A 47,440-nucleotide genomic window follows, 5' to 3' on the forward strand; every position below is an offset into this window, starting at 1 on the left:
ACGGAGGGCTTGACCTTCATGAGTGATTCCTTATCGCTGTCGTCGTGCTCCACGACACACGTGTCCGTGGTGTGGGCCGTTACTTTCCGACGCCGATTTACTTGTAGCGGTAGACGATGCGGCCACGGGTGAGGTCGTAGGGGCTCAGCTCCACGATCACGCGGTCCTCAGGGAGGATGCGGATGTAGTGCTGACGCATCTTGCCCGAGATGTGGGCGAGAACCTTGTGTCCGTTGGTGAGCTCAACGCGGAACATCGCGTTGGGCAGCGCCTCGATGACAGATCCCTCGATCTCGATAACGCCGTCTTTTTTGGCCATAGCCTCACTATCGCTTCAGGCACATCGGTGCCGGTCGTGCGGTGGATGGATGGTGCCCGGTCGAACCATGCGGACGACCCGGGGAGCACACCGCGAAAACGGGTGCAAGACACCAAAGATCTATCCTAGGCCATCGCAGGCTGCTTCGCCACTCGGATGCCGCGTGGCCTCTGGTGCAACGCGGGCGAGCGGCGTATGATTCCCGCCGCCCTTCCGTCCGAACGGCGTCGCGCTCAGTCCTCCCGGGCGAGCAGTGCCTCGTTCATCGCGCGGGTCAGCTCCGGATCGACCGCCACTTCGGCCTCGTCGACGTGGGTGATCGGGGTGGCCAGCCGCACGCTGGAGACCAGCCAGAGCGCATCCGCCCGCAGCAGATCGGATGCCGGCACGAGGGCCTCTTCGGTGCTCAAACCGCGGTCGGTCGCGAACGCGAACACGCTGAGCTGGCTGGTGCCCGGCAGGATGCCGATGTCAGTTCGCGGCGTCGCGATGCGGTCGCCGAAACGCAGGATGACCGTCGAGGTAGGCGCCTCCATGACGTAGCCGTCGGAGGTGACGAAGATCACATCGTCGGCTCCCCGCCTTCGTGCCTCACGGAGCGCCGCCATGTTCACCGCGTACGACAGCGTCTTCGCGCCGGGCAGCAGCCACGGTGCACGCTGAGCGACGTCGCTGGTGTATCCGCGATCGAGCGTCACGACCCGGATGCCGGTCTCCCGCTCGGCGAAGTCGCCATCGGCCGGTGACGCGACGATCCAGGCGGTCGGCTTTCCGCTGCCCTCGATGCCGCGCGTCAGCACGATCTTGATCCCGCCCTGACGATCGGTGGGCAGGGATGCCGCCGCCTCGGTGATCGCGTGCCGCCACTGCTCCTCGTTCGGCTCCGGCAGGTCGAGCAGGGCCGCGGAGTGCGCGAGCCGCTTGAGGTGCGCATCCAGTGCCTGCGGATGCCCGCCGACGACGCCGATCGTCTCGAAGACGCCGTCGCCGCGCGCAGGGCCCAGATCGCGAACGTCGAGCGTGGGAACGCCCGCCTCGACCCGACGCAGCGCCGACTCGGAGGCCGGCTCACCGGCGGGAAGCACATCGAGCATGAACACGGGCATGGCTCGAGCCTACGCCGCGGCTCGCCCTGTTCCCGTTCTCACGCCGGCCGCACCGGGGTGATGCCGAAGGGCTTCAGGCCGGCTGCCCCACCGTCGTGCGCGGTGAGCACCCAGACGCCGTCCTTGTGCACGGCCACGGAGTGCTCCCAGTGCGCGGCCGATGCGCCGTCTTCGGTGGCGACCGTCCAGCCGTCGTCGCGCACGTACGTGTCGGGCGCCCCGCTCACCACCATCGGCTCGATCGCCACCACGAGCCCTGGGCGCACCTCAGGGCCCTTCTGCCGCACGCTGTAGTTGAACACCGGCGGAGCCTCGTGCATGCGGCGGCCGATGCCGTGACCGATGTAGTCGGTGAGGATGCCGTACTCCCCCTGCGAGAGGATGTACTCCTCGATCGCGTCCCCAACCTCGTTCAGGTGGGATGCCCGCGACAGCGCCGCGATGCCGTGCCACAGCGACTGCTCGGTCACCTCGCTGAGCGCACGCCGCTCCGCCACGAGATCGGCCCGATCCGGATCGTCCAGCACGACGGTGAACGCGGCGTCGCCGTTCCAGCCGCCCAGGATCGCCCCGGAGTCGACCGAGAGGATGTCGCCGGGCGCCAGCATCCGTTCCCCCGGGATGCCGTGCACCACCTCGTCGTTCACCGAGGCGCAGATCGTGTGCCGGTACCCGGGCTCGAGCTTGAAGTTGGATGCCCCGCCGCGTGCGACGATGGCGCTCTCGGCGAGGCTGTCCAGCTCGAGCGTCGAGACGCCGGGCCGCACTGCGCTGCGAACGGCGTCCAGACTGTCCGCGGTCGCCAAACCGGGCTCGAGCATGAGTCTGAGTTGTGCGGGCGTCTTGTAGATCGACCGCCGGATGCCTACCACTGCGGGACTAGGCGGCAGCGGTGTCGCCGACCACCCCGATGCCCCGGGTGGCCAGCGCCTCGCGGATGCGCGCCGCGACCTCGTCGACGCTTCCGATGCCGTCCACCTCGACGAGCAGATCACGGTCGCGGTACACGTCGATGATCGGTGCCGTCTGCTGGGCGTAGACGTCCTGCCGGTGCCGGATCGCCTCTTCGGTGTCGTCAGCACGTCCCTGCTCGTGGGCACGATGCGTCAGGCGGCGGACCAGCTCGTCGCGGTCCGCGGTGAGGCGCACGACGGCCTCAAGCTTGCCGTCGGCTGCCAGAAGCTCGTCGAGGTACCGCACCTGCTCCAGCGTGCGCGGGTAGCCGTCGAGCAGGAAGCCCTTGGCGGCGTCCGGTTCGGCGAGCCGGTGCGCGACCAGCTCGTTCGTGAGGTCGTCGGGAACGTAGTCGCCGGCATCCACGATCGCCTTCACCCGCACCCCGAGCTCGGTCTGGTGCGTGATGTGGAAGCGGAAGATGTCGCCGGTGGAGATGGCCGGAATGCCGAACGCATCGGCGATGAAGGTCGCCTGCGTACCCTTGCCCGATCCGGGCGGGCCGACGATGAGGAGCCGTGCTCCCCGTTCCCGGTTGGACTCTTGGAGCGACACGGTCAACGGAGCAACCCTTCGTAGTGCCTCTGCTGCAGTTGCGAGTCGATCTGCTTGACCGTCTCGAGTCCGACGCCCACGATGATCAGGATCGAGGTGCCGCCGAACATGAAGTTCTGGCTGGTGCCGAGCAGCGAGAACGCCACCAGCGGGATGAGTGCGACGATCGCCAGGTAGATCGACCCGGGCAGGGTGATGCGCGTCAGCACGAAGTCGAGGTACTCGGCGGTGGGGCGGCCGGCCCGAATGCCGGGGATGAAGCCGCCGTACTTCTTCATGTTGTCGGCGACTTCTTCCGGGTTGAACGTGATCGCGACGTAGAAGTACGTGAAGCCGATGATCAGGAGCGCGTACAGCAGCATGTACAGCGGATGATCGCCCTTGGTCAGGTAGTCGGTGATCCAGCTCACCCAGGGCGCGGGTGCCTTGCCGGGAGCCGGCTGATTGAACTGTGCGATCAGCGCGGGCAGGTACAACAGGCTCGAGGCGAAGATGACCGGGATCACGCCCGCCATGTTCACCTTGATCGGGATGTACGTGTTGTTGCCACCGTATGTTCGACGCCCGACCATGCGCTTCGCGTACTGCACGGGGATGCGCCGCTGCGACTGCTCGACGAACACCACCGCCGCGACGATGAACAGCCCGATGACGATCACGACCAGGAAGATCTCGAAGCCGGAAGTCTGCTCGACGGCCCAGAGCGAGGCGGGGAACTGCGCGGCGATCGACGTGAAGATCAGCAGCGACATGCCGTTGCCGATGCCCTTCTCGGTCACCAGCTCGCCCATCCACATGATGAGACCCGTGCCGGCGGTCATCGTGACGACCATGAGCAGCACCGCGTACCACGAGTCATCCGTCACCAGCTGCGAGCACTGCGAGGTGCTGTTGGAGCCGAACAGGGCACCGCTGCGCGCCACCGTGATGAGCGTCGTGGACTGCAGAACGCCCAGCGCGATGGTGAGGTAGCGGGTGTACTGGGTCAGCTTGGACTGGCCGGCCTGCCCCTCCTTGTACAGGGCCTCGAAGTGCGGGATGACCACACGCAGCAACTGCACGATGATCGACGCCGTGATGTACGGCATGATCCCCAGCGCGAAGATGGAGAGCTTCAGAAGCGCACCACCGCTGAACAGGTTCACCAGCTCATACAGGCCCGTCGTGCCCTGGTTCGCCGACAGACACGCCTGGACGTTGCTGAAGTCGACGAACGGCGCAGGGATGAACGAGCCCAGACGGAACAACGCGATGATCCCCAGGGTGAAGCCGATCTTCTTGCGAAGATCAGGCGTGCGGAGAATTCGCACGATGGCGTTGAACAAGTGGGTCCTGCTTTCCGGTAAGGAATCGGGCCGGGCGACCTTGGGGGCCACCCGACCCGACTACTTTACTTCGGTCGATCCGGATGCCTGGCATCCGGATGCTGCCACGGGCTACTTGACGGAGCCCCCGGCCGCGACGATCTTCTGCTCGGCGGAGCCGGAGACCTTGTCGACCTCGACGTTCAGCTTCACCGAGATCTCGCCGCCTCCGAGAACCTTCACCTTCTCGTTCTTGCGAACGGCACCCTTGGCGACCAGGTCGCTCACGGTGACGTCGCCGCCTGCCGGGTACAGCTCGGCGAGCTTCTCCAGGTTCACGACCTGGTACTCGACGCGGAACGGGTTCTTGAACCCGCGCAGCTTCGGCGAACGCATGTGGAACGGAAGCTGGCCACCCTGGAAGCCGGGACGCACCTGGTAGCGCGCCTTGGTTCCCTTGGTACCGCGACCGGCCGTCTTGCCCTTCGAGCCCTCACCGCGACCGACGCGGGTGCGGTCCTTCTTGGCGCCGGCCGCCGGACGCAGGTGGTGCACCTTGAGGACGGGCTCGCGCTTCTCAGGCACGTCCTTCTTGGCAGGCTTGGCCGCGGAGGTCTTCTCAGGCTTGGCGTCGGAGGTCTTCTCCGCGGGCTTCTTGGTAGAAGCCTTGGCCTTGGTCTCAGTGGCTTCGTTGTTTTCGGCCATTAGTCGATCTCCTCAACCTTCACCAGGTGAGCGACGGTGGTGACGTATCCGCGGTTCTGCGGCGTGTCCTCGCGGACCACGACGTCACCGATGCGCTTCAGACCCAGGCTGCGCAGGGTGTCGCGCTGGTTCTGCTTCTCACTGACTTTGGACTTGATCTGGGTCACCTTCAGGCGCGCCATTATGCACCAGCCTTAGCGGTCCTGGCGGCCTCGGCCGCCTCTGCCTCAGCACGCAGCAGACGCGCCGGGGCGACCTCGTCGAAGTCGAGCCCACGGCGGGCGGCAACGGCACGAGGCTCCTCGAGCTGCTGCAGCGCCGTCACGGTCGCGTGCACGATGTTGATGGTGTTCGACGAACCGAGCGACTTGCTCAGCACGTCGTGGATGCCGGCGCACTCCAGCACGGCACGCACCGGACCACCGGCGATGACACCGGTACCGGCGGCGGCCGGACGCAGGAGCACGACACCGGCTGCGGCCTCGCCCTGCACCGGGTGCGGGATCGTGTTGCCGACGCGCGGAACGCGGAAGAAGTTCTTCTTCGCCTCCTCGACGCCCTTCGAGATCGCCAGCGGCACCTCACGCGCCTTGCCGTAGCCGACGCCGACCACGCCGTTGCCGTCGCCCACCACGACCAGCGCGGTGAAGCTGAAGCGGCGACCACCCTTGACCACCTTCGAGACGCGGTTGATCGTCACCACGCGCTCGAGGAACTGGCTCTTGTCGGCGTCCCGGCTGCCGCGGTCGCGGCCCTGGTTGCGGTCACGACCGCCACGGCGGCCGTCGCGAGAATCACGGGCGTCGCGACTGGTGGTGTCGGTACCGGCCGCGGTCTCCACGGGCTTCTCGGCAGTCGTCTGCTCGGCGGCCACGTCCTGCTCCTTCTTGTTGTCGTTCTGGACGTCACTCACAGGTTCAGCCCACCTTCCCGGGCGCCCTCGGCGATCGCCGCGACTCGACCCGCGTACTTGTTGCCGCCGCGGTCGAACACGACCTCTTCGATGCCGGCCTGCTTCGCGCGCTCGGCGACCAGCTCTCCGACCTTGCGTGCCTTGGCGGTCTTGTCACCGTCGAACCCGCGCAGGTCCGCCTCGAGAGTCGAGGCGGAGGCGAGCGTGTGGCCCTTGGAGTCGTCGACGACCTGCACGAAGACGTGCCGCGCGGAGCGGGTCACGACCAGACGCGGACGCGCATCCGTGCCCACGACCTTCTTGCGAAGGCGCGCGTGCCGGCGGTCGCGTGCCGCTGACTTGCTCTTGACGCTCATGGTTACTTACCAGCCTTTCCGGCCTTGCGACGGACGACCTCGCCTGCGTAGCGGATGCCCTTGCCCTTGTACGGTTCCGGCTTCTTGATCTTGCGGATGTTCGCGGCGGTCTCGCCGACAGCCTGCTTGTCGATGCCGGCGACGGTGACCTTGTTGTTGCCCTCGACGGTCAGCGTGATGCCCGCAGGCGGCTCGACCGTGACCGGGTGGGAGAACCCGAGCGCGAACTCGATGGACGAGCCCTTCTGCGCCACGCGGTAACCCGTGCCGACGATCTCGAGGCCCTTGGAGTAGCCCTGGGTGACGCCGATGATCTGGTTGTTGATCAGCGTGCGGGTGAGGCCGTGCAGCGATCGCGAGTTGCGCTCGTCATCCGGACGGGTGACGAGAACCTGCTTCTCTTCGAGCTTCACCTGGATGGGCTCGGCCACGGTGAGCGAGAGCTCGCCCTTGGGGCCCTTGACGGTCACATCCTGGCCGTCGATCTTGACGTCGACGCCTGCCGGGATGTCGATGGGGAGTCTTCCGATTCGGGACATCTCGCTACCACACGTAGGCGAGGACTTCCCCGCCGACGCCCTTCTTCTCGGCCTCGCGGTCGGTGAGAAGACCGGAGGAGGTGGACAGGATGGCGACGCCGAGTCCGCCGAGCACACGGGGCAGCTCGGTGGACTTCGCGTACACGCGCAGCCCCGGCTTGGAGACGCGCTTGATGCCCGCGATCGAACGCTCGCGGTTCGGGCCGAACTTGAGGCTCAGCGTGAGGGTCTGCCCCACGCGTGCGTCGGCCAGGCTCCAGTCGGAGATGTAGCCCTCGTTCTTGAGGATCTCGGCGATGTGAGCCTTGAGCTTCGAGCTCGGCATCGACACGCTGTCGTGGTACGCCGAGTTGGCGTTGCGCAGTCTGGTCAGCATGTCTGCGACCGGATCTGTCATGGTCATGGGTTGTTTCCTTTGTTCATCCGGTATCCGGGCCCTTTACAAGAGAACGGACCGTAGATGGAGGGACCGGCCGGTTGCCGGCCCCGGGGTGGATCAGTCGTTCGACTTGAACGGGAAGCCGAGCGCCTTCAGCAGCGCGCGACCCTCGTCATCCGTCTTCGCAGTGGTGACGACCGTGATGTCGAAGCCACGAGGGCGGTCGATCTTGTCCTGGTTGATCTCGTGGAAGATCGACTGCTCCTGCACGCCGAACGTGTAGTTGCCGTGGCCGTCGAACTGACGGTCGGACAGACCGCGGAAGTCGCGGATGCGCGGCAGCGCAAGAGCGAGCAGGCGGTCGAGGAACTCCCAGGCACGGTCGCCGCGCAGCGTGACGTGCGCGCCGATCGGCTGCCCCTCGCGCAGCTTGAACTGCGCGATCGACTTGCGAGCCTTCGTGACCTGCGGCTTCTGGCCGGTGATCTTGGTGAGGTCGGCGACCGCACCGTCGATGATCTTGCCGTCGCGGGCGGCCTCGCCGACACCGGTGTTCACGACGATCTTGACCAGGCCGGGGATCTCGTGAACGTTGCCGTAGCCGAACTGCTCCTTGAGCTGGGGCGCGATCTCGTTCTTGTACTTCTGCTTCAGGCGCGGCTGGATCTTGCCAGCCGGCGCAGCAGCCAGTGTGTCGGTCATTACAGGTCCTTACCTGACTTCTTGGCGTAGCGGACGCGAACGGTCTTGGTGCGGCCGTCCTTCGTCACCTTCTCCTCGCGGAAGCCCACTCGGGTCGGCTTCTTCGTCTCGGGGTCGACCAGCGCCACGTTCGAAACGTGGATCGGCGCCTCGTGCGTCTCAAGACCACCGGTCTTGGAGCCGCGCTGAGTCTGACCGACCTTGACGTGCTTGGTGACGTAGTTCACGCCCTCGACCACGACGCGGTTCTGGTCCACCAGCACCTCGATGACCTTGCCCTGCTTGCCGCGGTCTCCACCGCGTGCCTGGCTCGGGCCCGAGATGACCTGTACCAGGTCGCCCTTCTTGATGTTCGCCATGGATCAGATCACCTCCGGCGCCAGCGAGATGATCTTCATGAACTTCTTGTCACGGAGCTCGCGACCGACCGGCCCGAAGATGCGGGTGCCGCGCGGCTCGCCGTTGGGGTTCAAGATCACCGCGGCGTTCTCGTCGAATTTGATGTACGAGCCGTCTGCGCGGCGCGTGTTCTTCTTGGTGCGCACGATGACCGCCTTGACGACATCGCCCTTCTTGACGTTGCCGCCGGGGATGGCATCCTTCACGGTCGCCACGATGGTGTCGCCGAGACCCGCGTACCGACGGCTCGAGCCACCGAGAACGCGGATCGTCAGCAATTCCTTGGCACCCGTGTTGTCGGCGACCTTGACGCGTGATTCCTGCTGAAGCACTTGTCTAACTCCTTGTCACAAGCAAGCCCGAGGGCCTACTTGGCCTTCTCGAGGATCTCGACCAGGCGCCAGCGCTTGGTCGCGCTGATCGGACGGGTCTCGTTGATGATGACGAGGTCGCCGATGCCGGCGGTGTTGTTCTCGTCGTGCGCCTTCACCTTGTTGGTGCGGCGGATGACCTTGCCGTACAACGGGTGCTTCACGCGGTCCTCGACCTCGACGACGATGGTCTTGTCCATCTTGTCGCTGACGACGTAGCCGCGGCGGGACTTGCGGTAGCCGCGGGCGCCCGCCTCCTTGACGTCGTGCTCGGCGTGCTCGTGACCGGCGGTCTCCGCCTTGTCCACCTGGGCCTTGTCGGCCGATGCCTTGGTGGCTGCCATTACTCCGCCTCCTCCTTCGTCTCGGCCTCTGCCTCAGGGCTTGAAGCCTTCTTGCTGCTCTTCTTCGCGGCCTTGGGGGCCTCGACCGGCGCCGGCGTCGCACGGATGCCGAGCTCGCGCTCGCGGATGACCGTGTAGATGCGGGCGATGTCGCGCTTGACGGCGCGCAGGCGGCCGTGGCTCTCGAGCTGGCCGGTCGCCGACTGGAAGCGCAGGTTGAACAGCTCTTCCTTGGCCTTCTTCAGTTCATCGACGAGCTTCTCGTCGTCGAAGGTGTCGAGCTCGGCGGGAGCGAGCTCCTTGGATCCGATCGCCATTACGCGTCGCCCTCCTCGCGCTTGATGATGCGTGCCTTGAGGGGCAGCTTGTGGATTGCACGGGTGAGTGCCTCGCGAGCCAGCGTCTCGTTGACGCCGGCGACCTCGAAGAGCACTCGGCCCGGCTTGACATTGGCGACCCACCACTCGGGCGAGCCCTTGCCGGAACCCATTCGGGTCTCTGCCGGCTTCTTCGTGATCGGGCGGTCCGGGTAGATGTTGATCCACACCTTGCCGCCACGCTTGATGTGACGCGTCATGGCGATACGAGCGGACTCGATCTGACGGTTCGTCACGTAAGCGGGGGTCAGGGCCTGGATGCCGAACTCACCGAAGGTGACCTTCGTGCCACCACTCGCCTGGCCGCTACGGCCCGGGTGGTGCTGCTTGCGGTGCTTGACTCTGCGGGGAATCAACATGGTTATGCACTGGCTCCTTCTGCCGCGGGGGCCTCGGCCTGAGCGCGGGGCGCACGGCGCGGGCGGTCGCTGCGGTCGGGGCGGCCGGACTTGGCGGCAGCCTGCTCGCGCGCGAGTTCCTTGTTGGTGATGTCGCCCTTGTAGATCCAGACCTTCACACCGATGCGGCCGAAGGTGGTCTTGGCCTCGTAGAACCCGTAGTCGATGTTCGCGCGCAGCGTGTGCAGCGGCACACGACCCTCGCGGTAGAACTCCGACCGGCTCATCTCGGCGCCGCCGAGGCGGCCGGAAACCTGGATGCGAACACCCTTGGCACCGGCGCGCTGCGCGCCCTGCAGACCCTTGCGCATCGCACGGCGGAACGCCACACGAGCAGACAGCTGCTCGGCGATGCCCTGGGCGACGAGCTGGGCATCCGTCTCGGGGTTCTTCACCTCGAGGATGTTCAGCTGAATCTGCTTGCCGGTGAGCTTCTCGAGGTCGGCGCGGATGCGCTCGGCCTCGGCTCCACGGCGACCGATCACGATGCCGGGGCGTGCGGTGTGGATGTCCACCCGCACGCGGTCGCGGGTGCGCTCGATCTCGATGCGCGAGACGCCGGCCCGGTCGAGCTGCGTCTTCAGCAGCGTGCGGATCTTGACGTCTTCTGCGATGTAGTCGGCGTAACGCTGACCGGGCTTCGTCGAGTCCGAGAACCAGTGCGACACGTGGTCCGTGGTGATTCCCAGACGGAAGCCGTAGGGGTTGACCTTCTGACCCATTACTTCGTCCCCTCGTCAGGTGTGGCCAGCACGACGGTGATGTGGCTGGTGCGCTTGTTGATGCGGAACGCGCGGCCCTGTGCGCGGGGCTGGAAACGCTTCAGCGTGGTGCCCTCGTCGACGAAGGCGCGGCTCACGTAGAGATCCCGCTCGTCCAGGTACTGGTTCGAGGCGTCGGCCTTCACCCGGGCATTCGCGATAGCGGATGCGAGGAGCTTGTAGACCGGCTCGCTCGCGCCCTGAGGGGCGAACTTCAGGATGGCCAGGGCCTCCTGCGCCTGCTTGCCGCGGATCAGGTTGACGACGCGACGAGCCTTCTGAGGCGTAACGCGGATGTGTCGCACACGTGCGATCGACTCCACCATTTCTTTCTCCTCCTTATGTCACCGCGTCAGCGGCGACGACCCTTCTTGTCGTCCTTCACGTGTCCCCGGAAGGTGCGGGTCGGGGCGAACTCCCCGAGCTTGTGGCCGACCATCGTCTCGGTGACGAAGACCGGGATGTGCTTGCGGCCGTCGTGCACGGCGATCGTGTGGCCGAGCATGGCCGGCACGATCATCGAGCGACGCGACCACGTCTTGATGACGTTCTTGCTGCCGGACTCGTTCGCGCGGACCACCTTGGTAAGCAGGTGCTCGTCGACGAAGGGGCCCTTCTTGAGACTGCGAGGCATCTTCTTCTAACTCCTACTTGCGCTTCTTGCCAGCGGTGCGGCGGCGGACGATCAGCTTGTCGCTTTCCTTGTTCGGGTGGCGCGTGCGGCCTTCCTTCTGACCCCACGGGCTGACCGGGTGGCGGCCACCGGAGGTCTTGCCCTCACCACCACCGTGCGGGTGGTCGATCGGGTTCATCGCGACACCGCGCACCGTCGGGCGAACGCCCTTCCAGCGCAGGCGGCCGGCCTTGCCCCAGTTGATGTTCGACTGCTCGGCGTTGCCGACCTCGCCGATCGTGGCGCGGCAGCGGGCATCCACGTTCCGGATCTCACCGGAGGGCATGCGCAGCTGGGCGTAGGGGCCGTCCTTGGCGACGAGGCGAACGGATGCACCGGCCGAGCGGGCGATCTTCGCACCTCCACCGGGCTTCAGCTCGATGGCGTGCACGACGGTACCGGTCGGGATGTTGCGCAGCGGCAGGTTGTTGCCCGGCTTGATGTCGGCGTTCGGGCCCGACTCCACGATGTCGCCCTGCTTGAGCTTGTCGGGAGCGATGATGTAGCGCTTGGTGCCGTCCACGAAGTGCAGCAGCGCGATGCGCGCGGTGCGGTTCGGGTCGTACTCGATGTGCGCGACCTTGGCGTTGACGCCGTCCTTGTCGTTACGACGGAAGTCGATGACGCGGTACTGGCGCTTGTGGCCACCGCCGATGTGGCGGGTGGTGATGCGGCCCTGGTTGTTGCGGCCGCCGGACTTCGACAGCGGCTTGAGCAGCGACTTCTCGGGCGTCGACCGGGTGATCTCGGCGAAGTCGGCCACGGACGAGCCGCGGCGACCGGGGGTCGTCGGCTTGTACTTGCGAATAGCCATAGTTGTTCCCTTGCTCCCTAGCCGACAGCCGTGAAGATGTCGATGGAACCGGACTTGAGGGTGACGATGGCGCGCTTGGTGTCCTTGCGCTTGCCCATGCCGAACTTGGTGCGGCGCGTCTTGCCCTGGCGGTTGAGAGTGTTGACGGATGCGACCTCGACCTTGAAGATCTTCTCGATCGCGAGCTTGATCTCGGTCTTGTTCGAGCGGGGGTCGACGAGGAAGGTGTACTTGCCCTCGTCGATGAGCGAGTAGCTCTTCTCGGACACGACCGGAGCGATGATGACGTCGCGCGGGTCCTTGTTGATGGCGGGCATTACGCGTTCACCTCTTCCTTCTTCGCGGACTTGCTGGCGACGAAGGCGTCGAAAGCAGCCTTGGTGAAGACGATGTCGTCGGAGACGAGCACGTCGTAGGCGTTCAGCTGGTCGAACGGCAGCGTGTGCACCGTCGGGATGTTGCGAACGCTCTTCACGCCGGTGAAGTCGTCGCGCTCGGTGACGATCAGCACGTGCTTCGAGCTCGCGACGCCGTTCAGCAGCGAGACGGCCGCCTTCGTCGAAGGCGCCTCGCCGGCCACGAGTGACTCCACCACGTGGATGCGCTCACCGCGGGCGCGGTCGCTGAGCGAGCCCAGCAGCGCGGCGGCGATCATCTTCTTGGGGGTGCGCTGCGCGTAGCTGCGCGGCGTCGGGCCGTGCACGATGCCACCGCCGGTCATCTGCGGGGCGCGGATGGAACCCTGGCGGGCACGGCCGGTGCCCTTCTGCTTGAACGGCTTGCGCCCTGCGCCGGAGACCTCACCACGGTTCTTGGTCTTGTGCGTGCCCTGACGTGCAGCGGCGAGCTGCGCGACGACGACCTGGTGGATCAGGGGGACGTTGACCTGAACGTCGAAGATCTCCGCGGGCAGCTCGACGAAACCGGTCTTCTTGCCGGCGGCGTCGAAAACGTCGATCGAGGTAGCCATGTGACTACGCTCCCTTCACTGCGTTGCGGACGAAGACGATGCGGCCGCGAGCGCCGGGAACCGCGCCCTTGACGAGCAGCAGGCCCTTGCCGGCGTCGACCGAGTGCACCGTGAGGTTGAGCACGGTCACGCGCTCGGCACCCATGCGACCGGCCATGCGCATTCCCTTGAACACGCGGCTCGGGGTCGAGGACGCGCCGATCGAACCGGGCTTGCGGTGGTTGCGGTGCGAACCGTGCGAGGCGGAGACGCCCTGGAAGTTGTGGCGCTTCATGACACCGGCGGTGCCCTTACCCTTCGAGGTTCCGACGACGTCGACCTTCTGGCCGGCCTCGAACGTGCCCTCGACGGTGAGCTCCTGGCCCGCGGCGTAGTCGGCGGCATCCGCAGTGCGCACCTCGGTGAGGTGGCGACGCGGGGTGACGCCCGCCTTCTCGAAGTGGCCGCTGGCCGGCTTGTTCACCTTGCGCGGGTCGATGGCGCCCGTGGCGATCTGCACGGCGTTGTAGCCGTCGACCTCGGGGGTGCGGATCTGCGTGACCACGTTCGGCGTGATCTCGATGACGGTCACCGGGATGAGCTTGTTGTTCTCGTCCCACACCTGGGTCATGCCGAGCTTCTTGCCGAGCAGACCCTTGACGGTCTTGGTCTCAGTAGTAGACATGGATGAACCCCTACAGCTTGATCTCGATGTTGACGTCAGCCGGCAGGTCGAGGCGCATGAGCGAGTCGACGGCCTTCGGCGTCGGGTCGATGATGTCGATCAGCCGCTTGTGCGTGCGCATCTCGAAGTGCTCGCGGCTGTCCTTGTACTTGTGGGGCGAACGGATGACGCACACCACGTTCTTCTCGGTGGGGAGCGGCACCGGCCCGACGACCTGAGCACCGGCACGGGTCACCGTGTCGACGATCTTGCGCGCCGAGGTGTCGATGACCTCGTGGTCATACGACTTAAGCCGGATGCGGATCTTCTGTCCCGCCATATCTGACTCTCTCTCTACTGTTCAGGCGTCGTACGGCAGTCAGAGCCGCATTGGACGCGTCGCGTTCGGTGCGTTGCGCACCGCCACGTTTCGCTGGCGCCACGTGGTGCCGCCGCTGTTTATCTGTCAAAGGCTTCGCGGATGCCGGTTGCTCGCGCTCCAGGCATCCCTCACCCTCACCGACCCCCGCGCTCGGGCGTGTCGCCCTCGCAGAGCACATGGATAGCCCATGGGCTCTTCGGGTGTCGATTAAGCTCGTTCTTCTGCCCGCGGCCTAACCTGAACTCAGAGGGCTCGATCCTTGCGAGGATCAGCCGGCTCGAAGCGGCTATGCACTGCCTGGCAGTGATTCGGGGAACCGCGCGCAGACGCACGGCACCGAAATGTTGAACCCCAAAAGTTTGCCAGATTCGACCGTTCCGTGCAACTCGGGCGTGTCGCGCCGTGCGAGCGACGAAGGATCGCCGAGACGCTAATCTCGTCACCGTGTCGTTCGCACGCCGGGAGCCCGGGCCAGGCGACGGCATTGGCGGGGATCGATCGGGGGAACCATGCCGAACATCGCGGTGATCATCGAGGACGATGCCGACATCCGCGACCTCATCGGGGTTGTGCTCGAGCAGATGGGGTTCGAAACGCGCACCGCGTCTACCGGCGATGCCGGTGTCGAGGCCGTGCGTCAGTGGTCTCCGGTGATCACCACGCTCGACATCTCGCTTCCCGGAATCGACGGGCTCGAGGCGGCCAAGCGCATCCGCCGGTTCTCCTCGACGTACATCGTGATGCTCACGGTGCGCGACGACGAGATCGACGTTCTGCTCGGACTCGAGTCAGGCGCCGACGACTACATCAGCAAGCCCTTCCGGCCACGTGAGCTCCGCGCGCGCATCGAGGCGATGCTGCGACGCCCGCGCGGTGAGCACTCTTCGGAGGAACCGGTCGCCGACATCCCCCAGCCGGCGGAGCCCGAGCACTCGGACGGGTGGCTCGAGCACCGCGGGCTGAAGCTGAGCCCGGCCACGCGGGTCGTGCTCCGCGACAAGGAAGACGTCGTGTTGACGCGCAGCGAGTTCGAGATCTTGCGCTGCCTGATGGAGGCGCAGGGCCGTGTCGTCACCAAGTCGACGCTGGCGGATGCGATGCGCTACGACGATGCCGGCTACGGCTACATCAGCGGGACGGATGCCCGCAACGTCGAGGTGCACATGGCCAACCTGCGCCGCAAGCTCGGCGATGGCCCCGGCCGGCCGCGGTGGATCGAGACGGTGCGCGGCGTCGGGTACCGCATGTCGGCATCCAGCTGAACCGACGCCGGCCGCGCCCAGCTAAACCGGCGCCACCTGAACCGAACGGGGAACGTCCGCGCTCACGAATGCCGGAATCCGGCGATGATGCGGATGAGCGCGACGACCGACTCGTTCGCCGACCGTTCCACCACGCTCGCCTGCGCCGCGCATTCCATCATCGGAGCTCTGAGGGCGAGGAGCCGCAACGCCTGGGCATCCGCCGCCAGCAGCCCCGCGCCCACCATGTGTGCGCTCGCCCGGATGCTCAGCGCGACCCGGAGGAGCGCCTCGCGGTCGCCGGTGCCGCAGGCCGCATGCATCCTGGCGCATCGCACAGGCAGGTCTGCGATGAACTCCGCGGCGAAACGCACCGCGAGGTCGTCGCGGCCCTGGAGTTCGTCGGCGAGAGTGGTGAGCACCGTCCCGTCGACGAGCTCCCGCTCCTCGTACCTGATGTCGGTGCTCACACGCGGTTCCTCATCGGCGGAGTCTCTCGGTGTTCGGGGGCGAATACTCGGGGTGTTGCATGACCGGGCGGGCGTTCGGGTCGCCCGCCCGGTCACGAGGCGTTTCGGGTTCGCCGATATCCACTGTGGCCGCGAAAGCTCAAGACACAACCGAGGCACCACAAGCGGACCCTCAAGGTCTGCTTAAGATGTGGCGGGGGCGATGTGAGACGGATCTCGAGGGCACGCGGATGACCGGGATACACATCCTGCACGCCATTCGTTCGGACGGCTTCGCCGGCGTTGAACGTTTCGTGCTGCGTCTCGCCGTCGCGCAGGCTCAGGCCGGCCACACGGTACAGGTGATCGGCGGGGATCCGGCGAGGATGCGCCCGAGCCTGCATGCCGCAGGCGTCGCGCACACCGCGACTCCGGACCGCACCAGGGATGTCGCCGATGCCGTGTACGCGCTGGCTCGTGACGCCGACGTCGTCAACTCCCACATGACCGCAGCGGACCTCGCCGCCGCTTTCGCACTCGCCCGCCTTCGCGACGCTCCGCCGTTGGTGTCCACCCGCCACTTCGCGGCCGCACGCGGCCGTCTCGGGCCCGTGCCGATCGACGCGTTCCTTGGCCGTCGCATCCAGGCCGAGATCGCGATCAGCCGTGCTGTCGCCGCGGCAACGGGTCGCCCGAGCACCGTCGTGCACTCCGGGGTGCCCGACGTGCCAGACGACGCGCAGGCCGACCGCGATCGCATCGTGCTCATCGCCCAGCGGCTGCAGCCGGAGAAGCGCACCGATCAAGGCATCCGCGCCTTCGCCGCCTCGGCACTGGCCGAGCACGGCTGGCGACTGCAGATCGCGGGTGAGGGAGCGGAACGCGGGGCGCTGGAGCAACTGGCGAGCGAGCTGGATGTCGACGCCGTCTTCCTCGGGTTCCGCGACGACCTGGCCGCCCGCTTCCGCACCGCAGGCATGCTGCTTGCGCCCTGCACGGTCGAGGGCCTCGGGCTGACCGTCATCGAGGCGATGGCCGCGGGACTTCCGGTGGTGGCGGCCGACGCGGGCGGCCACGCGGAGATTCTCGAGGGCCTCGATCCGCGCGCGCTGTACCCGCCGGACGACCCGGATGCCGCCGCCCGCAACCTGCGCTCGCTCGCGTCGGACGACGAGGGCCGCGACGCTCTCGGGGCGGCCGGGCGGCGACGTCAGCGAGCCGAGTTCACCCTTACGGCGCAGGTCGCCGGCACCGACGCCGTCTACCGCACGGCGATCGCACTGCACTGAGCCCGAACCACAGGGGCCGAACCACAGGGGCCGTACCACTGAGCCCGAACCACTGGGGCCGAACGGTGCGCGTCACCGCCGTAGCGAAGCCGGGTCGGACGCGGCCGCCAGGTACGCCGTCGCCTCGGCGGCGGGCATCCCCCAGAGTGCCACCGCGATCTGCACGAGGGCCGGCACCTCCTGGCTCACCATGAGGTCGGTGGCCGTGATGTCCTTGCCCTGCGGGTCGACGATGTCGTCGGCTCCCGGATCGCCGCCTCCCACCCTTCGCCTTGCGAGCTCGCCGACCACGGCGTTCAGGTCTTTCAACGAGCGCGGCGGCTGAACCTCGAGCTGCGAAGCGATTCGGCCCGCCTCGAGCATGGTGAACGTGCGCCGCATCGCTCGCGGCACACGGCTGACGATCTCGTCGCGATGGGCTTCGGATGCCACCAGCACGAGATCTGCACCGGCGATCTGCTGGTCGGTCAGCTGGGTGGCGCGGTGATCCCCGCCCTGCGCTCCGAGGCGGGCCGCCACGCTCTGCAGGTCCTGGCCCATGGGCTCTCCGACGGGCGCGCCGGTTCCCGCACTGGTCACCGCGACGTGCGTTGCGACCGTCGGCGGCAGATACCACTTCGCCCAGGTCGCCAGCAGCTCGGCGGCGAGCGCCGACCTGTGCACGTTCCCGGTGCACACGGTCAGCACCGTGAACGTTCCGCGCTTCTCCTTGCCGATCCGGCCGTCGTCGCCCGAACGATGACGGCCCTCCCCCAACAGGCTCATCGGCTTCGACCCCTCCGTCTCGCCACTTCCCCCACTACGTCTGCGTAAAAGTCCCGCTGCATCGCCGCCACCTCGGCGTCGTCGAGCAGCCCTGGCGTCGCCGCGGCAGCGGCCCCGAGGGCTGCTCTCAGCGCCGGCTCGGCGTCGAGCCGCTGCAGAGCGGCCGTCAGCGCATGCACGTCGCGCGGCGCGAACCGCAGCCCGTTGCGCTCGTGCTCGACCCACTCGGTGGGTCCGCCTTCGTCGGCGACCACGGTGGCGCATCCGGCTGCAAGATACTGCAGCACGTTCTGCCCGAGCGGCTCTGCGCGCGTCGAGGCCTGCACGGCGATGTCCCACCGGGCCAGCAACGCGTCGACGTCCTCGACGTGACCGAGCAGCCGCACCCGTTCGCCGAGCCCGAGCGCATCGGCCCTGTCCCGAAGGTGCAGCGCGAAGTCCTCGTGGCCGAACGGCGCGGATCCCGCCAGCTCGAGCACCGCATCCCCGTCGGAGAATGCGACGGCGAAGGCGTCGAGCAGCAGCTCCTGCCCCTTCCACGGGTCGATGCGGGCCAGCATCCCGACTGTGAGCGGCCGTTCCGACGCCACTCGCGGCGCACCCGGTTTCAGCCCCGACGCGCTCGGGATGACCGCCGTCACCGCGTCGTCGCGCGCGAACGGGCGAGCGGATGCCAGTGCGCGAGCCGTGTCGGCGACGATCCCGTCCGCGCGCGGCAGCACGATGCGCTGCATGATGCTCGCTCCGGCGGAGCCGATCGCTTCGGACTCGGCGAGATCGCGGATGTGCACCACGAACGGCACCCGGCTGGTGCGGGCGGCGAGCGCCCCGTACGCCGCCGAGCGGGTCGTGTTCGCCACGACGACGTCGGCGGACCGGAACGCGGGATGCGTGCGCACGACCGCCGCCTGCGTCAGGAGCCGCACGGCGTTGCCGGCCTGTACAGGAGTGGACGCGCTCGCGGCGCCGGAGAGCTGTCGCACCCCGCGAACGCGGATCGGGACCCGGCCCACCAACGGTGCGAACACACCGTCGCGCGGGTCTCCCGAGGCGAGCAGGATCGCGGCGTTCCATGCCCGATCGGCCAGCAGCATCCGCACCAGCGCCAGCTCGGCGCCCCCGGCCACGTCGGTGTGGGCGAGAAAGAGCGTGCGGGGCCCTCGACGCATGTCGTTCACATGGTCGTTCACGTGCTCCACTCCTGCCCCCCGAGACGCACGATCGCCGCGCGGGCGACCGATAGAGTCATGCGCAACGAGTCTACGGGGGTGTCTGGTGCGTGTTCTCAAGATCTCGCACAGCGCCGTCGTCGACGAGTGGCGGGGCCGGGAGCGCGCACTGACCGCACACGGAGTCGACGTCCAGACCCTCTGCGCGCGCAGCTGGGTCGAGGGTGGGGTCGAGGTGTCGTTGCGGGCGCGGCCGAACGAGAAGGTGACGGGGGTGCGAACCTGGGGCGCGCATCCTGCCCTGTTCCTGTACGACCCGCGACCGATCTGGCGGGCGCTGCGCTCGGCGCCGGAGATCGTCGACATCCACGAGGAGCCGTTCTCGCTCGCCACCGCCGAGGTGCTCGCCCTGCGTGCACTGAGCCGATGCCGCGCTCCGTATGTGCTCTACACGGCGCAGAACCTCGACAAGCGCTATCCCCCGCCGTTCCGGTGGCTGGAGCGCCGTGCGCTGCGCCGCGCTGCCGCGATCTCGGCGTGCAACCTCGAGGCGGCCAGGATCGCCGAGCAGAAGGGCTTCCCGGGTCGTGCCAGGGTGATCCCGCTCGGCATCGATCTCGAGCGGTTCGCGCGCACGCCCGACAGGGACGACGAGAACGCCGGCGCGCCCGGAATCGCTGCCTCCGGCATCCCGTCGCCCCACGACGACACCGTGACGGTCGGTTTTCTCGGCAGACTGGTGCCGGAGAAGGGCCTCTTCGTGCTGCTGGATGCCCTTGCTCGCGACGATCGCCTGCACGCGCGGATCGCAGGCGGCGGACCGCTGTCGGAGGCCCTCCCGCACGAGCTCGCGTCGCGGGGACTGACGGAGCGCGTGCGCCTCGTCGGCCCGGTCGACCCGGACGCCGTCGTCGCGTTCTACCGCTCCGTCGACGTGGTCGCCGTGCCCTCCATCCCGCGCGACGGCTGGACGGAGCAGTTCGGACGCGTCGCGATCGAGGCCATGGCATCCGGCGTGCCCGTCGTCTCCAGCGACGCCGGCGCACTACCCGACGTCGTGGCCGGCGCCGGCATCGTGGTACCGCACGGCGACGCCGCCGCGCTCGCCACCGCACTGGTCACCGCTGCCGGCGAGCGCCGCGAGGAGCTGCGCGAACGCGGCTTCGCCCGTGCACAGGAGTGCTCATGGGATGCCGTCGGCCGCGACTACCTCCAGCTGTACCGTTCGGTGCTCCATCCGCCTGCGCCTCCCTCGCCTGGCTTGGAGATCGCGGTCGTCGCATACGGCGCGCCCGAGCTGCTCCGCGAGGCGCTGGAGCCGGTGGCGGCCCTGCCGGTCACGGTCGTCGACAACTCGTCACTGCCCGAGATCGCGGCGTTGTGCCAGGAGCTGGGCATCCGCTACCTCGACGCCGGCCGCAACGGTGGCTTCGCCGCCGGGGTCAACATCGCACTGGCGAACCGCCTGGATCCGGGCGCCGATCTCCTGTTGCTCAACCCGGATGCCCGCATCAGCGCCGACGATGTGTCGAGGCTGCACACCATGCTGCGTCTCGACCCCTCCCTGGCGAGCATCGCCCCACTGCAGGCCGACTCCGCCGGCCGCGAGGCCCGGGTGCGGTGGCCGTTCCCGTCTCCGCTGAACGCGTGGCTCGAGGCCGTGGGTCTCGGCCGTTTCGAGCGCGGCGGCACATACGTCATCGGGTCCGTGCTGATGCTGCGCACGGAGGCCCTCCGCCAGGTCGGCTGCTTCGACGAGCGGTTCTTCCTCTACGCCGAGGAGACAGACTGGGCGTATAGGGCGCACCTGCTCGGCTGGCGGCACGGAACGGCGCCGCGCATCCGCGCCGTGCACGAGGGAGCGGCGACGAGCACGGACTCGACGGCGCGTGAGCTGCACTTCCACGCGTCATTGGAGCGGTACCTGCGGAAGCACTTCGGTGCCGCCGGATGGCAGCGGGCGCGCGTCGCGGTCTGGCTCGGTGCGATGCTGCGCTCAGCGGTGCTGCCCGGCCAGCGCGGAAAGGATGCCCGCCGCCGCGCCGCCCTCTACCGCCTTGGCCCGGTGCGGGTGGAGGCGCGTCTCGCGCCGCGGCCGTGACACCTCGCGCGAAAGCCTCAGCAGCTGAAGTGGGAAGGGATGTGACGCGATGATGAAGATCCTCCTGGTCGGGCTCGGGTATCGCGGGTACACCGAAACGTACGAACGCGCTCTGCGAACGTTGGGTCATCGCGTCACCACGTACGTGGGATTGCGGCAGTACGACTTCGCAACTCGGGTGCGGCGGTTCGCCCAGGTGAAGCTTCCGAATGCGCTCGGCGCCAATCGTGACTACTTCTGGTCTGAGCAACACCGATTTCGTCAGTGGTCGCGCCGATCGAAGACCACGTTCGATCTGGCACTCTTCGTCAACTCGGACGAACTAGCCACCGACGAAATCCTGGGCGAGCTGTCTGCCCGCGGCATCCAGAGCGGCCTCTGGCTTCTCGATGACCACGGGATGTCACATCGATCCGCGCTCGACCTTCGCTCTTTCGACTTCCTTGCGTCATTCAATCCGGCTGAGGCGGACGCGCTGACAGCCTCGCTTTCGCGCCCCTGCGACTATGTTCCACAAGGCTTCGCTGCGGTTCCCGAAGTAGCCGGCCGATGGTCTGAACGACCGTTGATCCTTGGAGCGCCGTACCCGAGTCGGCGACTCGCAGCAGATGCGCTCACGAGTGCGTCCATTCCCATTGATCTGGTCGGTCGAATGTGGCGGCAGTGGGTCGAGCCGTCCTCGAATGCTCGGCTGTTCGGTGATGTCTCTCTGGCGGAGTCGGTGCGAATGTCGTCGATGGCACGGATCTGCGTCAATGGCCACCGGAACGCCGACACCGGTGTCAGCCCTCGCGTGTTCGAAATCGCTGGGGCAGGTGGCCTCATCATCACCGACAACCCCCGGACGTATGCCTTCTTCGAACCGAATCGCGAGATGCTCTCTTGGTCTGACCAAGACGAGTTGCTCGCGCATGTTCGGCGCGCCCGGATTGAGCCCGGCTTCGCGCGGCGAGTCGCATCAGCGGGCCACAGGCGCGCCATGGCCGAGCACGCGATCGAGCGACGATTTCAGACGCTGCTCGCCGGTTGGGGCTTTGCGTAGCATGACGTCATGCCCCAGCGCCGCATCGTCCATGTGATCACTCCTGGAGATCACTTTTCGGCGCGCACGGGCTCGGCTATCCCCACAGTCGTAGACGGTTTGGCCAGGGCCGCCGAGCGCTTGGGCGCTGAACGTCACGCCGTCGTGCTCGACGAGTCGACGTACCGTCCTCGGTACGACAGCGCTGACGTCATCGAGTACGTGGGCGCGGCCGGCCCGAGCAGGGTCGAGCGCTACACGGATGCCCTCCGCGGCCGGGCGGGGCTGCCGCGCACAGGTGTCGCCCGGTATTTCGCTCCGGCCGCCGCTGCTCTGCGAGATCAGCCGCCGTCGATCGTTCTCGCGCACAACGCGCCGATCGTGCCGTGGCTGCTGCGCGACTCACCGCACGCCACGTTGCTGTACGCCCACAATGACCTGCTGCGCACATACTCCAAGTCCGAGACGGAGCGGATGCTCATGCAGGCCACGGCCATCATCTGCGTGAGCGAATCCTTGGCGGACCGCACCAGGCAGCGGCTCACTCAGTCGCTGTCCGAGCGCGTGCACGTCGTCGGCAACGGAGTCGACACGGAGCAGTTCGGCCCTGGCGAGGCACGGACGCGGTCCCATCCGCCCCGCGTCATGTTCGTGGGGCGAGTCATCCCCGACAAGGGCCCGGACGTGCTTTTGCGCGCGGCGGCCGCGCTCGGCGAGAGCGACGCCGAGATCCTCATCGTCGGCCGTCCGGGATTCGCGCCGGATGCCCCGCTCACCGACTACGAGCGCTCGTTGCGTTCGCTCGCGGCCGAGTGCCGCTGCGCCGTGCGATTCGAGCAGTTCGTCGAACGTTCCGACTTGCCCGACCTGCTGCGGTCGGCCGACGTACTCGTGGTTCCGTCGCGCTGGCCGGACCCGGCCCCGCTGACCGTGGGCGAGGCGCTCGCCACCGGCCGTCCGACGATCGCCAGCCGCATCGGCGGCATCCCTGAGCTTCTCGGCAACGCTGGGATCCTGGTCGAACCCGACTCCCCCGACGATCTCGTCAAAGCGCTTCGCTCGGTCCTGGACGACGCCGGCCTCGCCGCCGGGCTCGCTGCGTCGGCCAGAGGGCGCGCGGAGGCTCATGACTGGTCGCGCACGTGGAGCGAACTGCAAACGGTGCTCGCAGCCCTGCCGCTGCGCCCGAATTAGCTCCCGCTGCTCAGCTCGCAGGCGGTCGCTCGCCGTGCAGGCTCTCGTAGACATCGCCGATGAACTCGGAGATGTCGTCCACGCCCACGACGGGGCCGCCGGCGAGCATCCCATCCATGCCGAGGAGCACCGCGGTGGGCGTCGGCCAGTCCTGGATCGAACCGCTGACGTAGCCCTCTGGATCGTGCAACGACTGCGGCTCATCGAGCTCCATCATCGTGCCCTGCTCCGGCGCGGTGCGCAGAAGCATCCGTACGTCGACCTCGGGAAGAAGCCTTCTCCATTCGGGGGCCTTCGCGATCACCGCTTCGCACGCCCCGCACGTCGGCGATACGGCCAGCAGCACGATCGGCTTCTGTGCGGCGAGTGAGCGCAGGTTGTGTACGGTGCCGTCGGCGGTGCTGACCGGCACGGCAGGAGTGCGTGTTCGGATGTACTCGAGGTCGTCGCCGGCGCCCGAGACCACCGGCGGCTCAGTCCGCTCAGAGCTCGGAGCGGCGCCCTCCGGCCAGAGGATGACCGCCGCCGTCGCCGCGGCCGCCGCCAGGCCGATCAGCCATTGCCAGCCGAGCACTCCTCCGACGAGCGCCCCACCGAAAAGCGGCGTAGCCCACACCGTGGCCGCAGCGACGATCGCGACAACGGTCAGCCACACGTTCCGCACCACCGTGACACGCGTCACCGGCTTGCGCGCCCCAAAGCAAGCGCACGAGGCGTCATCCGTCCGCATCACGGTGCGAACGACGAGCCAGGTATAGGCGCCCATGAGCAGCACAGCGATGATCGCTGCAATCACACCGAGGACGCTCCCGAGCACGGCCACGGCAACGCCGAGCACGAGCTCACCCCAGGGGTGAAGGCGGCGCAGCCACTCCTGCCGCAGGGGACGCGGAACCCCGATCTCAGCCCAGCCGCTGATGTCGTCCGGATGCCGGAACTTGCCAATCGCGCTCGCGATCAGCACCGCGGCCAAGATCAGCGGGAACGCTACGGAGAGCACGGGCATGAGGTGATGCTACCCACCCGCGTCGCGGGCACGGTCGTCGTACTCTTGCCCGGTGGACCTCATCGTCGTGTCGCTGGAAGCATGGGACGACGTGTGGCGACGCAATCAGCACCTTGTCTCGCGGATGCTGCAAGCGGACCCGGATCTGCGCGTGCTCTTCGTGGAGCCCGCAGCTGACCCGCTGCACGACATGTTCTCGCGGCGCCGGCCGCGTGGCGGCGTAGCGCCGCAGACCGTTCCCGGGTATGACGGACGCCTCCTACGGTTCCGCGCCGTCAAGCTGCTCCCTCGACGCCTCGACAAGCGCACGGATGAGCGGCTCGCGCGCACCGTGCAGCGCGCCACCGCCGCAGCAGGCATGCGCGACCCCGTTCTGTGGCTCAACGACCCGGGCGCCGCCCCGCTTGCGGAGCGCACCGGCTGGCCGACACTGTACGACATCACCGACGACTGGCTGGCTGCCGACCGCGCTCCCGCCGAGCTGGAGCGCCTGCGACGCGACGAAGGATGGCTTCTCGCCAACGCCGCTGCCGTCGTCGCATGCTCCCCAGAGCTCGTACGCCGCAAAGCCGTCCTCCGGCCAGGACCGATCCAGCTCATCCCGAACGCGGTAGACGTCGACACGTACCGCGTTCCGAAGCCAAGGCCTGCTGACCTCCCGGACGGCGCCGCGGTCTACGTCGGCACTCTTCACACCGACCGGCTGGATGTCGCGCTCTGCGAGGCCACCGCGTCGGCGCTGCACGGGCGCGGCACTCTCGTGCTCATCGGACCCAACGCTCTGAGCGCGGGCGACACGGTGCGGCTCGAGTCGGCTGGCGTAGTCATCCTCGGGTCACGGCCGCACGACGACGTGATCGGCTACCTGCAGCACGCGGATGTGCTCATCGTTCCCCACGTCGTCACGCCGTTCACGGAGAGCCTCGACCCGATCAAGCTCTACGAGTACGCAGCTGTCGGGCGGCCGGTCGTCGCCACTCCCGTCGCCGGGTTCCGGGATGCGCACGACGCGCGGGTGACGTTGGCTGCGGGACCCGAGTTCGCGGCTGCGATCTCCGCTCTCGTCCCCTCACCCTCTCGGTTTCCCGCGGGCACGGATGTTCCCGTCGCCGGATGGGACGAGCGTGCCGACGCAATGCGCCGCGTGGTCGCGGAGGTACGCCGACACTGACCGCGCTACGGGTACGATCAAGCCCGTGCGCCCGACCGTCATCACTCCGCCAGGCAGGCTGGCCCTTCCCTCGTGGCGCGAGCTCTGGGAAGCCCGCGAGGTCGCCCTGCGCTTCGGGCAGCGCGACGTCGTGCTGCGCTATCGGCAGACATTCGTCGGCGTCGCCTGGGTGCTTCTCCAGCCGCTCGCCTCCGCCGGCATATTCTCGATCATCTTCGGAGCGGTCGCCAAGCTCTCCAGCGACGGCGTACCGTACTTCCTGTTCTCCTTCATGAGCATGCTCATCTGGACGGTGTTCTCGAACATCCTCTCCAGATCGGCATCGTCGCTCGTCGCCAATCAGGCCCTGGTGTCGAAGGTCTTCTTCCCGCGTGCCATGGTGCCGCTGTCGACGGCCCTTTCCGTGATACTCGACTTCGCGGTCGGCCTCGTGCTTGGCATCGTTCTTCTCTTCGCGTTCCGCGTGAACCCGGGCTGGCCGGTCCTCCTCATACCGGTCTGGGTCGCCATCGTCGGCCTCACCGCCATGGGAATCGGGCTGGCAGCATCGGCGTTGACGGTGAAGTACCGCGACGTGCAGTACGTGCTCCCGTGGGTGCTGCAGATCGCTCTCTACGCCACGCCGATCGCGTACGCCACGAGCTCGGTCCCGGCTACGCTGCGACCGTTGTTTCTCGCGAACCCGCTGGCATGGATGCTCGACGGCTTCCGCTGGTCCGTCCTGGGAACGGCGATGCCGCCGCTGTGGCAGCTCGCCGGGTCATTGGCGGTCGCGGTCGTCGTCTTCTTTCTCGGCCTCGTGGTGTTCCAGCGCTACGAGCGCACCTTCGCGGATCTGATCTAGGCGGCACGATGAACATGCAACCTACCGCGATCACCGCAACGAACGTCTCCAAGACATACCGCATCTCCCATCGCTCGGCGAATCGGGCGAGCGAAGCGCTAGTCGAATTCGCCAGGCATCCGTTCCGCCGATCGGCGTCCGAGCGGTTCGACGCACTGCACGCCCTCGACTTCGAAATCCCGCAGGGTGAGGCGGTCGGCATCATCGGCCGCAACGGAGCGGGAAAATCCACGCTGCTCAAACTGCTCACCCGCATCACCGCTCCCACCACCGGGCGTATCGAGCTGAACGGGCGGGTGGGGAGCCTGCTCGAAGTGGGAACGGGTTTCCATCCCGAGCTGACCGGGCGCGAGAACATCTTCCTCAACGGCACCCTGCTCGGCATGCGCCGGCGCGAAATCGTGCGACGGTTCGACGAGATCGTGGAGTTCGCTGGAGTGGAGAGATTCCTCGACACACAGGTGAAGCGTTACTCGTCTGGCATGTACGTGCGGCTCGCGTTCGCCGTTGCCGCGCACCTCGACACGGAGATTCTCGCCATCGACGAGGTGCTCGCGGTCGGGGATGCGGAGTTTCAGCGCAAGTCGCTGGCGAAAATGCGGGACGCCGCCGCCGACGGTCGCACCGTGCTCTACGTGAGCCACCAGATGCAGACTGTGCTCAACCTGTGCACCTCGGCCATGTTCCTGCAGGCGGGCGAGCTCGTCTTCCACGGCGACGTGAACAGCGCCATGGCGCGCTACCGCGAGTCGTTCGACGACCACGCGGCCGAGCAGGTCGAGGCGTCTCGTCGTCCAGGAACCGGGGAACTGCGCGCAAGGTCGGTGGCGACCGAGGCCACATTCCAGGTCGCGGACACCAAGACGGTCGAGATCGAGATCGGCGACAACGACGCCGGCGGGCAACCCTACTTCGTCTCGGCCCATGTCAACGACGCGAACGGCGTGACGCTCGCGCAGTGCGACTCCCGGGTACACGGTGTCTGGCTCGATCCCTCGCAACCGCAGACGCTGACGCTTTCAATCGACGATCTCTGGCTTCGCCCTGGCCGGTACTCGGTGGATGTCTACCTTTGCCGTGCGGGCATCCTCGACGCATGGGAGGGCGCCACCACCTTCGAAATCCTGCCCGACCTCCCCTACCCGGAGATGGCGTCGGAGGAGGCCACCGCCGGCGGTATGGTGCTGACCGACTTCACCTACACCGTGGCGTAGTCGCTGCGCCCCGTGGGCAGGTGACGCATCGTGCGCCGCAGGAGGCGCCCCTGCAGCGCTCCGGCATGGTCCGCCTCGCGTTCGAGCACCTGCCGGATGTCGTTCAGCGAACGCTGCTGCTCGACGGACTCCACGGGAGACCCAGCCGTCCAGGCCGTCTCGATGCCGAGCACATGCCGTGCGAACTCGCGGTACGCCTCCACGAACGTCGGTGTCGCCTGGGCGCTGATGTAGCCCGGCACGAACGAGAACTGCCCGGGATGACGGCGATACGCGACCATCGCCAGTGAGGACCGTCCCATCTGCACACCTGCGGCGGCGGCTCGCAGCCAGAGGTCGTAATCGGATGCCCGAACGTCCCGGTACCCACCCGCCGCGACCAACGCGGTTCGTCGCGCGAGCATCGTCGGCTGCATCAGCGTGCACATGACGGCAAGGTGCAACGGGACCATTGTCGGCGGAATCGAGACCGGCGCAGAGAGCCGCACGTGAGCGGAGCCGCTCTCGAATCTCACCACTGGCGCGAAGAGGATGTCCCACTCCGTGCTTTTCAGGGTCGCCGGCTGCACGGCGAACCGCCAGGGCAGCGAGACGTCGTCAGCATCCATACGCGCCACGAGTTCGCTGTCGGTGCGCTCGCACAGTTCGCGCATCGCACCGCCAGGGCCGAGCGCCACGTCGGAGCGGAGAATACGGATGCGCCGGTCACCGATCGCATCCACGGCCCCGATCGTGTCGTCGGTGGATGCGTCGTCCCACACTACGAGCTCGGCGTCCCGGGGCATCGAGCGAAGGCTCGATCGCACGGCATGCCCGACCAGCGCTTCGGCGTTGCGCACCGGCATCAGAACCGAAAGTCGCGGCATCAGTACTCCCGTCGCCCACAGGCTAGCCCTCGGTCAGTGACACTCCACCCCCCCACAAAAAGGGGCCCACGAATTCAGCTGTCGGGGCGCGGACCGGGCGAAACAGGAGTGCTGTCTCCAGCGATCAGCCGTCTGCTCGCACGTTCTTGCGGTCCATGCGCCGCCACCGCATGGCGGCCGGGACCCCCGCGGCGATGCCTGCCAGCACCGCACCCGCATTGGCGGCCCGGCCCAGGAAGCCGCGCACCCGCTTCGAGGGTTTGGCCGCATGGTTGCGCACGAGTGCGTGCATGCCGGCACGAGCCTGGAGTCCTACCTCTCGCAACTGCGTGTACAGGAAACGACGTGAGATCGGTGAACCGAGCCCGTAGATGCGACCGAAGAGCACAATCGAGTTGCGATTCGCGAAGTACACGTATCGCTTGTCGAAACGGCTGCCTTTCGCGTACGTGCCGGGACGATGATCCACTACGGCGGTGGGTGTGTAGACGAGTCGATATCCTGCTCGGCGCACCCGCAGCGCGATGTCGCTCTCTTCCCGCATACAGGTTCCGGGATAGCCGCCGTGGATGCCTCCGATCCTCTCGATCGCGGCCCGCCGATACGCCATGTTCGCACCCAGCAGGTGGTCCACGTCGACGTCGCGACCGGTGTCGGCGGCGAAGTTGCCCGTGAAGCGCCCGTCGGGCAGCAGACGGCCTACTGCACCCAGTCCTTGTTCGCGCTCGCCCTTGATGCCATTGAGCGCACAGCCCCCGACTCCGCCTACCGTCTCGTCGTGGAAGGCGGCGACGAGATGCTCGAGCCAGTCCTCCCGGGCATCAGCGTCATCGTCAAGGAACGCGATGATGTCCTCTCGGCACAGCGAGGATCCGATGGCTCGCGACTCAGCGGTATGACCACGACCAAGCGGATTGCGAACATAGGTCACCTCGGACATCGGCTGCACGAGCTGGGCGGTGCGATCATCCGTGGAGCTGTCCACGACCACGACACGCTCCGGCTTCAGCGTCTGACTCTCCAAATGCGCCAGACAGCTTCGGAGCCGGTCGGGCCGATTGTAGGTGGGTATCACGACGGCCGCGGACAGAGTTCGCCCCGAATCGGGTGGGTTCGACTCGTCGGTCACGGGTACCGCCTCACCGCTCATCAGTCTCGCCTTGCCAGTGCTGCAGCTCCTCGGGCAGCCGCAAGGGTTTGTACCAGGCTCTGTACGGTCCGAGCCCCGGGCCGAGGGTCGTCAGGATGGGGTGGCGTGAGCGCCACCTCCATGCGCGCAGCTGCCGCGTGTACATCTCGGTATGACCGGAGCCGGCAGCCTTCGCATCCATCGCTTCCGTGCTGCGCACCCAGCTGAAGTGCAGAATGGCATGTTCCGGAGGAATGACCTCCTGCACGACCGCGTCGGCAGGATGCGCGGGGTCGGTGTTGTTCGGGGCGATGTCGATTCGGTAGAGCGCGTCTCCCGCCATCTGCCGGCAGTGCACCAGGCTTGATCCGGCGCGCACGGCGACGGGTCCCGGGTACGAGGCGCGGCGGCGCCAGAACGACCGGGTCGCCTCGAGAAACACCCCTTTCGAGCTGCGCGTGTATAGGTAGCGCGCGGGATACTCGAGGCCACGCGCCCCTCGCTGATCGGCTGTCTCGATCGCCTCGGCGAAGCGTGCCGGATCGAGCAGCACCTCATCCGTATCGAGCTGGATCACCCAGTCCGCGTTCTCCGATGCCGCCTCCAGCGAGACGCGGCGCTGCTGGGTGTCGCACTCCAGCGGATCCTCATGGATGCGTGAGAAGCGTCCGGAGACGAATTCGCACTTTCCCTGGCTGTCGATCGCCTTCAGCCTTCGAACTGCCTCGTCGATGGGAAGAGGCGAGCCGGTCCACGACAACCCGTCGGCGTCGTAGGTCACGACGATACGATCCACGAGGTCGTAGTAGCTTCCGACGCTCTCCTCGATCCACCAAGGGTCCGCAGCCATCACGTATGCATTGATGCGCATGGTCCGTCCCCTCGTCGGTACATTGTGCCATGGCGCACGGGAGTGGACCACAGGCCGCCCAAGGTGAATCTAGGCTGCTCTCGATGAGGATCGCGCTGGCTACCAGTTCGTACGCGCCGCACGTCGGCGGCGTGGAAGAGCACGTGCGGAACGTTGCCAGAACGCTCCGCGAGCGCGGGCACGACGTCGTCGTCTGGACGATCGACCGCGAAGGCGGTCACGGAGTCCGCGACCTGGACGGAATAGCCGTCTGGGATCTGCCCGCACCGCTCCCGGCTCGCTCATTCCGCTCGATGCTGCACTTCGCTCTCCGGCTCCCGCGTGCCGCGCTCCAGTGGCGCAAAGCGTTCCGGGCGCACCGTCCCGACGTCATCCACGTGCAGTGCTTCGGCCCGAACGGCACGTACTCGAGGGCGCTCGCCGGCCTCACCCATACGCCGCTCATCGTTTCGACGCACGGCGAGACGCTCGCCGACGACAACGCGGTCTTCAGCCGGTCGCGTCTGGCCGTCGGCAGTCTGCGCCGAGGGCTTGCCGAGGCAGCAGCCGTTACCGGATGCTCGCTGGTGGCGATCGACGACCTCGTCGCCCGCTTCGGCCTGCAGCAGGGCCGCGGGGTGGTCGTCTTCAATGGCATCGATCTCGACGAAGCGGCTGGCGACACGAAGCCGGAGATACACGCACGGTACATCGCCGCCATCGGGCGGGTTCAGCGGGTCAAGGGCTTCGACCTGCTCGTGCGGGCGTTCGCGCGAGCGGATCTGCCGCGCGATGTTCTGCTCGTGATCGGAGGCGGTGGGCCCGAGCTCGACAGCTTGCGCGCTCTCGCTCAAGATCTGGGCGTCGGCGATCGTCTGGTGCTGCCCGGCTGGCTGGGGCGACCTCGCGTGCTGAACGTGCAGCGCGAAGCCCTGGTCGGGGTCGTGCCGAGCCGGTTCGAGGCGTTCGGCATCGCCGTGCTCGAGTTCTGGCGCGCCGGCACACCGGTCGTGGCGACAACGAACGGCGGCCCGCCCGAGTTCGTCCATGACGGCGAGGACGGACTGCTGGCGGACCCGGAGAACGAGGAGCAACTCGCATCCGCCCTGCGCAGGCTCGTGGGCAGCTCTGCCGAACGCGAATCGCTCGCGGCGGCGGGATCAGCGCGGGTTACCGACTTCACCTGGGATCGCGTGGCCAACGCCTACGAGGAGATCTACGAACGGGTCGCCTCATCGCGACGCCGCGACTAGGCCGCGGCGTCGTTCCACACGGTCGCGTGCTCGGCAGCACAGCGTTCCCAGGTGAATTCCGCAGACCTGAGACGGCCGCGCTCGACGAGATCGTGCGTGTCCACCTGACCGCCCAGAACAGCGGTAAGACCCTCGGCGATTCCGGGGCCGTCAGGGGGCACCAGCAGCGCGGCTCCGCCGGCCACTTCCGGAAGTGAGCTCGTGTCGGCCGCGACGACGACGGTTCCGGCCGCCATCGCTTCCAACACTGGCAGGCCGAATCCTTCATGCAGCGACGGAACCACCACGGCCTCGGCGCTGGCGATGAGGCCAGGAACGAGCGCCGCATCCACCCGCCCCAGCAATGAGACGCGCGGGAGCGCCCCGAAGAGCTCTGTCCGGCGCGGATGAGGTGGCCCCGAGAGCGCGAGCGTGACACCGGGATGGCTCCCGGCGATGCGCGCCCAGGCATCCGCGAGCGCCGGAAGGTTCTTCCGTTCGCTCGCCCCTCCGGCATGGAGGATGTACGGACCTTCCAGCCCGAGGGCGTGGCGAGCGGATGCGTCCAAGGGAAGCGCGCGCCGGAATCTGTCGTCGACGCCCTCGTAGATGACGCGCACGTTCTCCAGGCCGAACATCTCGACGGCGTCCGCGGCCGTTGCTTCGGACACGCAGATCACAGCGGCGGCTCTGCGCATCTCCTCGGCCGCCGACGCGATGGGCGTGCCCTCGTCGGGAAAGCGCCAGGCGACCACGTCGTGCAGGGTGATCACCTCACGCGCTGCCGGAGGCAACGTGAGACCCATGCGATGAACTAGCGCACCCTTCGGGTAGACCCACCGCCCGACGGCGGCACGCACGCCGCGCCCACCGCGTTCCAGCAGGCCGGCAGGGATGCGCACCGTGCCGTCCAGGTCGGACCTGAGGGAACGAGCGACGACCTGTTCGACCGCCCACTCGTGTCCGGTCTCGTCCAGCGCGGCGGATGCGCGCGCCGAGATCTCTCGCTCGTACACCTGCGCCCCCATCGGCACCGAGGTGGCCGCAGTCGCGATCGCCAGCCGGTTCACGTGCTTCGATCCTCCATGGCGACACATTAATGCCATTCCGGCCGGGCATCCGGCGGTCGGCTACGGTGAGACGGTGACCGAGCATCCCTCGACAATGGCGCAGGGTCGCGGCCGGGTGGGCTGGCGCCGGTTCCTGTCGAGCGCGTGGTTCCAGCTGATTCTGGCGTTCGTGGTGTTCGGCCTCATCCTCGCATTCGTCGCCAAGCCGTACGCCGTGCCGAGCGGCTCGATGGAGAACACGCTGCAGCCGGGAGACGACGTTCTGGTCTACCGCCTGGCCTACCTCGGCACCGTGCCGCACACGGGCGATGTGGTGGTGTTCGACGCCGACTCGACCTGGGGCGCCCAGCCGGCGGAGAACCCGCTGAAGGCAGCGCTGCGTTGGATCGGTGAGGTGACCGGATTCGGTCCGACCGGCACGCACACTCTGGTCAAGCGGGTGATCGCCGGTCCGGGGCAGACCGTCGCCTGCTGCTCAGCGAAGGGTCAGGTGGTCGTCGACGGGCATCCGCTCGACGAACCGTACGTGTCGAACAACCTTCCCTTCGAACCCGGAATGCTGGACTGCTCGTCGAAGCCTCGATCCACGCGCTGCTTCGGACCCGTCACCGTCCCGAAGAACTCCTACCTGGTCTTGGGCGACAACCGCGGCAACTCGTCGGACTCCGCCTTCGGCTGCAGGGGTGCCCCTGTTGGAGACACCGCATGCTTCAGATGGGCGAAAAGCGACGAGATCGTCGGCAAGGTCGTCGCGATCATCTGGCCGTTCAGTCGATGGCGAGCGATCTGACGGAGCGTTGGACATACCGCGACGCGCAGACCGCGGACACGCCGAGCGCGATCAGGTTGACCGCCATGATGACGAGGTACTTCCATCGGCTGTCGACGGGCGCGACGTCTACCAGATAGGGCATGACCCAACGCGCCGCCATCGCAATCACCGCGACGAGCGCCGGCCCACGCCACCGATCGCGGATTGCATACGCCGCCCACACCCACAAAAGCGGAACGAACAGCAGAAAGTACTGCAAGTGAGACACGGGAAGCAGCAGTACGCACGCCATCACGACGTTCCACAGCGAGAGGATCGCGTCGCCCGGGCGCCAGAGCACGAGCGCAAGAACCAGAACGACATACGCGCCGAGGCCGAGGCCGATCGCTGTGGCAAGAGCGGGAAGGTTGGCGATCGGTATGAAGTCGCCGGTCACGGTGAACAACTCGCGACCCACCCCGAGTGCCGACCAAACGGCGAAGTGCTGACTGCTCATCGACTGCGTTCTGCCGAACCAGCTCGTGTACCCGTGCGGCCCATCCACCAGCAGAACGATCACGAGGAAGATCAACACCGCTCCTGCGAAGCCGGCAACGGCCCGCCAGCGACCGTCGGCGCCCTTCCGTAGCAGCCACAGCGCGAAGAGGATCGGCCACGTCTTGATGATCGCGGCGAGCGCGAGCACCGCGCCCGAGACGACAGGAAGCCTTGCACGCTGCAGGAGCAAGGAAACCGCGACAACCGCAAGCACGATGGTGTCGACCTGGCCAAGCTTCAGTTCGGTATCAAGCACGGCGTCACCGAGCATCGTCACGACCATGACAAGAGCGAGCAGCGGGCGCTGCCAACTCTCGATGACGCGCCACAACACGATCATCATCGCGACGATGGTGATGACGCACCCTGCCAGGACCACGCCGGCCCACCACGTCGATATGGCGGAGGAGGTAGCAAACAGCGCGAGAATCCAGGCGATCAGCGGCGAGTAGACGTAACCGGAGGCCCCGTAGATGGACTCCTGATGGATGACGCGACGCGCGGCTTCGAGAAAGTAGCCCAGGTCGGTGCCCACGCCGGACGCCGCCGCCGAACGCCACTCGGCGACGACCAGGATCGCGGCAGCGATTCCCGCCAACGCCCACAGCGCAGCGGAGACCCAGCGCCGCCTCACAGCGCCTGCGCGTCCCTCCGACGCCACCGCTTCGTAGCTCGACGCCATCGTCCTGCCTTTCCTGCCCCGCACGGCCTCTGTTCGAGACAGCAATGATCGTCGAGTTCCACGGCAATGATAGGCAACGCGGGAAGTGAACATTCCTGTCCGACCCGTTCTGGGGTCGGAGTGCGGATCTGTACCTCGCGAACAACGATGCGCGGGCATCCTCACGGCGGATATCGTGATCACAACCGTCCTGGAGAGCCACATGCGCATCGTGCAGATCGTGCCGTTCATCGGCCCGGGCAGCGGTGTTGCAGGGGTGGCCTGGAACCTGGATCGGGAGTTGCGCAAGCTCGGGGTCGCGGTCGAGAACGTGACGTACCCGATGACGGCCGCCGGGCGCCGCAGCGTCCGCGTGCGCGGGTGGCGCACGGCACGCCTGGCGCAGGCCCAACGCATCCTGTCGTTCAGCACCCAGGGAACCCGTTTCACGAAGCGTTACCTGGCGGAACGACCGGACGCGGTGTCCATCTGCCACAACGACGTGATGACGGGCGACATCTACGTGAACCACGGAGTCCTCTACGCGGCGATGAAGGCGCGAGGCAACTCGTGGCTGCGCTACCTTCGCGATCCGACGCACGTCTACACGTATCTGCGCGATCGTCGACGCTATCGCGGGGCCGTCCATCGCGCTGTGGTGACGCTGACCGACGGCGAGGCCGACACGCTTCGGGCCACGTATGGCAAGGTGCGACCTCGCATCGAGGTGATCTCCAATGGAGTCGACCTCGAGAAGTTCCGGCTTCCTACCGCCGAGGAGCGCCGGGCCGCGCGCGCACGATTCAATCTGGACGACGAGGCCCGTGTCGCCCTCTTCATCGGGCACGAGTTCGATCGCAAGGGCCTGCCGGTCACCATCGCCGCGCTCGCCGGGGCGCCGACCGTCTTGCTTCTCGTCGTCGGTGGCGACGAACGGCACCTTCACGATGCACGTGGGCTCGCCGAGCGGCACGGTGTCAGCGAGCGCGTGTTCTTCGCGGGAGAGCAAGGCGATGTCTCCGGATTCCTGGCGGCATCCGACATGTTCGTCATGCCCAGCGTCTACGAGTCGAGCGGCCTCGTGTACCTGGAGGCGCTGGCCAGCGGCCTGCCCGTGATCGCGACTCCGGTCGGCGTGGCCGGGCAAGCTGTGCGAGACGGTTACAACGGCTATCTCGTGCCGCGCGACGCGCCCACGATCGCTGACCGGATGGAGACCCTGGCCGCTGCAGATCTGGCCGTCTGGCGAGCGAATGCGCGCGAAAGCGCCCTCCCGTATTCGTGGGAGAGCATCGCCCGCCGTTATCTGGCACTCGCCGAACGTGTTGCCGCTGAACGTGACGGCGCTGCGCCATCGAGATCGCCGGGAGCGTCCTCGTGACCGAACCATTGCACATCGTTCAGATCGCGCCCGAGATCGGCCCGGGCACCGGTGTCGGCATGGTGGCGTATGCGCTCGAGCGAGAGTTCCGGGCCACCGGCGCTCGCGTCGAGCGCTTCACCCTGGCGGATGCGCGCGGCAAGCCGACGCCCCCTTCCCGCTCACGGCTGCGGCTTGCCTGGGATGTCGTGTGGTTCAGCACGGTCGGAACCGCCCGTGCGAGGAGGTTCCTCGCCGAGCGGCCGGACGCGGTGTCGATCTGCCACAACGACGTGCTGGCCGGCGATGTGTACGTGAATCACGGCATCCTCCCCGCTGCCATGAAGGCGCGCGGACACTACGCCCTGCGGATGCTGCGCAATCCTCTTCATCTGTTCATCGCAGTGCGAGACCGGATGCGCTATCGCGGGCGGACCCACCGGGCGATCGTGGCGCTCTCGCGTTCGGAGGCGAACCTTCTCGTTGCCGAGTACGGTCGCGTACGCGCTCCGATTACCGTGGCCGGAAACGGCGTCGACCTGGAGCGCTTCCGCCCCTCGTCGGCAGAAGAATGCAGGGCTGCGCGAGCAGACTTCGGCATCCCGCTCGACGCTTACGTCGTGCTCTTCGTCGGCAACGAGTTCGACCGCAAGGGCCTTCCGATCCTCATAGACGCGCTCGGTCGCACCGAGGTCGACGTGCGGCTGCTCGTGGCCGGCGGGAGCGAGCGGATGATCGCGGGCGCCCGCGAGCACGCCGCGCATGCCGGTGTCGCCGGAAGCGATCTCAGGGATCGGGTGATCTTCGCCGGGCCCCAGCGGGACGTGCGCACGGCTCTTCACGCCGTCGACGCTCTCGCGCTGCTCAGTGCGTACGAGGCCAGCGCGCTCGTGCTTCCGGAAGCCCTCGCGTGCGGGGTTCCGGTGATTGCAACCCCGGTCGGTAGCGCTCCGGACCTCGTCGAGCAGGGTGTGAACGGCCATCTAGTGGAACCTGACCCGGACGCCGTTGCGACCGCCATCGATGCGCTCCGTGGCGGGAGGCGCGAGAGCCAGCGGGTCTCGGCTCGTCGGTCCGTCGAGATGCACGGTTGGCGCGACGTGGCGCAACGCTATATGTCTCTGGTCAGTTCGCTGCGCGACGACTGACGGCCCGGAGCAGGCACGGCTGCGCTCGAGCGCCGAGACCGAACGGCGGCAGCGCCGAAATGGCGCGGCCACCCTTGGCACAGACGGGGATTACGGGCACTTCGGGCAGGGATTCGTGTTGGTGATGTCGATCTGAACGGTTCCAGAGCCGCTCTGACCCTGCCAGGTCCAGCTGAAGTTCAGCGTGCCCGCGATCGATAAGTTGGGGCTCGACCCGTTGTTGAAGAAGTCGACGGAGACCGTCTGGCAGCCCTTGCTGGTGATCGAGAACGTCGTCGGAGCGATGTTCACGGTCTGCGACGAGCAGCCTCCACCCTGGGTGCACACGGTCATCTGCGCCGATGAGGGCAGAGTGAACGTGATGGGCTGAGTCGCGCTGGCAGGCAGCGTGGCACAAATCTGCAGCGTCGCGATGTAACCCTTGTCGTACGGGGCCTTACAGGAGTTGCCGGGCGTCTTGCACCCGGAACCCGTCTGCGTGGCCGTTACCGGCTGGGATGCGGAGGCGATCGGGATAGCAGTCGCCACTGCAATTGCTGGCACGGCCCACACGGCCGCTTTCGTCACCGTTCGGCGACTGATGCCGGTTGGCTCGCCGGCCTTTTCCTGGTCACTCATTTCGCGTACCTTTCCTGAACGTCGAAGTGCTGTGTGTTCAGTTGTGCATCGACAGTTCCGCTACCTGTGTCCGAGAGCCTTTGGCGACGCATGAGATTCGCTCAACTCTACGAGCACGGAGTCGCCAGTCGCAAGGCGAAGCGCCTAGTGGGACCTCGTGAGGTGTCCCCAGTTCGGGTGCCCGAGCCCGTCCGCACGCGGCCGGACGCCCGGTAGTCTCCTTCGCATGACTCGCGGATTCACGGTGCGCTTGATGGATGTCGTCGCACGCGTCCTGGTAGCCGATTCGGTTACGCCGGAGGTCACTGCTGAAGTCATTGATACATGGCGAGACCTCCAGATCGCCGATGGCAACCCGCACGATCTGCTGGTCGCGTTGGTGCCCGACACGGACACCGACCCTGCGGAAGCCGACGTGAGCATCACCGTGGAGCCGGAGGAGAGCCTGGGCGAGCGGATGGCCTCGCTGCTCACCCTCGCGGCCCTCGAGCGTATGAGCGGACGTGCCGTCATGCTCCACGCTGGCGCCATCGCACTCGACGACGGCGGAGTCATCGGCTTCGTCGGACCTTCTGGACGGGGAAAGACCACCGCCATGACGGTGCTGGCACGGACGCACGCCTACGTGACCGACGAGACGCTCATGATCACCGGTGATGGTTCGGTCACCCCGTACCCGAAGCCGCTCCTGCTCGGTCGGCGTCCGGAGGTGAAGCAAGCGCATCCTGCCTCGTCTCTCGGCCTCCGCCCGCTCGACGAGACGCCTCTGCGGCTCGCCCGCCTCGTTCTCCTCGATCGCCGCGAAACGGCCGGTCCCCCGTCGGTCGTGCACGTGCCCATAGTCGAAGCGATGGTCGAGCTCGCCAGGGAGTCGAGCTACCTCTCCGCCCTCCACGAGCCTCTGCACGCTCTTGCGAGGATGATTCTCGCCACCGGCGGGGCGCTGCGTCTGACCTACTCGGAGGCGATGACGTTGCCGGACGCCCTCCACGAACTGATGCTCGACCCCAGCCGGCCGAAACCGGATGTGCGCAGCGTCGCACCGGTACCGGTGAGCGGGGTCGCGTCATCAAGCTGGGTCCGCGCGCCATACACGGACGCGCTCCTCGTCGATGATCGACTCGTAGTGATGCATGAGCAGACGATAACGGTGCTCGACGGCATCGCCCCGACCCTATGGCAGGCCGCTACCGGCGCCTCGATGGAGCAGCTGACGCGGGCGGTGCTTCGAGAGCATCCCGTCCCGCCCGAACTCGATGACCCGGACGCGGTGGTCGCGTCGGTCGCAGAAGAGCTCGGGCGCGCCGGACTCCTGCACTGGAGCTGACGTCGGCGAGCGCCATCGATCGATCAGCCGCGACGGCGACGACGAACGGCGTCGTGCTTCTCATCCGCCGGTGCCGGCATGTCCTCGCCCGGTGTGCTCACAAGCCGGTCGAGATCGCTCAGCATCTCCTGGTCGTCGGCGAACGGCACAGGCTGCGGCGGCATGGCACGCGGCTCCGACTCGCTCGCTCTCTGACCGTATTCGTACCGCGAGTAGGGAGTCGAATCGATTCCCCTGAGCGGCACCTTGTTGAGAACGATGCCGAGCGCTCTGCCGCGCGCCTTGCGGAGCGTGTCGAGCGACTTCTCAACGACGTCGTAGTTCGTCTTGCCGTGGGAGACCACGATCAGCGCGCCGTCGCCCTGGTGTGCGAGCACGGCGCCGTCCGTCACAGGGAGCAGAGGCGGCGAGTCCACGATGACGATCGAGCTGCTGGCGAGGTCGCGCAGCAAAGTCTTCATGCGCGCCGAACCGAGCACCTCGCTGGGATTGGGCGGAACCGTGCCCGCGGCAAGCGCGAGCAGATTCGTTGACTGCCCCGTGCGCTGCAGCACGTCACCGAGCTCGGCGCGCCCGGCAAGCACATCACTGAGTCCGGCGCTCGCCGAGACACCAAGCACTTTGGCGACGCGCGACCGCCGCAGGTCGCCATCCACGAGCGTCACCCTGACCCCGCTGAGCGCGAGCGCCACGGCCAGGTTGCACGCCACGATCGACTTGCCGTCGCCCGGCAGCGGGCTGGTGATCACGATGATGCGCGGCGGATTGTCCACGTCCATGAACTGCAGGTTCGTGCGGAGGGTGCGCAACGCCTCGGCCACGGCGAAGCCCTGTCCCTTGCGCGCGTTGCTGTCGTAGATGCCGTCGTCGCCGGTCTGCTTCGCGTACGGAATGGTGCCCACAACCGCGACGCCGGTGCGCTTCTCGAGGTCGGGAGCGCCGCGAACCCGCCGGTCGGATGCCGTGCGCATGAGAGCGAACGCGACGCCGAATCCCAGCCCGAGCAACGCGCCCACCAAGAGCGAGGTCTTCAGGTCGGGAAAAATCGGCGCACTGGGCAGCGCAGCCGAGTCCGCGAGCACGACGGAGACCGGCGCGGAGCCGGGCGTTCCGTTGCCGACGTACTTGTCGATGGTGTGCACGAGGCCCTGCACCCACGCTTCGGCGATCGCCCGCGCTGCCTGCGGCGTTGAGGCTTGAGCCGTGATCTGGAGAACCACCGTGTTCGGCGGATTCGTCACCGTCACCTGGTTGATCAGCTGCTGCGGCGTGGTGTTGAGGCGGAGGTCTTGGATGACGTACTGGGCGACGTCTCGCCAGCCCGCCATGCTCAGATAGTTCGGAATCTCCGCCGTCGCCGCCGGGTCGCCAGTGATGTTGAGGTTCTTCTGGTCGGCCGTTTGCTTCGACTTGACGAAGCCACTGGCGGTCGCCTGGTACACCGGCGTCTGCAGCTTCACCCAGCCGTACGCGGCCCCGGTGCCGACGACGATGAGCAGGACGATGGCAAGCCAATGGCGGCGCAGTCCGCGCAGGTAGTCTCGCAGTTCCATGGGCTCTCCCAGCCGTTTTGGTCTGTCCCGATCACAGGCCGGAACGACGGCGCCGTGGTGCGTCGATCGTTCCGATGATCATACGCAACCCGTGCCGAGGCTTTGAGGGTACGCACCGTCACTTCCCAGCAACTGTGATCAGGTGCCCCATGAGAGGCATCGAGCGGTGGGTCGGCGCGCCAGGCGAGCGTTCACGCGCGAGAGCCTCCGCGCCGAGGCAGATGCCAGCGATGACAAACGGCACAGACACGGAGCTAGCGACCCAAAAGAGATCGAACTGAGCCTGAACGATGCGGCTGAGCGTGACAGCAAACGCGAGCATCCCGTACAGCGGGTTCACCCGCCACAGCACGACAAGCATGCCCACCCACATCACTACGAAGGCCGCCAGCCCGACGATTCCGGATTCGGTCACCACCTCGACCTCTGCCTGTGGCGGCTGGAAGTTCGCCCACCCTCCCTGGTACCAGAAGCGCAGACCGTGCCCGACAACGGGGGACAGCTTGAACCAGGCGTACATCTGGCGCAGCCAGTCGATCCGCTGGTGTGTCGAGTTGAACTGGTTGTCGGAGCTGAGCTGGCCGAGAACCATCGCCACCACGATCCAGATTCCCGGAATGATCAGCACGAGCACGAATCGGGAGTGGCCGCCGCTGCCCTTGCGCATGGCAATGAACACGATCGCGACGATCAGGCCGATGATCGCCTGCCGTGACTGCGTCATCACGATGCCGATGCAGAACAGCCAGAAGGAGAAACGCGCCCACCGCTTCGACCACTCCATCCACACCGGGTTCACATAGGCGATCACCGCAGCGAACGCGAGCGTCGTGCCGGCGAAGTTCTTCTGCATCGGGAACGGCCACGACGGGTAGACGGGGCCGAGGTTCCCGTGCGCGTACTGCAGTACGCCGGCGGCAATGGTGCCGACGGCGATGACGGCCGAGCCCGCCACGATCAGCAGCAGAGCGAGGCGCGCGTATCCGGCCCGCCCGAGCGCCCACCCGACGACCAGTGCCCCGGAGACAAGCAGCCAGGCGTGGAACCACTCGATGGTGTTCGCCGCGAACGGGACGAGGATCACCGTGAACAGGGTGGCGAACTGGTAGACGAAGTTCAGCCAGAGCATCCAACGCAGCGGGGCGCTGTATGGGCGCTTGCCCAGAAGGATGACCGTGCCGAACGCGGCAGCGAGTGCGACGTCGGAGACGGAAAGATCCGTCCCGCCGAAGCCGGCGCGCTCGGTGACGAGCATCAGCGGCATCGCCATGAGCGCCACGGCGAGCGGCACGCGCGGCATCAGCGACGCCGCCACCACGACCGCCGCCACCGCGAACGCGGTGTAGGCCCCCTGCGTCGAGTGCTGCTGCAGCACGATGTAGGTGGCGATCACAGCGCCGAGCGCCATAAGCACCCAACGCCATGTGTTCGCCCACCATTCGGTGAGGCGCGCGAACCACGCTGAAGAAAGCATTGGCGTGGCCTCCCCCGCGTGCTCCGATTGCCTCTAGTATCACCGCGCTTCGGCTGGTACCAAAAGGCCGAGTTCGATCAGCTCGTCCACGAAGCGCTCCACCTCGTCGCGGATGTCTGCAGCAACGGCATCCACATCCTCCGCGACCCGCTCCGCGATGTCGCCTCTCGGCCCGTCGAGTGCCTTCAGCCAGATGATGCCTGCTGTGCCTTCGAAGGCGAGAATAGGTCCGTCCGGCAGCCGGCCTGCATAGACCGCATCGCCCTCCTCGATCACACCGACGCCCTCGGCGACCCGCAGGCGCATCATCGCGGGCTCCTCGCCGCGAAACGGCCGATGATCTCTTTGGCGCCGAGCAGTTGCCGGGACAGGAACGCCCGAACGATGTCGCCTCTGCTCGGCTCGTGCCCGAGATCATGCCGCAGCTGCTCGACGTTGACCTGCAGCGCACGCTTGGCCAGTCGAGCGGCGTCGCCCCTGGTCTCGGATGCGCGTATGCGCCCCCACCACTCCGCGGTCCGGGTCCCGCCCTGCGAGACCGCCCGCCACAACGGATAGTCTGCGGCCCCGCGTCGACTCTCGAGTGTGCCCGTGGCGGCGGCGAACGCCGTCTGCGCGCCCAGCTGGGCGACGCATGAGGCGATCTCGTCCGGATCGAGACCGGGATTGGTGATCCACGCGACGACCGGATCCTCGTGCAGCGAGGCATCCCGTGCGTCGTTCAGCACGAGCAGGGTCGCCTGCATGTGAATCGAGGGCACCCAGCCGCGAGCACCGCGCAGCTCCTGCGCTCGACGCTCCCGCCACAACAGGTCGAACGCGTCATCGGCGGCACGGCGAATGCCGGGGAACCGGCGGTGCAGATCGAAGAATCCCCACGTGTCGTGCGCGTAGGTCTGCGCGTGGCCGAACGGCGATCCGAGGTCGAACGTGCTGAACACCTGCCAGCCGTGCGCGAGAAGCGCTTCGTGCATCGTAAGGACGTGGGCGGGACGTACGAGGGCGTCGACATCGGTTCCGAGCACGACTTTGGGGCGAAGCCGCGTGTCTACCGCGTCGCCCTTGATGTGCAGCAGGTCGGCACCTGCGTCGTCGGCGATCACCTGCACGGCTGCCCTGGCGAGAGCGAGTCGCGCCGTGAGCGGGATGTTCGCGCGCTCCGTCGATTGCCCGCCCGCGGCCTCCATTCGCACAGCCTATCGGCGAGACCGCCGCTTGCCATGCGGCCCCCGGTTTGGGCACTTACCGCAACTCCACGCCGAACCTAGGCTGGGCCGCACGAGGCAGTTCATGAATTTGCTTGCGCTGTTGACCTGAACCCGAATTCTCGGTCGGATTCTTGTGCTCCCTCGTTCGCGTCTACCCGAGGCGCGGTACCCGAATAGCAGGAGCACGCAATGTGTAACGCGTCTCCGGTGTCTTCCGTGCCCGAACGGAGTCACCGATGACGGCCCAGGCGCATGGCCTGGTGCCTTCTCCGGCCCCGGCCGCAGCAGTTCGAATTCGGCGGCACGTCCCGCCGAGGACCGCCCCCGCCCTCGCCCGTCGCGACCGCTGGCAGCGGGCCTACCACCGTCGCCTTGTCGTGGTCGACCTCGTCGTCGTTCTCGCCTCCGTGGCGCTTGCGGCGTGGATTCAGATCGCCCTCATCGCCGACCTGCGCATCGCCGACATCAAGACAGCCCCCTTGCAGTACCTGCGTGTGGCGCTCCTCATGAGCGGGCTGTGGCTGTTCTCGCTCGCCTGGTTCCAGAGCAGGGCCCAGAAGGTCATCGGCCAAGGCACCGCGGAGTACCGGCGCGTGATCAATGCGACGGCTGTCGCCTTCGGTGTCGCGGCGATCGGCTTCGTCATCATGCAGTCGCAGGGCATCCGCACGCAGCTGCTTATCGCGCTGCCGCTTGGCACAATCGGCCTGCTCGCCGGCCGCTGGGCGTGCCGCCGTTGGCTGGTGAGCCGACGTGCGGACGGCGATTACCTGTCGCGGGCGCTTGTCGTCGGCACGCGGCGCGATGTCGCCTATGTGTCCGACGCTCTGCGCGACGGAGGCTCAACGGGGTACCAGGTCGTCGGGGTCGTGCTCGACGAGACAACGGTGGATGACACACCGCTGCTGATCGACGGACGCCCGGTCGCGTCGTACAACGGCTTCGACAGCGCGGCGTCGATCGCCCAGCAGCTCGAATGCGACGCGGTCGTCGTGGCAAGTACCCGCCCTGACGACCCCGAGTACGTCAAGCGGCTCTCCTGGCAACTGGAGGGCACCGCAGCCGAACTCGTGCTCTCGAGCCCGCTCGCCAACGTCGCCGGCCCGCGGATGGCGCTGAAGCCCATCGAGGGGCTGCCACTGATCCAGGTTGAGATCCCCACCTTCGAGGGCGGGCGCTACGTGGCCAAGCGGCTCATGGACATCCTGATCTCGGCCGTCGCGCTGGCCGGCATCGCCATCATCGCCCCGTTCATCGCGCTCGCGATCAAGCTCGACACGCCCGGTCCGGTCTTCTTCAGCCAGGACCGCGTCGGCCGCAACGGCGAGCGGTTCCGCATGTACAAGTTCCGGTCGATGATCGCGGATGCGCACTCTCAGCGCGCCGCATTGCACACGCGCAACGAGGGGTCGGGTCCGCTGTTCAAGCTGCGGGACGATCCGCGTGTGACCGCGGTCGGTGCCTTGCTGCGCAAGTTCTCACTCGATGAACTGCCGCAGTTCTGGAACGTGCTGATCGGCGACATGAGCGTCGTCGGGCCACGGCCGCCGCTGCCCGAAGAGGTCAGTACCTACGCGGGAAGTGTGCACCGCCGGCTATACATCCGCCCGGGCATCACTGGCCCGTGGCAGATCGGCGGACGCAGCGACCTCTCCTGGGATGAGAGCGTGCAACTCGACCTGCGGTATGTGGAGAACTGGTCGGTGCTGTACGACCTCAAGATCGTCCTGCGCACACCGCACGCGGTGCTCAAGCGGCACGGCGCGTACTGACCGCTCTCCCCAGCACCAAGGTCAGCGCGCCGGTGCCCAGCGCGATCAGCACAAGGTAACCGGTCGTGGCGACCACGCCGTCGGCGAGCGCTGCCACCGCCAGGGCGCACAGCCACACGGCGGCCGCCACGACCAGGGTCGGAGGTCGCCGCAGCACCGCGTCACGCAGGCCGGGGAAGCGTCCCCGCGCATACACCGGCGCGAGCACGCCCACCAGCAGCACCGCACCGATCGTGTCGCTCGCCCGGTGCGAGTATGTCGCGACCGAAGCGACCGCGTCGATGACGACGGCGGCGATCGCGAGGGCGTCGACGACGCGACGCCCCTTCGCCCAGGGCCACAGCCGGAGCACGATGAGCGCGATGGCGCAGGTGATGACCACGTGCCGGCTCGGGTACGAGTTGGCGCCGTGTGCGACCGCGGACGACAAGCGTGCCAGCACGTCATCCCGGAGCCATCCGCTGGCGAGGATGACGGCACCGGCGGCGAGCAGGCACACCAGCGTGTCGGCCCATCGCTTTCGTACCAGGGCGACGACGACCGAGATGGCAGCGGCGGCACCTGCAGCCGCCGGGCACGCCCACCTGAGCACCGAGAAGGATCGCACGGCAGCGTACGGCTGACCGAGGCTGTGGCCGTCGACCATAAGGCCCCACGGCGTCAGCACGGCGAGCGCATACAGCACGAGGAAGGCGACGGCGAAAGCCGCGCTCCACCCCAGCGAACGGCGCACGCAGACCACGGTACCGGGCACGCGCCATCCGTCACCGGATGCCTGCGATATTGCGCTCCGTCAGCAGGGTGCGCGCATCACGGGACGGGCACGCGCTCCGTCAGCAGCGCTCGAGCTCTTCGGCGACCACGGCACGGATCCGCTCGATGAACCGCTGCTCGGAGAACGCTCGAGCGTGTTCGCGGATGCCGTCGGCATCCCACGAGGCCCGCAGCAGCTGCTCAATCCCGCCCGCGATAGCGGTCTCGTCCGCGTACTCGAAGAACACCCCGGTGCGGCTCGGAACGACCGTGTCGAGGTATCCGCCGCCGCGGAGAGCCGCGGTGGGCTTGCCGAATCCGGCCGCCTCCAGCGGGGAGAGCCCGAAGTCCTCGTAAGAGGCAGCCACGAGGCCCTCGCAGTTCTCGTAGAGCCACCGCAGCTGAGCATCGCTGACGCGACCGGCGAGAACAGTGCCGCCGACCCGTGCCGCAAGCGCAGCGAGCCGGGCCCGTTCGGGGCCGTCGCCGACGATGATGAGCGAGACACCGGGCAGCTGACCGACCGCTTCGATGACGCGGTCGACGTTCTTATAGGGCAGCAGCCGCGCTACGCACAGCATGAACGGCGTCTCGACGCCGGGCAGGGCCTGCGTCTCACCGCCTGGGGTGAACGTAGCCGGCGGGGGCGGGATCACCTCCGCCTCGATGCCGTAGGCGTCGGCGACAGCCTGCTTGACCACCGTCGAGTTCACGATGTAGCGACTCGCCGAGTGTGCGGCCCGCTGATCCCACTCGCGCAGTCCGGGACCGAGCAGGCGAATGGCGGCGTCGATGCCGCGGGACCGCATCGTCGCGCCGTGCTCGGAGCCCGCGTACCGATCGGTCTGGTACAGCCAGCGCGCCGGAGCGTGGCAGTAGACAACCTTGCGTCCCTTGGTGGGAAATCCGTGTGCCCATCCGCTGGAGCTCGTCAGGAGCACGTCGGCGTCGATCGGATGCTCCCCCACCGCAGACGCCAGCATGGGCAGCGCGAGGCGATGGTGGTGGCGTAGAACCGACATCCTGTTGATCGGTAAGGCTTCGACGTCGACCTTGGAGAACTCGGGAAAGGTCGAGGTCTGTTCATAGAGCGTGGTGTGCAGCACGGTGTGCGGAAAAGCATGCGTCAGCGACAGCGCGACGCGTTCCGCGCCCCCACGTTGGGTGAGGTAATCGTGCGCCAGAGCCACGGTCGGGTCCGCGGATGACATGACGGCCGCCTACGGGTTGCGACCGCTGCGCGACGGCGTGGTATTCGGGTTTTCGGGCATGAACCCAGACAACGCGAACCAAGTCGAGGATTACTCAAGAAAGATGCGGCTTCACCCACCGACTTGCTCAGCGTTTGAACCCGCGCTGCTCAACGGCAGGGCCGGAACTGCTGATTGCGGCGCCGAAACGGCGTATGCAACCCACCTCAACGTATCCGTCGCCGGGTTCTGAACGTGAGAGCTTGTCACGATCTTGAGGGAGTCTTGATCATCCCTATTTAAAAGAGGTCGGGTTAGGCCAAGTTGTGCCCTCCGGCAGCCATCGAGCTCAAGGCTCGATCTGCGGCCGCGTCCCGTGGAGTGGTGTAGATCTCGGGCGCCGAGTGTCACGTCGTGAACGTGGTGAGCCATCGTGCGATGGTCAGTGAGAACTGTCTAGGAATCTCACGGAAGGACACAAGGCACGATGGC

57 protein-coding genes (1 of these 57 running past the window's edge) are annotated in these 47,440 nt (G+C 67.4%); 15 read left to right on the forward strand and 42 right to left on the reverse strand.

What is annotated here, in order from left to right:
- The 26 genes from rpmJ to rpsJ form a co-directional block, all read right to left on the reverse strand.
- Nucleotides 1-20 carry the 5' portion of a 50S ribosomal protein L36 gene (gene rpmJ, locus ACYVII_RS15800; protein WP_460536811.1) on the reverse strand. The gene continues 97 nt to the left of window position 1, outside the view, so the window shows 20 of its 117 coding nt (coding positions 1-20); the start codon lies at nt 18-20; the stop codon falls past the left edge of the window.
- Between the two features lie 77 nt (nt 21-97).
- Nucleotides 98-319, reverse strand: a complete 222-nt coding sequence (infA, locus tag ACYVII_RS15805; RefSeq protein WP_011186713.1) for a translation initiation factor IF-1 — start codon at nt 317-319, stop codon at nt 98-100.
- A gap of 233 nt (nt 320-552) precedes the next feature.
- Nucleotides 553-1,425: an aminodeoxychorismate lyase gene (locus ACYVII_RS15810; RefSeq protein ID WP_460536813.1), complete on the reverse strand. Its 873-nt coding sequence runs from the start codon at nt 1,423-1,425 to the stop codon at nt 553-555.
- Between the two features lie 38 nt (nt 1,426-1,463).
- Entirely contained in the window at nt 1,464-2,246 is a 783-nt protein-coding gene (gene map / locus ACYVII_RS15815; protein WP_460536815.1) for a type I methionyl aminopeptidase, read from the reverse strand.
- Between the two features lie 58 nt (nt 2,247-2,304).
- Nucleotides 2,305-2,934 carry an adenylate kinase family protein gene (locus ACYVII_RS15820; protein ID WP_460536930.1) on the reverse strand — a complete coding sequence of 210 codons (630 nt, stop codon included), beginning with the start codon at nt 2,932-2,934 and terminating at the stop codon, nt 2,305-2,307.
- A gap of 2 nt (nt 2,935-2,936) precedes the next feature.
- Complete coding sequence (gene secY, locus ACYVII_RS15825; protein WP_460536817.1) at nt 2,937-4,259, reverse strand: preprotein translocase subunit SecY; 1,323 nt, start codon at nt 4,257-4,259, stop codon at nt 2,937-2,939.
- Between the two features lie 111 nt (nt 4,260-4,370).
- Nucleotides 4,371-4,943, reverse strand: a complete 573-nt coding sequence (gene rplO, locus ACYVII_RS15830; RefSeq protein ID WP_460536819.1) for a large ribosomal subunit protein uL15 — start codon at nt 4,941-4,943, stop codon at nt 4,371-4,373.
- Nucleotides 4,943-5,125 (reverse strand): uL30 family ribosomal protein, encoded by a 183-nt coding sequence (gene rpmD / locus ACYVII_RS15835; RefSeq protein WP_460536821.1) that lies wholly within the window; start codon nt 5,123-5,125, stop codon nt 4,943-4,945. Before rpmD ends, rplO begins: the two co-directional genes overlap by 1 nt.
- A complete protein-coding gene (gene rpsE / locus ACYVII_RS15840) occupies nt 5,125-5,817 on the reverse strand; it encodes a 30S ribosomal protein S5 (RefSeq protein ID WP_460536932.1) in 693 nt (230 codons plus the stop codon). Before rpsE ends, rpmD begins: the two co-directional genes overlap by 1 nt.
- A 35-nt stretch (nt 5,818-5,852) precedes the next feature.
- Nucleotides 5,853-6,212 carry a 50S ribosomal protein L18 gene (rplR, locus tag ACYVII_RS15845; protein WP_460536823.1) on the reverse strand — a complete coding sequence of 120 codons (360 nt, stop codon included), beginning with the start codon at nt 6,210-6,212 and terminating at the stop codon, nt 5,853-5,855.
- Between the two features lie 2 nt (nt 6,213-6,214).
- Entirely contained in the window at nt 6,215-6,751 is a 537-nt protein-coding gene (gene rplF / locus ACYVII_RS15850) for a 50S ribosomal protein L6 (protein ID WP_460536825.1), read from the reverse strand.
- A 4-nt stretch (nt 6,752-6,755) separates the two neighbouring features.
- Nucleotides 6,756-7,154, reverse strand: a complete 399-nt coding sequence (gene rpsH, locus ACYVII_RS15855) for a 30S ribosomal protein S8 (RefSeq protein ID WP_460536827.1) — start codon at nt 7,152-7,154, stop codon at nt 6,756-6,758.
- 93 nt (nt 7,155-7,247) lie between these two features.
- The gene (gene rplE, locus ACYVII_RS15860) at nt 7,248-7,832 is read right to left on the reverse strand and encodes a large ribosomal subunit protein uL5 (RefSeq protein WP_460536829.1); all 585 of its coding nucleotides are present in this window, start codon (nt 7,830-7,832) and stop codon (nt 7,248-7,250) included.
- Nucleotides 7,832-8,191: a 50S ribosomal protein L24 gene (gene rplX, locus ACYVII_RS15865; RefSeq protein ID WP_460536831.1), complete on the reverse strand. Its 360-nt coding sequence runs from the start codon at nt 8,189-8,191 to the stop codon at nt 7,832-7,834. Before rplX ends, rplE begins: the two co-directional genes overlap by 1 nt.
- A 3-nt stretch (nt 8,192-8,194) precedes the next feature.
- Complete coding sequence (rplN, locus tag ACYVII_RS15870) at nt 8,195-8,563, reverse strand: large ribosomal subunit protein uL14 (RefSeq protein ID WP_460520105.1); 369 nt, start codon at nt 8,561-8,563, stop codon at nt 8,195-8,197.
- A 35-nt stretch (nt 8,564-8,598) separates the two neighbouring features.
- On the reverse strand, nt 8,599-8,946 hold the full coding sequence (gene rpsQ, locus ACYVII_RS15875; RefSeq protein ID WP_460536833.1) for a small ribosomal subunit protein uS17: 348 nt from the start codon (nt 8,944-8,946) through the stop codon (nt 8,599-8,601).
- On the reverse strand, nt 8,946-9,263 hold the full coding sequence (rpmC, locus tag ACYVII_RS15880; protein WP_460536835.1) for a large ribosomal subunit protein uL29: 318 nt from the start codon (nt 9,261-9,263) through the stop codon (nt 8,946-8,948). The genes rpsQ and rpmC overlap by 1 nt, the downstream gene beginning before the upstream one ends.
- Nucleotides 9,263-9,682 carry a large ribosomal subunit protein uL16 gene (rplP, locus tag ACYVII_RS15885; protein WP_460536837.1) on the reverse strand — a complete coding sequence of 140 codons (420 nt, stop codon included), beginning with the start codon at nt 9,680-9,682 and terminating at the stop codon, nt 9,263-9,265. Before rplP ends, rpmC begins: the two co-directional genes overlap by 1 nt.
- A 2-nt stretch (nt 9,683-9,684) precedes the next feature.
- The gene (gene rpsC / locus ACYVII_RS15890; protein WP_460536839.1) at nt 9,685-10,443 is read right to left on the reverse strand and encodes a small ribosomal subunit protein uS3; all 759 of its coding nucleotides are present in this window, start codon (nt 10,441-10,443) and stop codon (nt 9,685-9,687) included.
- On the reverse strand, nt 10,443-10,808 hold the full coding sequence (gene rplV, locus ACYVII_RS15895; RefSeq protein ID WP_460536841.1) for a large ribosomal subunit protein uL22: 366 nt from the start codon (nt 10,806-10,808) through the stop codon (nt 10,443-10,445). Before rplV ends, rpsC begins: the two co-directional genes overlap by 1 nt.
- 26 nt (nt 10,809-10,834) lie before the next feature.
- Complete coding sequence (rpsS, locus tag ACYVII_RS15900) at nt 10,835-11,116, reverse strand: 30S ribosomal protein S19 (protein WP_022900930.1); 282 nt, start codon at nt 11,114-11,116, stop codon at nt 10,835-10,837.
- A 13-nt stretch (nt 11,117-11,129) separates the two neighbouring features.
- Nucleotides 11,130-11,969: a large ribosomal subunit protein uL2 gene (rplB, locus tag ACYVII_RS15905; RefSeq protein WP_460536843.1), complete on the reverse strand. Its 840-nt coding sequence runs from the start codon at nt 11,967-11,969 to the stop codon at nt 11,130-11,132.
- Nucleotides 11,970-11,986: 17 nt separating this feature from the next.
- A complete protein-coding gene (rplW, locus tag ACYVII_RS15910) occupies nt 11,987-12,286 on the reverse strand; it encodes an uL23 family ribosomal protein (RefSeq protein WP_460520086.1) in 300 nt (99 codons plus the stop codon).
- Entirely contained in the window at nt 12,286-12,939 is a 654-nt protein-coding gene (gene rplD, locus ACYVII_RS15915; RefSeq protein ID WP_460536845.1) for a 50S ribosomal protein L4, read from the reverse strand. Before rplD ends, rplW begins: the two co-directional genes overlap by 1 nt.
- Nucleotides 12,940-12,943: 4 nt before the next feature.
- Complete coding sequence (rplC, locus tag ACYVII_RS15920; protein ID WP_460536847.1) at nt 12,944-13,603, reverse strand: large ribosomal subunit protein uL3; 660 nt, start codon at nt 13,601-13,603, stop codon at nt 12,944-12,946.
- Between the two features lie 10 nt (nt 13,604-13,613).
- A complete protein-coding gene (gene rpsJ / locus ACYVII_RS15925) occupies nt 13,614-13,922 on the reverse strand; it encodes a 30S ribosomal protein S10 (protein ID WP_022900935.1) in 309 nt (102 codons plus the stop codon).
- 551 nt (nt 13,923-14,473) lie between these two features.
- Here rpsJ and ACYVII_RS15930 point away from each other — a divergent pair.
- Nucleotides 14,474-15,226, forward strand: a complete 753-nt coding sequence (locus ACYVII_RS15930) for a response regulator transcription factor (RefSeq protein WP_460536850.1) — start codon at nt 14,474-14,476, stop codon at nt 15,224-15,226.
- A gap of 62 nt (nt 15,227-15,288) precedes the next feature.
- Here the strand turns inward: ACYVII_RS15930 and ACYVII_RS15935 are convergent, their stop codons facing one another.
- Nucleotides 15,289-15,675: a hypothetical protein gene (locus tag ACYVII_RS15935; RefSeq protein ID WP_460536852.1), complete on the reverse strand. Its 387-nt coding sequence runs from the start codon at nt 15,673-15,675 to the stop codon at nt 15,289-15,291.
- Nucleotides 15,676-15,905: 230 nt separating this feature from the next.
- Between ACYVII_RS15935 and ACYVII_RS15940 the strand changes: the two genes are divergently transcribed.
- Entirely contained in the window at nt 15,906-16,943 is a 1,038-nt protein-coding gene (locus ACYVII_RS15940) for a glycosyltransferase family 4 protein (protein ID WP_460536855.1), read from the forward strand.
- 72 nt (nt 16,944-17,015) lie between these two features.
- Here the strand turns inward: ACYVII_RS15940 and ACYVII_RS15945 are convergent, their stop codons facing one another.
- Entirely contained in the window at nt 17,016-17,708 is a 693-nt protein-coding gene (locus ACYVII_RS15945; RefSeq protein WP_460536857.1) for a low molecular weight phosphatase family protein, read from the reverse strand.
- On the reverse strand, nt 17,705-18,898 hold the full coding sequence (locus ACYVII_RS15950) for a glycosyltransferase family protein (RefSeq protein WP_460536859.1): 1,194 nt from the start codon (nt 18,896-18,898) through the stop codon (nt 17,705-17,707). The genes ACYVII_RS15945 and ACYVII_RS15950 overlap by 4 nt, the downstream gene beginning before the upstream one ends.
- Nucleotides 18,899-18,983: 85 nt before the next feature.
- Here ACYVII_RS15950 and ACYVII_RS15955 point away from each other — a divergent pair, with 85 nt between their 5' ends.
- Genes ACYVII_RS15955 through ACYVII_RS15965 form a run of 3 tightly spaced genes read left to right on the forward strand, consistent with a single transcriptional unit; the run spans nt 18,984 to nt 23,193 of the window.
- Nucleotides 18,984-20,978, forward strand: coding sequence for a glycosyltransferase (locus ACYVII_RS15955; RefSeq protein WP_460536861.1), 1,995 nt, complete (start codon nt 18,984-18,986; stop codon nt 20,976-20,978).
- 49 nt (nt 20,979-21,027) lie between these two features.
- Entirely contained in the window at nt 21,028-22,020 is a 993-nt protein-coding gene (locus ACYVII_RS15960; protein ID WP_460536863.1) for a CgeB family protein, read from the forward strand.
- Nucleotides 22,021-22,029: 9 nt separating this feature from the next.
- On the forward strand, nt 22,030-23,193 hold the full coding sequence (locus tag ACYVII_RS15965) for a glycosyltransferase family 4 protein (protein ID WP_460536866.1): 1,164 nt from the start codon (nt 22,030-22,032) through the stop codon (nt 23,191-23,193).
- A 10-nt stretch (nt 23,194-23,203) separates the two neighbouring features.
- On the opposite strand, the gene ACYVII_RS15970 is transcribed toward ACYVII_RS15965, so the two are convergent.
- Nucleotides 23,204-24,199 (reverse strand): MauE/DoxX family redox-associated membrane protein, encoded by a 996-nt coding sequence (locus ACYVII_RS15970; RefSeq protein ID WP_460536868.1) that lies wholly within the window; start codon nt 24,197-24,199, stop codon nt 23,204-23,206.
- Nucleotides 24,200-24,251: 52 nt separating this feature from the next.
- Here ACYVII_RS15970 and ACYVII_RS15975 point away from each other — a divergent pair, with 52 nt between their 5' ends.
- Genes ACYVII_RS15975 through ACYVII_RS15985 form a run of 3 tightly spaced genes read left to right on the forward strand, consistent with a single transcriptional unit; the run spans nt 24,252 to nt 27,428 of the window.
- Complete coding sequence (locus ACYVII_RS15975) at nt 24,252-25,370, forward strand: glycosyltransferase family protein (protein ID WP_460536870.1); 1,119 nt, start codon at nt 24,252-24,254, stop codon at nt 25,368-25,370.
- Nucleotides 25,371-25,395: 25 nt separating this feature from the next.
- Nucleotides 25,396-26,214 carry an ABC transporter permease gene (locus tag ACYVII_RS15980; RefSeq protein ID WP_460536872.1) on the forward strand — a complete coding sequence of 273 codons (819 nt, stop codon included), beginning with the start codon at nt 25,396-25,398 and terminating at the stop codon, nt 26,212-26,214.
- A gap of 8 nt (nt 26,215-26,222) precedes the next feature.
- Nucleotides 26,223-27,428, forward strand: coding sequence for an ABC transporter ATP-binding protein (locus ACYVII_RS15985; RefSeq protein ID WP_460536874.1), 1,206 nt, complete (start codon nt 26,223-26,225; stop codon nt 27,426-27,428).
- Here ACYVII_RS15985 and ACYVII_RS15990 read toward each other — a convergent pair.
- From ACYVII_RS15990 to ACYVII_RS16000, 3 genes are all read right to left on the reverse strand, one after another.
- Complete coding sequence (locus ACYVII_RS15990; RefSeq protein WP_460536876.1) at nt 27,413-28,294, reverse strand: glycosyltransferase family 2 protein; 882 nt, start codon at nt 28,292-28,294, stop codon at nt 27,413-27,415. The two genes, ACYVII_RS15985 and ACYVII_RS15990, sit on opposite strands and share 16 nt — an antisense overlap.
- 124 nt (nt 28,295-28,418) lie before the next feature.
- Complete coding sequence (locus ACYVII_RS15995) at nt 28,419-29,444, reverse strand: glycosyltransferase family 2 protein (RefSeq protein ID WP_460536878.1); 1,026 nt, start codon at nt 29,442-29,444, stop codon at nt 28,419-28,421.
- Entirely contained in the window at nt 29,434-30,294 is an 861-nt protein-coding gene (locus ACYVII_RS16000) for a hypothetical protein (RefSeq protein ID WP_460536880.1), read from the reverse strand. Before ACYVII_RS16000 ends, ACYVII_RS15995 begins: the two co-directional genes overlap by 11 nt.
- Before the next feature lie 83 nt (nt 30,295-30,377).
- On the opposite strand from ACYVII_RS16000, the gene ACYVII_RS16005 reads away from it, so the two are divergent.
- Nucleotides 30,378-31,526 carry a glycosyltransferase family 4 protein gene (locus tag ACYVII_RS16005; RefSeq protein ID WP_460536882.1) on the forward strand — a complete coding sequence of 383 codons (1,149 nt, stop codon included), beginning with the start codon at nt 30,378-30,380 and terminating at the stop codon, nt 31,524-31,526.
- Here ACYVII_RS16005 and ACYVII_RS16010 read toward each other — a convergent pair.
- Nucleotides 31,523-32,575 carry a glycosyltransferase family 4 protein gene (locus ACYVII_RS16010; protein ID WP_460536884.1) on the reverse strand — a complete coding sequence of 351 codons (1,053 nt, stop codon included), beginning with the start codon at nt 32,573-32,575 and terminating at the stop codon, nt 31,523-31,525. The genes ACYVII_RS16005 and ACYVII_RS16010 overlap by 4 nt on opposite strands.
- Before the next feature lie 73 nt (nt 32,576-32,648).
- Between ACYVII_RS16010 and lepB the strand changes: the two genes are divergently transcribed.
- Nucleotides 32,649-33,365: a signal peptidase I gene (gene lepB / locus ACYVII_RS16015; protein WP_460536886.1), complete on the forward strand. Its 717-nt coding sequence runs from the start codon at nt 32,649-32,651 to the stop codon at nt 33,363-33,365.
- Here lepB and ACYVII_RS16020 read toward each other — a convergent pair.
- Complete coding sequence (locus tag ACYVII_RS16020; RefSeq protein WP_460536888.1) at nt 33,343-34,566, reverse strand: glycosyltransferase family 87 protein; 1,224 nt, start codon at nt 34,564-34,566, stop codon at nt 33,343-33,345. The genes lepB and ACYVII_RS16020 overlap by 23 nt on opposite strands.
- A gap of 175 nt (nt 34,567-34,741) precedes the next feature.
- Here ACYVII_RS16020 and ACYVII_RS16025 point away from each other — a divergent pair, with 175 nt between their 5' ends.
- Nucleotides 34,742-35,926, forward strand: coding sequence for a glycosyltransferase family 4 protein (locus ACYVII_RS16025; RefSeq protein ID WP_460536890.1), 1,185 nt, complete (start codon nt 34,742-34,744; stop codon nt 35,924-35,926).
- Nucleotides 35,923-37,053: a glycosyltransferase family 4 protein gene (locus ACYVII_RS16030; RefSeq protein ID WP_460536892.1), complete on the forward strand. Its 1,131-nt coding sequence runs from the start codon at nt 35,923-35,925 to the stop codon at nt 37,051-37,053. The genes ACYVII_RS16025 and ACYVII_RS16030 overlap by 4 nt, the downstream gene beginning before the upstream one ends.
- A gap of 90 nt (nt 37,054-37,143) precedes the next feature.
- Here the strand turns inward: ACYVII_RS16030 and ACYVII_RS16035 are convergent, their stop codons facing one another.
- Nucleotides 37,144-37,671 (reverse strand): hypothetical protein, encoded by a 528-nt coding sequence (locus tag ACYVII_RS16035; protein WP_460536894.1) that lies wholly within the window; start codon nt 37,669-37,671, stop codon nt 37,144-37,146.
- Between the two features lie 226 nt (nt 37,672-37,897).
- Here ACYVII_RS16035 and ACYVII_RS16040 point away from each other — a divergent pair, with 226 nt between their 5' ends.
- Nucleotides 37,898-38,998 carry a P-loop NTPase family protein gene (locus tag ACYVII_RS16040; protein WP_460536897.1) on the forward strand — a complete coding sequence of 367 codons (1,101 nt, stop codon included), beginning with the start codon at nt 37,898-37,900 and terminating at the stop codon, nt 38,996-38,998.
- A 23-nt stretch (nt 38,999-39,021) separates the two neighbouring features.
- On the opposite strand, the gene ACYVII_RS16045 is transcribed toward ACYVII_RS16040, so the two are convergent.
- From ACYVII_RS16045 to ACYVII_RS16060, 4 genes are all read right to left on the reverse strand, one after another.
- Nucleotides 39,022-40,551, reverse strand: a complete 1,530-nt coding sequence (locus tag ACYVII_RS16045; RefSeq protein WP_460536899.1) for a tyrosine-protein kinase domain-containing protein — start codon at nt 40,549-40,551, stop codon at nt 39,022-39,024.
- A 118-nt stretch (nt 40,552-40,669) separates the two neighbouring features.
- Entirely contained in the window at nt 40,670-42,025 is a 1,356-nt protein-coding gene (locus ACYVII_RS16050) for an O-antigen ligase family protein (protein ID WP_460536902.1), read from the reverse strand.
- Between the two features lie 39 nt (nt 42,026-42,064).
- A complete protein-coding gene (locus ACYVII_RS16055; RefSeq protein ID WP_460536904.1) occupies nt 42,065-42,334 on the reverse strand; it encodes a PqqD family protein in 270 nt (89 codons plus the stop codon).
- Complete coding sequence (locus ACYVII_RS16060; RefSeq protein ID WP_460536906.1) at nt 42,331-43,212, reverse strand: nucleotidyltransferase family protein; 882 nt, start codon at nt 43,210-43,212, stop codon at nt 42,331-42,333. The genes ACYVII_RS16055 and ACYVII_RS16060 overlap by 4 nt, the downstream gene beginning before the upstream one ends.
- Before the next feature lie 398 nt (nt 43,213-43,610).
- Here ACYVII_RS16060 and ACYVII_RS16065 point away from each other — a divergent pair, with 398 nt between their 5' ends.
- Nucleotides 43,611-45,005 (forward strand): sugar transferase, encoded by a 1,395-nt coding sequence (locus tag ACYVII_RS16065; protein WP_460536908.1) that lies wholly within the window; start codon nt 43,611-43,613, stop codon nt 45,003-45,005.
- On the opposite strand, the gene ACYVII_RS16070 is transcribed toward ACYVII_RS16065, so the two are convergent.
- Together ACYVII_RS16070 and ACYVII_RS16075 are read right to left on the reverse strand one after the other, a co-directional pair.
- Nucleotides 44,983-45,738: a hypothetical protein gene (locus tag ACYVII_RS16070; protein ID WP_460536910.1), complete on the reverse strand. Its 756-nt coding sequence runs from the start codon at nt 45,736-45,738 to the stop codon at nt 44,983-44,985. The genes ACYVII_RS16065 and ACYVII_RS16070 overlap by 23 nt on opposite strands.
- Nucleotides 45,739-45,838: 100 nt before the next feature.
- The gene (locus ACYVII_RS16075) at nt 45,839-46,969 is read right to left on the reverse strand and encodes a glycosyltransferase family protein (RefSeq protein WP_460536913.1); all 1,131 of its coding nucleotides are present in this window, start codon (nt 46,967-46,969) and stop codon (nt 45,839-45,841) included.
- Here ACYVII_RS16075 and ACYVII_RS16080 point away from each other — a divergent pair.
- Entirely contained in the window at nt 46,968-47,201 is a 234-nt protein-coding gene (locus tag ACYVII_RS16080; protein ID WP_460536915.1) for a hypothetical protein, read from the forward strand. The genes ACYVII_RS16075 and ACYVII_RS16080 overlap by 2 nt on opposite strands.
- Nucleotides 47,202-47,440: the final 239 nt, after the last annotated feature.

It is taken from the genome of Humibacter ginsengiterrae (assembly GCF_054780115.1).

Bases quoted from the DNA above. Each gene is read 5' to 3' on its own strand.
- ACYVII_RS16020 (WP_460536888.1), bottom strand. From the start codon at position 34,566: ATGGCGTCGAGCTACGAAGCGGTGGCGTCGGAGGGACGCGCAGGCGCT.
- infA (WP_011186713.1), bottom strand. From the start codon at position 319: ATGGCCAAAAAAGACGGCGTTATCGAGATCGAGGGATCTGTCATCGAG.
- ACYVII_RS15940 (WP_460536855.1), top strand. From the start codon at position 15,906: ATGACCGGGATACACATCCTGCACGCCATTCGTTCGGACGGCTTCGCC.
- ACYVII_RS15965 (WP_460536866.1), top strand. From the start codon at position 22,030: ATGCCCCAGCGCCGCATCGTCCATGTGATCACTCCTGGAGATCACTTT.
- ACYVII_RS16035 (WP_460536894.1), bottom strand. From the start codon at position 37,671: ATGAGTGACCAGGAAAAGGCCGGCGAGCCAACCGGCATCAGTCGCCGA.
- rpsH (WP_460536827.1), bottom strand. From the start codon at position 7,154: ATGACCATGACAGATCCGGTCGCAGACATGCTGACCAGACTGCGCAAC.
- rplR (WP_460536823.1), bottom strand. From the start codon at position 6,212: ATGAGCGTCAAGAGCAAGTCAGCGGCACGCGACCGCCGGCACGCGCGC.
- rplX (WP_460536831.1), bottom strand. From the start codon at position 8,191: ATGGCGAACATCAAGAAGGGCGACCTGGTACAGGTCATCTCGGGCCCG.
- rplW (WP_460520086.1), bottom strand. From the start codon at position 12,286: ATGCCCGCCATCAACAAGGACCCGCGCGACGTCATCATCGCTCCGGTC.
- map (WP_460536815.1), bottom strand. From the start codon at position 2,246: ATGCTCGAGCCCGGTTTGGCGACCGCGGACAGTCTGGACGCCGTTCGC.
- rpsS (WP_022900930.1), bottom strand. From the start codon at position 11,116: ATGCCTCGCAGTCTCAAGAAGGGCCCCTTCGTCGACGAGCACCTGCTT.
- rpmD (WP_460536821.1), bottom strand. From the start codon at position 5,125: ATGGCGCGCCTGAAGGTGACCCAGATCAAGTCCAAAGTCAGTGAGAAG.
- rplE (WP_460536829.1), bottom strand. From the start codon at position 7,832: ATGACCGACACACTGGCTGCTGCGCCGGCTGGCAAGATCCAGCCGCGC.
- rplO (WP_460536819.1), bottom strand. From the start codon at position 4,943: ATGGCCGAAAACAACGAAGCCACTGAGACCAAGGCCAAGGCTTCTACC.
- rpmC (WP_460536835.1), bottom strand. From the start codon at position 9,263: ATGGCGATCGGATCCAAGGAGCTCGCTCCCGCCGAGCTCGACACCTTC.
- ACYVII_RS16005 (WP_460536882.1), top strand. From the start codon at position 30,378: ATGAGGATCGCGCTGGCTACCAGTTCGTACGCGCCGCACGTCGGCGGC.
- rplV (WP_460536841.1), bottom strand. From the start codon at position 10,808: ATGGTGGAGTCGATCGCACGTGTGCGACACATCCGCGTTACGCCTCAG.
- rplP (WP_460536837.1), bottom strand. From the start codon at position 9,682: ATGTTGATTCCCCGCAGAGTCAAGCACCGCAAGCAGCACCACCCGGGC.
- rpsQ (WP_460536833.1), bottom strand. From the start codon at position 8,946: ATGGCAGCCACCAAGGCATCGGCCGACAAGGCCCAGGTGGACAAGGCG.
- rpsC (WP_460536839.1), bottom strand. From the start codon at position 10,443: ATGGGTCAGAAGGTCAACCCCTACGGCTTCCGTCTGGGAATCACCACG.
- ACYVII_RS16080 (WP_460536915.1), top strand. From the start codon at position 46,968: ATGACGGCCGCCTACGGGTTGCGACCGCTGCGCGACGGCGTGGTATTC.
- ACYVII_RS15930 (WP_460536850.1), top strand. From the start codon at position 14,474: ATGCCGAACATCGCGGTGATCATCGAGGACGATGCCGACATCCGCGAC.
- rpsJ (WP_022900935.1), bottom strand. From the start codon at position 13,922: ATGGCGGGACAGAAGATCCGCATCCGGCTTAAGTCGTATGACCACGAG.
- rplD (WP_460536845.1), bottom strand. From the start codon at position 12,939: ATGGCTACCTCGATCGACGTTTTCGACGCCGCCGGCAAGAAGACCGGT.
- ACYVII_RS16075 (WP_460536913.1), bottom strand. From the start codon at position 46,969: ATGTCATCCGCGGACCCGACCGTGGCTCTGGCGCACGATTACCTCACC.
- ACYVII_RS16060 (WP_460536906.1), bottom strand. From the start codon at position 43,212: ATGGAGGCCGCGGGCGGGCAATCGACGGAGCGCGCGAACATCCCGCTC.
- rplF (WP_460536825.1), bottom strand. From the start codon at position 6,751: ATGTCCCGAATCGGAAGACTCCCCATCGACATCCCGGCAGGCGTCGAC.
- ACYVII_RS15810 (WP_460536813.1), bottom strand. From the start codon at position 1,425: ATGCCCGTGTTCATGCTCGATGTGCTTCCCGCCGGTGAGCCGGCCTCC.
- ACYVII_RS15985 (WP_460536874.1), top strand. From the start codon at position 26,223: ATGAACATGCAACCTACCGCGATCACCGCAACGAACGTCTCCAAGACA.
- ACYVII_RS16000 (WP_460536880.1), bottom strand. From the start codon at position 30,294: ATGCGCATCAATGCATACGTGATGGCTGCGGACCCTTGGTGGATCGAG.
- ACYVII_RS16050 (WP_460536902.1), bottom strand. From the start codon at position 42,025: ATGCTTTCTTCAGCGTGGTTCGCGCGCCTCACCGAATGGTGGGCGAAC.
- ACYVII_RS16040 (WP_460536897.1), top strand. From the start codon at position 37,898: ATGACTCGCGGATTCACGGTGCGCTTGATGGATGTCGTCGCACGCGTC.
- rplC (WP_460536847.1), bottom strand. From the start codon at position 13,603: ATGTCTACTACTGAGACCAAGACCGTCAAGGGTCTGCTCGGCAAGAAG.
- ACYVII_RS15990 (WP_460536876.1), bottom strand. From the start codon at position 28,294: ATGCCGCGACTTTCGGTTCTGATGCCGGTGCGCAACGCCGAAGCGCTG.
- ACYVII_RS15970 (WP_460536868.1), bottom strand. From the start codon at position 24,199: ATGCCCGTGCTCTCCGTAGCGTTCCCGCTGATCTTGGCCGCGGTGCTG.
- ACYVII_RS16045 (WP_460536899.1), bottom strand. From the start codon at position 40,551: ATGGAACTGCGAGACTACCTGCGCGGACTGCGCCGCCATTGGCTTGCC.
- ACYVII_RS15960 (WP_460536863.1), top strand. From the start codon at position 21,028: ATGATGAAGATCCTCCTGGTCGGGCTCGGGTATCGCGGGTACACCGAA.
- ACYVII_RS15945 (WP_460536857.1), bottom strand. From the start codon at position 17,708: ATGAGCCTGTTGGGGGAGGGCCGTCATCGTTCGGGCGACGACGGCCGG.
- ACYVII_RS15995 (WP_460536878.1), bottom strand. From the start codon at position 29,444: ATGAGCGGTGAGGCGGTACCCGTGACCGACGAGTCGAACCCACCCGAT.
- ACYVII_RS16055 (WP_460536904.1), bottom strand. From the start codon at position 42,334: ATGATGCGCCTGCGGGTCGCCGAGGGCGTCGGTGTGATCGAGGAGGGC.
- rplB (WP_460536843.1), bottom strand. From the start codon at position 11,969: ATGGCTATTCGCAAGTACAAGCCGACGACCCCCGGTCGCCGCGGCTCG.